Source organism: Flavobacterium sp. Root420, assembly GCF_001427905.1.
Taxonomy (GTDB): domain Bacteria; phylum Bacteroidota; class Bacteroidia; order Flavobacteriales; family Flavobacteriaceae; genus Flavobacterium.
In genome coordinates this window covers 235265-292935 of the sequence record NZ_LMEF01000012.1, presented here as the reverse complement: position 1 = coordinate 292935, position 57671 = coordinate 235265, and the positions used below count along the sequence as shown (strand labels likewise).

Below are 57671 nucleotides of genomic sequence, written 5' to 3'. Positions count from 1 at the left end.
AGTACAAATTTAAAAATTAAATACGAATGAAACACCATTCCCAAATTAGTTTTGATTATAAATGCATTGTCAATAGTTATATAATTTACATATCAGTTATTCAAAAAACTATTTCAACATAATAAATTGAAAACCAAATTATTAAAAACGGCACTAATTTTTATCATATCTTTAATGATTAAGAAAATTCGTCCAAATGAAAGAATCTTTACATAAAATAAAACAATTTTTACAATCGGCACGTTTTAAAAAATACGCTAAACGTTTTGGCTTTTTTGTTTTGGGACTTATCGCATTGGTACTTCTTGCCGGTGGCGGACTGTCCATTTATTTTAATCGGAACAAAACCGAAATAATGGCCAAAATCAATACCAAAATCAACGACAATATAAATGGCGATTTTCATATTGGCGATTTTCAATATAAATTTTTAACCGGTTTACCCAATTTCACTTTAGCCTTAAAAGAGGTCGAACTCAAAGACAAACAATGGAAAACCCATAAACATACTTTACTAAAAGCCAAAGAAATAGAAGTGCGTTTAAACGTCTGGAGTTTATTGCAAAAGGAAATCAGCATTCATAAAATCCTGATCAACGACGCCCAGATTTATCTGTATAAAGCCGAAAATGGGTATTCAAACTCTGACATTTTTAAACCAAAAAAGAAAAAAACACCCGAAAATAAAACCGATACCGAAACCACAATTGACCAGGTCGACCTCAGCAAAGTTCATTTTATTTTAGACAATCATGTGGGGCATAAATTATTTGATTTTGATGTGGCCAGTTTACAATCAAAAGTAAATTATGATGGAGACGATTGGGAAACCGATGTGTTTTTAGACACTCAAATAACCAGTTTGGCTTTTAATACTGTTCACGGAAGTTTTGCCAAACAAAAACAGCTCAAAGGAACTTTCGCTGTTTCTTATTCGGCCGAAAGAGAAAAAATAGATGTTAAAACGGATGATTTAAAAATTGGATCCGATTCCTTTGATATTGTGGCTTTTTTCAATTTAGCCAAAGGCAGCGCACTGTTCGGCATTAATATCAGCACTACAATTTTATGGCAAAATGCTTCTAATTTATTATCGGCAAACATCAGTTCGAAGCTGAACCATTTTAATTTAAAAAAAGAAATTGATGTGAATTGCGACATCAAAGGCGATTTTAATGCCGAAGGTGATCCGAGAATCGTCGTTCAGGCCGAAGTGCACAATAACGAATTGAGTATTCCGGATGGCTTATTGACCGATTGTAATTTCAAAGGTATTTTTACCAATAATTTCAAACCAAAAGAAGGCTTTAATGATGCTAATTCGGCTATAATCCTAACGCGTTTTTCTGCAAAATACAGAAATGTACCGCTTAAAATTGCGCAATTATCGATCAACAATCTCGAAAAACCATTGGCAACCGGAATCGTAAATTCTGATTTTGATCTTCCGGTTATCAACGAAGAAAACACCGAAAAATGGATTCATTTTACCGAAGGCCACGCCACGCTTAACTTAAAATTTCAGTTTGACATTGTCAATTTATACATCACCAAACCGCGTTTTATTGGGAATGTAGACGTTAAAAACGTTTCTTTCCATTTTATTCCTAAAAACGTTCACGCCGAAAAAATCAATGTGAAACTTGATTTTACGCAAGAAGCTTTAATCATTAATAAAATTGATTACAAGCACAAAAACAACACTATTTATATAGATGGAAGAATCAATAATTTCCTGAATCTCTATTACGATGCTCCTGAAAAGATGGTCGTAAACTGGAATATCTATTGCCCCAATATCGATGTCAAACAGTTTCTGGGCGTTCTGGCTACTTCTCAAAAAAAGAAAGTAACTTCCAAAAAACCATCTATGTCGTATCAATTGCGCAACGCGATCGAAAAATGTATAGTCGACATTAACCTCAAAGCCGATAAAATTACGTACAATAAATTGACCGCCACCAACACCAAAGCCCAAATCCAGATGATCGATTCCCGATTGGTGATCAAAAACGGCTCACTGCAAACCTGTAACGGAAGCATTAATTTTAGCACCACACTTTCTCCAACTGGCAAAAATTATAGTTTCGCCTCCAACGCACAGGTCAATCAGGTAGATATTACCCGTTTTTTAAAGTCGTTTAGCAACTTCGGAATCAAATCGTTTTCTCCAAATAACATCCGTGGAAGACTTACCAGCAATGCCAATTTAACCGGTATGATCAACAGCAACGGCGAATTGGTCCCGAATTCGGCACACGGAAATCTGACTTTCAATGTCGTTCATGGCGCTTTAGTAAACTTTGAACCTATTATGAAAGTGGGCAAGTTTGCGTTTCCGTTTCGCGATGTCGAAAACATCACCTTCAGCGATTTATCCGGCGATTTCAAACTTCGTGGAGAACTCGTCGATGTCAATAAACTCACCATAAGTTCCAGCGTGCTCAACTTCGATGCCGAAGGTATTTATTCCTTTGGCCGTGGCACCAATTTAGCCCTCACCATACCCCTCCGAAACTCCAAAGGCGACGCCAAAATGGCAACCAAAGCAGAACGCGACGCCGTCCGCGACCGTGGCATTGTCCTGCATTTACTTGCCGTTGATGATGGTGGGAAAATGAAAATTAAGTGGGGGAAGAAGGATAAGGGGAAGAATAAAAAAGATAGGTAATCCATTTATTACGCCTAACAACACGCAGTTTGTCACTCTGAGCGAAGTCGAAGAGCCACGCAAGAAACTCGACAAAGATTGGCACTAAAGTCTAATAATAATGCATACTAACAACCCAGTTTGTCACTCTGAGCGAAGTCGAAGAGCCACGCAAGAAACTCGACAAAGATTGGCACTAAAGTCTAATAATAAAGCATACTAATAGCCCAGTTTGTCACTCTGAGCGAAGTCGAAGAGCCACGCAAGAAACTCGCCAAAGATTGGCACTATAGTGTAATCAAGGTTGCCATTACACCCGTGTATAAACACCCAGTTTGTCATTTCGACGAAGGAGAAATCCTCGCAAGAAACTCGATAAAGATTAGCACAGAACACAAGAAAGAATTGGAATTTGGAATTTAAATTTTGGAATTTCTTTTTAATTAGGAGCTATTTCCTGCTATCCACTTGTATCTTTTTAGGCAGATCATTTACGGTAAGCGAGATATTTCCGATGGCCTAAAAAGGATACCGCTTCTATCAGGGCTAAGGGACTTGGTTTCATGAGAAAGCTTAAATTCTTATAATAAGAGAAACGAAACATCTTCAATAATGATTATCTTTCATTATTATTAAAAATATTAATTCTCGCTTGCAAAACATCGTAGTCAAAATGTCTCAAATTATAAATGTCACATGTGCAATTATCTTAAAAGATGATAAAGTATTAGTTGCCCAAAGAAATGAAAAAATGAAATTACCTTTAAAATGGGAATTTCCCGGTGGCAAATTAGAAATTAATGAAAATGAAGTTGATTGTATTAAGAGAGAAATAAAAGAAGAGATAAACATAGAAATCACAGTGTTAAAAAAACTTTCCCATAGTGTTCATGATTATGGTACTTTTAAAATTAATTTAATTCCTTTTTTAGCTCACTATCTTTCCGGTGAAATTAAATTAGCAGAACACAAAAATTATAAATTGTTAGAGAAATCTGAATTATTAAATCTTGATTGGGCTGAAGCAGATGTACCAATCGTTGAAGAATTTTTAAAACTTGAAATATGAACCAAGGGTTATATGAAGAATTAGTTACTAAACTAATAAACTATAAAATAAACGAGCTAGATAAAGAAACATTTCAAGTAAAAAAAACTCCAATAGATAAAGCAGAAGCAGCTCAGATTTTATCCCAACATATTGGTAATACTATAAAACATGCTTTCACACTAATTAAAGGTGAAGATGCGATTGAGACACAAATTGAAATTGCAAATAAGATTATTCTATTTCTAAAAGAAGAACTTAAAAAAGAAGAATTCGAAGATGATTTAATTGAAACAGAAGGAAAAATTTTAAAAGCTGTTTTTACAAAAATAGACACACATTTCACGGACTTAGATTTGCATTTAAAAGAAATTACTCCTTACACTAGACTTATTCATAGTGAACTCTTTACAGGAGGTAATTCTGGAACAACACTTGAAAGTGAATTGCGAAAGGAAATCTTATCATCTGATAAAATTGATTTATTGGTTTCGTTTATTAAATGGAAAGGAATCAGAATTCTTGAACGTGAATTGAGAGAATTTACAGAAAGAGGTGGAAAGTTAAGAGTAATTACGACTACTTATATTGGTGCAACGGACTCAAAAGCAATTGAATTCTTAGCATCATTAAATAATACAGAAGTAAAAGTTTCCTATAATACAGGAAATGAACGTTTACACGCAAAAGCTTATTTATTTCAAAGAAATACTGGGTTTCATACTGGTTATATTGGTTCTTCAAATTTTTCTCGTTCAGCTTTAACTGATGGATTAGAATGGAATCTAAAAGTTACAACCAAAGAAGTCGGACATATTATTGATAAATTTAAAAAAACATTCGAAGCGTATTGGCAAAATGCAGACTTTGAATTATACGACATCAACATTCATTCTGAAAAATTAGTTGAGGCTCTTAAACAAGGCCGATTTTCAAAGGAATATACTTTTTCAACAACATATTTCGACATCAAGCCTTTTCATTATCAAAGTGAAATCCTTGAAAAATTAGAAGTCGAAAGATTAGTTCATAATAGAAACAGAAACCTTTTAGTTGCCGCTACAGGAACAGGAAAAACGGTTATTTCTGCATTTGATTATAAAAATTTTAAAAACAACAATAAGTCATCAAAATTACTTTTTGTTGCACATAGAAAAGAAATTTTACAACAAGCAAAAACCACTTTTCAAGGCATTCTAAAAGATAATAATTTTGGAGATTTATGGGTTGATGGTATAGAAACAAATTCTAACGAATATGTTTTTGCTTCTGTTCAAACTTTAAACAATAGACTTAAAGAAATTAAACTTTCTCCTGAATATTATGATTTTATCATTGTTGATGAAGTGCATCATATTTCTGCAGCAACATATAGACCAATAATAAATTATTTCAAACCAAAAGTGCTTTTGGGACTCACCGCAACTCCTGAAAGAATGGATAATGCAGATATTTTGGCGGATTTTTGTAATCGTATCGCTGCTGAAATTAGATTACCTGAGGCATTAAATAAAAAGTTATTATGCCCTTTTCAGTATTTTGGAATTACTGACAGTATTGATTTAACCAATGTAAATTGGGAAAAAGGCAAATATGTAGCAAGCGAATTAACAAGTTTGTATACAAAAAACAATGTACGAGTTGGAGAAATAATCTCCAACCTAAATAAATACACGAATGACATAAATGATGTGCGCGCTATTGGCTTTTGTGTGACAATAGAACATGCCACTTTTATGGCAGAAAAATTCAATTTAGCGGGTTTAAAAGCAGAATATTTAACTGCTCAAAATTCTAACAATCGTGATAGAATTAGAGAGCAATTCAAGAAAAAAGAATTTAATTATTTATTTGTAGTTGATATTTTCAATGAAGGTGTAGATATTCCTGAAATTGATACCGTTTTGTTTTTAAGACCAACTGAAAGCTTGACAGTTTTTCTTCAACAGTTAGGCCGAGGCTTGCGTTTGGCAGAAGGAAAAGATTGTTTGACTGTTTTAGATTTTGTTGGAAATTCAAGACCAGAATATGATTTTGAGAACAAATTTAGAGCCTTAATCGGCAAAACGACAACATCTGTTCAAAAAGAAATTGAAGATGACTTTCCACATTTACCTTTAGGTTGTTCTGTTGTTTTGGAGAAAAAAGTAAAAGAAACAATTCTTGAAAACATAAAAAAGGCAACATCTTTAAATGTAAATCAATTAATAACTAAAATCACAAATTTTCAACATCAAACTGAATTGCCATTAACTTTAAATAATTTTATTGGGCTATACCATATTCCTATTGAAACGATTTATAAAAAAGATAGCTGGTCTAGATTACTACAACGAGCAGGAATAATTAAAGATTTTGAAAACACTAATGAAAAACAGATACTTTCTGCGATCAATAAAAAATGGTTATCTACCAACTCTACTAGTTATTTCAATTTCATTTTAATGATTGCCAGAAAAGGTTTCAACATTAGAATTTCTGATTTTGACGAAAATCAAAAAACTATGTTACTAATGCTACATTATGATGTCTGGCAAAATGCTGGTGGATTCGATTCTTTGGAAAAAAGTATAGTCCAAATAGGAAAAAACAAAACTCTTGTTAATGAAATTATAGAAGTTTTAGAAATATTAATTGATAAAATTGGTTTTAAAGAAATTGACATTCAATTACCTTATGACCAACCATTAAAGTTGCATGCACGTTATACAAGAGATCAAATATTAGTAGCTTTCGGCCTAAGTACATTTGATAAAAAATCATCTAATAGAGAAGGTGCCGCCGAAAACAAAAGTTTAAATACTGAAATACTTTTTATCAATTTAATTAAATCTGAAGAGGATTTTTCTCCTACAACTATGTATGAGGACTATGCAATAAATGAGACATTATTTCATTGGCAGTCACATAATGCTTATGGACCAGAAACTGACAAAGGAGTTTCATACATAAAACATCTTGAAAGAAATAAAAAAATATTACTTTTTGTCAGAGAAAAAGGTAAAGATGAAAATGGAAACACACTCGGATATGTTTTTATTGGAGAAGGTGTTTTTAAAGAAACTGAAGGTTCAAAACCAATGAATATAAAATGGGAACTAAATGAACCAATACCAAATTACCTTTGGACAGAGTCTGCAAAAATGTCGATAGGTTAGTTTTTAAAACAAAAAAACTTCAATTCTTGATATTTAGTTTGCTTATCGTCGCGGAGTTTCGAGTGTCATTCTTCGTTCCTCAGATTGACAAACTGGCCGTTAAAAATTCCCCAACAAATTTCATAATGTTTTATTAACTCACTTGGCATTTCATCTTAAATAAGATAGCTTTGAGAAACAATCATTAAAATATAAACCATATGAAAATTCAAATCAATACCGACAAAAACATCGAAGGACACGAAAGATTAGAAGCTTATTTTTCCGGAGAATTAGAAAAAGGGCTTACCCGTTTTGAAGAAAAAATAACCCGCGTTGAAGTACATTTCGGAGATGAAAATGGAGAGAAATTCAGCTTAAACGATAAAAAATGTGTAATCGAAGTCCGTACTGCAAAACTACAACCCATAACCGTTACAGAACACTCTGATACACTTGAAAAAGCTTTTAGCGGTGCTTTGGCTAAAGCCAAAAAAACATTGACGACTACTTTCGAAAAGCAAAAAACATTTTAGATATAAGATTTCATAAAAAAAAGACGTTTCGATTTGAAACGTCTTTTTTTTATGTTTAAACAGGTTCAAAGGCTCAAAGGGACAAAGGTCTGATTTCCTTTGTGCCTTTGAGCCTTTGTAGCTTTGCCCCTTTCCTTTATGATTTTGGCAAAGGCTGACCTACTGCGATGTCGCAACGGTGTCCGGGTTGTCCGTGAGCCGGATTCATTCCTTCAGCAACTTTTGGTGCTTCGGTACTTAATAAAGCCGGAACTGCATTTTCGGTACCCGCTGGTGGTGTAACCGTAAAAGTTTTCGATGTACTTCCGCTTTGGGCTGGTGTTGCCGCAACTGGTTTTGCAACCGGCGAATTTAAAGGCGCTCCAACCGGAATATCACATCTGTGACCTGGTTGTCCGTGCGACGGGTTCATTCCTTTAGCCACTTTTACCGGAGCCGCAACAGTTGTTGTGGTGACCATATTTTTCTGATTCGGATTTACCTGTACCGTTTGTGTGGGTTGTGCAGTTGCCGTTTGTCCTTGCGTTGGTGCCGAATTCAATGGCGCACCCACTGCAATATCGCAACGATGTCCTGGTTGTCCGTGTGCCGGATTTAATCCTTTTGTTTCTCCCAATACCGTATTCGGATTGGTTTGTGGCTGTGTCGCCTCTACTACCGACTTGACTTTGGCCGTATCTTTTACCAGTCCCAATTTAACTAATTCAGAAGTGGGCGTACTTTCCTGAGGTTCTAATTCCTTTTTGCAGGACACAAAAAGCAAAGAAGTAATAACGATCGAACTGATAAATATTTTCGGATTCATGATGTGGTATTTTTAGAGCATTCAAATATAGTAAATGAATGTTTATGTTTAAACCATATAAGTAATATAAGAGAATTTAAGTTTTGCTTTTCTTTGTCGGTTAATCTCGCAATCCCGATAGCTATCGGGAGCAGAGGCGCAAAGTTTTTGTTTCACGCAGATTTAAAAAGATTTAAGCAGATCGTCGCAGATTATTTATAGATTAAGATAAAATCATTAAAAATCTGCCTAAATCTGCAAAATCTGCGTGAAACTTTTATCTTTTGGCATTAGATTCTTATCTTTAACTCAAATAAGATAACCATGAAAAAATCAGTTCTCCTTTTATTATTTGTAACAGTTTTTGCTAATGCACAAAATGCCGAAAAGGAAAAAATTAACAAAACACTCGACGCCTGGCATAAAGCTGCGGGTGATGTGAAATTTGATGCTTATTTTGATTTAATGGCTGATGATGCCATTTTTATTGGAACGGATGCTACCGAAAACTGGAATAAAAAAGATTTCAAGATTTGGGCAAAACCTTTTTTTGACAAAGGAAAAGCATGGAATTTTACGGCATTAGAACGTCATATCTTTTTTGATAAAACCGGAAATGTTGCCTGGTTTGATGAATTGCTTAACACACAAATGAAAATTTGTCGCGGTTCAGGCGTTTTGGTTAAGGTGGGAAAAGAATGGAAAATTCAGCATTACGTTTTATCGATGACCGTTCCGAATGACGAAGTAAATGCGGCAATTAAAATAAAAGCACCAATCGAAGACGCTTTGATTGAGAAGCTAAAGAAAAAATAAAACATTTTCTAAGTTTCTTCTTATAATCCTAACTTTTCTAAGGCTTTACAAAAAAACATATCAAATCAATTATAATACAATTGACAATATTAGCCTAAATTTAGAAGCTCAAAATAACATTGTCTCAAAAAAACAACCCGAATTTTACAATATTGACTAAAATAAAAACTTAGCCTCTATTTTTACAGCCCTCAAAATCAAAATCTTTATTTTTTTTTAACTTTGACCCCAAAAAAAATAGGGCCCAATAAAGTATTTGAAAAATGAAAATAGAAAGACGCTGGATCATTTCCTTTATTATTATTAGTATTGTTTGTATTACGGGTGCATTTTGGCCAACGGTTACTGAAAACAGTTATGTCTTATCAGAATTTGGCACTACAGATCAAATTGTTCCTGCCGATGTTGCCTGGATGTTAACTTCTTGTTGTCTGGTTTTGATCATGACACCGGGATTATCCTTTTTCTATGGCGGAATGGTAGGCAAGAAAAATGTCATTTCGACCATGTTGCAAAGTTTTATCTGTTTGGGCGTTGTGACGCTTTTATGGGTTGTTGTTGGTTTTAGTTTAGCTTTTGGAGATCCGGTAGGTTTTGGATCTGGAGAACATTTTTACAGCTTCTTCGGAAATCCGACCACTTTTGCTTTTATGGATTACGTTAATATTTTACCACATAAAAAACTGGCAAGCACAATTCCGTTCATGCTTTTTGCTTTGTTCCAAATGAAATTCGCCATCATCGCGCCGGCAATTATTACAGGTTCGTTTGCAGAGCGCGTTCGTTTTATCTCTTATTTAATTTTCATCAGTTTATTTACTATTTTCATATACGCTCCGTTATGTCACGCCGTTTGGTATCCTACAGGAGTTTTAGGAAGTTATTTTGGCGTTAAAGATTTCGCCGGAGGAACTGTAGTACATATGAGTTCAGGATTTGCTGCACTTGCCGGAGTTATCGTTTTAGGAAAAAGAAAAAACAGCGACCATATTCCAACCAACATTCCGTTTGTATTATTAGGAACCGGAATGCTTTGGTTTGGCTGGTTTGGTTTCAATGCGGGTTCGGCACTTGCTGCTAATGGAACTGCCGCAATGGCGTTTGCAACGACAACGACTTCATCGGCAGCAGCCATGTTAACCTGGGTTTTCTTTGACCGAATGAACGGCAGGAAAGTTTCCGCTTTAGGAGCCTGTATTGGTGCTGTAGTAGGTTTAGTTGCCATAACTCCTGCTGCAGGATTTGTATCGGTTCCTGAAAGTATGTTTTTCGGATTCGTTACCGCTTTAGTTTCAAACTCTGTTGTAAACTGTCGTTTCTCAAAAAGATTTGATGATACACTGGACGTTTTTGCCTGTCACGGTGTTGGTGGAATTATGGGAATGATCCTGACTGCTATTTTCGCTCACGGTGAAGATGCGAGTTTACTACACGGCGGCTGGAATGTTTTCGGACATCACATGATGGCGTTGGTACTGGTTTCTATCTTTACTTTCTTCGGAGCTTATTTCTTGTTCAAAGTAACGAACTTTATTATTCCGCTAAGAGTTTCGGAAGAATCAGAACACATCGGTTTGGATTTATCTCAACACGATGAAACACTTGATCCAAAATCAAAACCAATTACAGAACCGCATTACGGTTAAAAAATATACTTTGCATTAAAATTAGCCACGAATTCACGAATTTTTTCTCCTTGTATTTACTACAACAGATAATTAAAATTCGTGAATTCGTGGCTAAAAATTTTAAAACCGAATTCAAGCTATTTTCATTCGTTTATATTCCTTAATTTTGCTGAAAATTTTTGTAAAAGTGGGAAGTAAAAATAAACTAAAAAGATTCAGAGAAAACGAAACATTTCAAAACGTTTTTCAACCAACCAGAGAAGAAGTTGTAGGCGATTTAATGCCTTTAAAAGGAAAATGGAACTCTGATTTCTTTAAAAATGACAATCCATTAGTTTTAGAATTAGGATGTGGAAAAGGAGAATATTCTGTTGGATTAGCAGAAAGATATCCGGACAAAAATTTTATCGGAATCGATATTAAAGGAGCCCGTTTCTGGAGAGGTGCTAAAACCGCTGTTGAAAACGGACTACATAATGTTGCTTTTGTTCGAACTCAAATCGAATTGATCAATCATATTTTTGCTGATAATGAAGTAGACGAAATCTGGATTACTTTCCCGGATCCGCAAATCAAATACAAAAGAACAAAACACAGAATGACGAATTCTGAATTTTTGAAATTGTATAAAAAAATACTTAAAAAAGACGGTGTCGTAAATCTTAAAACTGATAGTGAATTCATGCACGGTTATACCCTTGGATTGCTTCATGGTGAAGGGCACGAGGTTTTATACGCCAACCATAATGTATATAAAAACGAAGGAAGTCCGGAAGAAGTTACTGCTTTTCAGACCTTTTATGAAAAACAATATTTAGAAATTAACAAGGCAATTACGTATATTCGTTTCAAAATTAAAGATTAATTTAATTTTGAAAACAGATTTTACTAACCCATCAAACAACTGAATGGTCTTAATTACTCCATTACTTTCAGGTTTTATTGCCGCTTTCATTGGGATTATTCCGCCCGGATTAATCAACATGACCGCAGCAAAAGTAAATTTGAAAGAAGGAAAAAAGAATGCATTGTGGTTTGTTTTGGGAGCGCTTGTAGTGATTTTTTTTCAGGTTTATGTAGCTCTTTTATTTGCTCACGTAATTGACAATCGCCCAGATGTTGTAACGTTGCTGCGTGAAGTGGGATTCGTTATTTTTTCAATTTTAACGATTTACTTCTTATTTATTGCCAAAGAGCCAAAAACCAAAAAGAAATCCAAGATCAAAAAGAGCAGTAAAAAAAGCCGTTTCTTCTTAGGAATGCTGCTTTCTGGCCTGAACTTTTTCCCTATTCCATATTACGTTTTGGTAAGCGTTACTTTAGCTTCTTACCAGCTTTTTGTATTTGAAAACAATATCATTTTTACTTTTGTAATGGGTTCTGTTTTGGGTTCATTTGCGGCTCTATACAGTTACATCGGCTTCTTCGGAAAGATAGAAAAGAAAACCGATTACCTGATGCGCAACATGAATACCATTATTGGAAGTATTACGGGATTGGTCGCTGTGGTTACTCTTTTTAATATTTTGAATTACTATTTCGGGTAATTTTTTTGCCACAGATTAGAAGATTAGAATGATTTTCTGTTCGTGTGATAAAAAATATTCTCTCGCAGATTTAGCGGATTATTTAAATTTAAATTATTTTTATCTGCCAGATCTGCTAAATCTGCGAGAGAACAATTTTAAAAAGATTCACACAGATTTAAAGCAATCCAATAATTAGTGAAAATTCGTGTAATTCGTGGCAAAAACAACTATGGCTGAAGATAATTTTTTTGAAAGAGTTTATGAGATCGCCAGACAAATTCCGTATGGGAAAGTGACTTCTTATGGCGCTATTGCAAAAGCTTTGGGAACGGCTCGCTCTGCCCGAATGGTCGGCTGGGCGATGAATGCTTGTCATAACAGAGATGATGTTCCTGCGCATCGCGTTGTAAACAGAAAAGGACTCTTAACCGGAAAACACCATTTTGAGGGAACGAATTTAATGCAGCAATTACTTGAAAGCGAAGGCATTGAAGTCGTGAACAATCAAATTATAGATCTCGAAAAACACTTCTGGCAGCCGGAAATTTCCGCCATATAAGTTTATTTAAAGTTTTGTGTTAACTCACTGTGGTCATTTAATCTCGCAAAGGCGCGAAGGCGCAAAGTTTTTTCTTTAAAGTTTTCTTTGCGACTCTGCGACTTTGCGAGAGATCTATACGCAATCCATAATAAACTTACATTACTTATATGGTGAAAAAACTAAATCAAACAAATAACAAAGCTCGTCTTATCTTCATCGGTTTGGTAACTTAAGTATCCACCGTGAGCTTCGATGATGTTTTTGGAAAGTGTTAAGCCAATTCCGGCACCGTCTTTTCTGGTGGTAAAAAACGGCAGGAAAACTTTGTCTCTGATTTCCGAATCAATTCCTTTTCCGTTATCCGAAATCGTGATGAAAAATCTATTATTCTCGGTATAACTGGAGAGAAACATTTTCTTTTCCTGTTTCTCTTTTAAGGCATAAATACTGTTCGTAATCAAATTGATAATCACCTGCTCCATCTGATTTTTATCAATCAAAATCGAACGCGAACTATTGATTTCGTTGATCAGCTCAATATTCTCCGCCTTTAAAATAGGATTCATAATACGCAGGCAATCTTCGAAAAGAGCATTTATAGGGGTCATCACTTTTGTTGGCGTCGGCAGCATCGCCAGCTTTCGATAATTCTCCACAAAAACCTGAAGGTGGTCGCTCCTGTTTATAATCGTCGAAATACTGCTTTTGATGTCCTCAAAATCATCTTCTTCCAATTTTTCCTGATCGACAATTTGGAGCAAATTCTGCGAAAGCGCACGAATTGGCGTTAAGGAATTCATTAATTCATGCGAGATAATTTTCATCAGATTAATCCAGGCTTCTTTCTCCTTTTTCTCAATTACACGCTGAATACTGTCTAATAGAATAATGAAATATTCTTTGTTATAGGTTTTCGTCAATGAAGTTTGAAGCATAAAAGTCTGTAAATCCTGATCTTCAATTTTAATCGAAATCGCTGATTTTAGTTCGGCAAAATCAGACTTCTCTATTTCATTGCAAAGCGATGGCAAATAGTTTTTCAGATAACTCCAATGGCTCACTTTTGGAACTTTAAATAAATTGGAGAAACAATCGTTCATTAAAAAGATATTCCACTCCTCATTTTCTTTTTCTAAAATTAAAGCGCCGGTATCAATACTGTTTAAAATGGATTGATACACCAATTCTTTTGAGGTTTGTTCCTGCTGCTGATTTTTTAAAGCATCGTATAAAAGGTATAAACTTTTGAAATTGTCCTTTTTATTCTCTTCCGGAAAATTGGTCGAAAAATCCTTTTGAAGCATGGAAAGCAATGTTCTGTCATAAAACAATAGTTGATTTTTGACATAAAAATACATTTCGAAAAGCATTATTACGGCAAAAAGTCCAACCAAAATGGCATTGTAATAAAACATTTTATAGATCAGAAAAACGCAAAAGAAAAAAAGCATCATGACAAACAAGATTCTCACAAATAAGGCGTTATAAAACTTCCAATTTTTCACTATTTTATTTTTTTATGCTGATGAAAATTTAACCGCAAAGGTCGCAAATGGTTTACGCAAAGGTCGCTAAGCTTTAATTTTTGCTTTGAGACTAAACTTAATAGAAGATCACAAAGCTATGTGTTTTGATGCTAGTGAAATTACTAGATTAAAAATGATTTTTTACTTGGCATAATTCTCTCGCAGATTTAGCAGATAAAAATTATCTTGATTCTTGATTCTTGGTTCTTGGTTCTTGGCTCTTGGCTCTTTAACCATTCTTCAAATCGTATTTCTCAATTCTTCTGTACAAGGCAGCTCTTGACAAACCTAATTCTTCGGCAGTTTTACTGATGTTTCCGTGGTGTTTGAATAAGGCTTTTTCGATCGCAGTTTTCTCCATTTCAGATAACGGGTTTTCGTCGTTTTGCTGAACTTCTTCAAAATCGAAAATATCTAAGTCGTGAACCGTTATCGTATTATTATCGGCTAAAATTAAGGCGCGTTCGATCTTGTTTTCCATTTCGCGGACATTCCCTTTCCACGGGTATTTTTCTAAATAAGGGCCTGCATTTTCTTCAAACTGCCATCCCGAAGCTTCGGGACCATGATTGTATTTTTCGGCAATCTGATCGAGAATAAAATTAGCCATCGGAACAATATCATCTTTTCGTTCTCGTAAGGACGGCAACTGAATTTCCATTGTATTGATTCGGTATAATAAATCCTCACGAAAGGTTTTACTTTTGACCTCTGCTTTAATATCGCTGTTTGTTGCCGAAATAATTCGGACATTCAACGGTCTTGGTTTGCTTTCGCCTAAGCGTGTTACGGTTTTAGTTTGTAGAACGTGTAATAATTTGGCCTGTAAATGCAATGGAATATTTCCGATTTCATCGAGAAAAATAGTTCCATTTGAAGCCATTTCGAATCTTCCCGGAGTATCAATTTTGGCATCGGTAAAAGCACCTTTTGCGTAGCCAAAAAGTTCGCTTTCAAATAAATTATCACTTAGAGACCCCAAATCTACATGAACAAAAGGCTGGCTTTTTCGTGCTGAATGCTGATGAATAAACTCGGCAAAAACATATTTTCCAGTTCCGTTTTCTCCTAAAATCAACACGTTGGCATCGGTTTTGGCAACTCTTTCTGCTATAGAATAGGCTTGTTTTATTTTTTGGGAAGTTCCGACGAAGTATCTTTTTTCGGTTTTTTCAATTACTGGTTTTTTAGTGTTTTTTCTGCTTTCGGCGAGAGCCTTATCAATGGTTTCCAGCAATTTTTCGTTGTGCCAGGGTTTCAAAACATAGTCAAAAGCACCAATTTTTATGCCTTCAACAGCGGTTTCTATTTTACCAAACGCTGTCATTAAAATCACGATGGTTTGCGGTGAAAGTGTTTTGATTTCTTTTAGCCAATGAATTCCTTCACGCCCGTCTTCAAAACCAATTCGGTAATTCATGTCCAATAAAACCACATTTATTTCATTTTCACTTAAAAGAGAAATGATTTTTTTGGGATTATTGGTCGTGAAAATGGTTTCAAAATGTTTTTTGAGAATCATTTTTGCTGAAAAAAGAATTTCTTCCTGATCGTCAACAATTAATATTTGGGCTAATTTTTTTCGCATCTGTCTTTTTTTGTCCGATTTTGAACGGTCAACTGTTCATTATCGAACACTCCTTTTTTTGAATGGTTTTTAAAGCTTCTTTAAAATCAAGGCTTTACAAATAATAAATTTTGTGGCACAATATTTACCTATTGGTAATCAACAAATTATTTATAAAATGGACAAGGTAATTCCTCGTAAAAATAGAAAATTTAGATATCTCACAATAGCAATTGGAGTTTTTTTAGTTTTGGCTGTCATCATCTTTTTTTCATTTAACACCAAAAGAAGTTTGAATGTAAAAGCAGAAGAACTATCCGTTCAAAAAATTGAAAAAGCCTTTTTTGAAGATTTTGTGGTTTTTCAGGCCAAAGTTGAACCTTTGAACGTGATGCTTGTAAACGTTACCGAAGGAGGATCTGTAAAAGAGATTTTTGTTGAAAACGGTGCGATCGTAACCAAAGGACAATCGCTGGCAAGATTATACAATCCGAATACAGAACTGAATTACCTGACTCAGGAAACCGCTATTATTGAGCAAATCAACAATTTAAATACCGGGAAACTGAATATTAGAAATCAGGAATTGAATTTAAATAAAGATTTGGTTTTGATCGAGCACGATTATAACGACGCCAAAAGAGTATACGATATGAATGCTCGTTTATATGAGAAAGAAGTGATCTCAAAAAACGACTGGAATACCTTCAAAGAAAGTTTACGTTTTCAGGAAGAACGAAAAAGAACGATTCAGCAAAGTATTCAAAAAGAGAAACAAACCAATCAGGTTCAGATCTCTCAAATCAACCGTTCGATTCAGACGATGGAGAAAAGTTTGGATATTTTAAGAAACAACAAAAAGAACTTTTTGATTACTGCACCGGAAACCGGAAGATTAACATCATTTGAACCCGTTTTAGGAAAAACATTCCAAGCGGGAGAAAGCATCGGAAAAATCGATTCTAAAAAAGGGTACAAACTGGCTGCCGATGTTGACGAATTTTACTTGGAAAAAGTTCGCGAAGGCTTAAAAGGTCAGGTAGAATTTAAAGGAAAAACATTGGAAGTTTTGGTCACTAAAGTAATTCCGGAGGTTAAAAGCGGACACTTTACAGTTGAATTGGCTTTCACTTCTAAAGAAGAAATCGTTTTGCAGGACGGACTTAGTTTTGGCGTAAAACTGATTTTATCTGAGAAAAACAAAACATTAGTCGTTCCAAAAGGAAGTTTCAATCAGGAAACCGCCGGAAAATGGATTTTTGTAGTAAAAGGAAATAAAGCCGAAAGAAGAAACATCAAATTAGGCAGAGAAAATCCTTCGTATTATGAAATTCTGGAAGGCTTAAAAGAAGGAGAATCTGTGATTACTTCGTCTTATACGGACTATAAAGATGTTGAGGAGTTGTCGATTAGTTCCCAATAAAAAAGGTTGCAGGTTTCAAGTTGCAGGTTTCAAGTTGCAAAGCCAACTCACAATTTACAATTCACAATTAATAAAGAGTTTCAATCATCAATCAAAATCATCAATCAAAAAACGAATAATAACATTTAACACCTTTACCATTATGATAACAATTCAAAATTTAACCAAAGTTTTTAGAACAGAAGAAGTAGAAACATCAGCATTAAGCGGTATTTCTTTAGAAATTAAAAAAGGTGATTTTTTAACTATCATGGGGCCTTCAGGTTGTGGAAAATCGACTTTACTAAATATCATCGGACTTTTGGACAGCGCTAGTGATGGAAGTTATAAATTATTAGATCAGGAAATGATTGGCCTAAAAGAAAAAGGAAGAGCTGCTGTTCGTAAAGAAAACATCGGCTTCATTTTTCAGAATTTCAACCTGATCGATGAGCTTTCTGTTTACGACAATATCGAATTGCCTTTGCTTTATAACAATGTAAAAGCAGCTGACAGAAAACAAAAAATTGAGGCAATTGCCGAGAAACTAAATATTTCTCATCGTTTGAAACATTATCCGCAACAGCTCTCCGGTGGACAACAACAAAGAGTTGCTGTTGCAAGGGCTTTGGTAAATGATCCTAAAATCATTTTGGCCGATGAGCCAACCGGAAACCTGGACAGTAAAAACGGTAATGAGGTAATGGAACTTTTAACGGATTTACACGCAAAAGGCGCAACAATTTTGATGGTAACCCACTCTGATTATGATGCTTCGTTTTCGCAAAAAACGATTCATATGAAAGACGGCGTAATATTCTCTGAGCGATTCAATCAGAGAAATGTAGATGTTTTTATGGACGCTAAATAATTTCAAAATGATAAAATTTATTATAACCGCAATCACAATTCTAATTGGATTTGTTTGCCAGATATTAGCAATGATCTAAAAACCTAATGGGTATAAAACCTTTAGATCTTAAAAAAAAAACTAACAACAACTATAAAAAATACACCATGATTTTTAACTGGTTTAAAATATTTATTTATCATTTAAAGCAAAGCAAACTGTTTTCGTTTTTAAATGTTTTAGGATTAAGCATCGGGATTGCCGGTGTGATTTTCGCAATCCTGTATTGGAACAACGAAAACGCGTACGACCAATGGAATCCTGAAAAAGAAAACACATATCAGGTTTTGAACAAGATAGGAATGACAGGCAATACCTGGGCATCCAATTCCATTCCCTTTGGAGAAACCTGCAAAGCCACAATTCCTGAGATTGAATCTATTTGTTTTTTTAACAATACCTGGTATGATGATGCACCAATAAAATATCAGAATAAAAAAATAATGGCTAACAAAATCACAGTTGCCGACAATGGCTTTTTTGATGTTTTTCCGTTTCCAATCGTAAAGGGAGCCAAAACTAATATCCTGAAAGAAGACAACAGTGTTGCAATCTCTGAAGAAACAGCCAAATTGCTTTTTAACAATGAAGACCCAATTGGTCAGTCGATCAATTATAGTAATAAGTCTTATACCGTAAAGTCGGTTTACCGCTTAATGAGACCGTCTTCCATCGAACCTAACTACGTTTTTGGTAGCGTAAAGCGTCCACAGGATATAGACAGCTGGGGAAATTTCAATTACGGTATGATGATTAAGGTTAAAAAAGGCACAGATCCTACTGCACTTTTAAAGAAGATGCAAAATGTAAATTTTGTCAACAGAACAGTAAAAGACGCAAAAGAAAGTGGTCAGACTGTAGCTCAATATCTTAAGGAAAATGGCGAAACAACCGTTATTATCGATCAATTACAAACGGCTCGCTTACATGGAACAAAATCTTCTCAGGGAATTAATTTTCCTGAAGGAAGAGGTAATTTGCAGCTGCTTTATATCATGGTTGGTTTGTCTATTTTGATTCTGGTTTTATCTTTGGTAAACTATATTAACCTGGCAACAGCCTCAGCAATAAAACGTGCCAAAGAAGTGGGTGTGCGTAAAATTGTAGGTGCTACAAAAGGCCAGATTACAACGCAGTTTATCTTTGAAACGGCCATAATTGTTATTCTATCGATAATATTCGCTTTGGCAATTGTTGAACTTTCCCTGCCTTATTACAACACCTTTTTAAAGAAAACTTTAACCATGAATGGTGGTGAATTTTACCTGCAGCTCATTTTTATATTTGGATTAGTAATTGTTCTTGCGGGTATTTTCCCTGCCGTTTATATCTCCAATTTTGAAACTTTAAAAGTATTAAAAGGTAATTTTTCCCGAAGTAAAAGCGGAATCTGGATTCGAAATTCGATGTTGATCTTTCAGTTCGGGATTGCGGCCTTTTTTATCATTGGTGCTTTGATTGTAAATTCTCAGGTTGATTATATGATGAACAAGGATCTTGGTTTTAGCGGTAATCAGGTATTGAGAATTCCGTTTAATACTCCTGAACGAAAACAAAGAACAGACAAATACCTGACGATGAAACAGGAAATCAGGAAGATTTCAGGAGTTGAGGAAATTTCTACTTTTGCTGGAACTTTTGGAAACAGTACTAATTCCAGTTCAGGATTTACACATAACGGTATTGCCGTACAGCCAAGAAATGTTGAAATGGATTTTGGCTTTCTTGAAATGATGAAAATCAAAATCGTTCAGGGCCGTGATTTATCTCCGGAATTTGCCTCCGACACTGTTAGTAATATGCTGATGAACGAAACTTTGGTAAAAACTTTAAACCTTAAAAACCCAATAAATACGATCATAACATCTGGCTGGGGAGATGACGATGGAGAAAATTTGAAATTTAAAATCGTGGGGGTTGTAAAAGATTTTCATATTACAGGACTTCAGGACAAAGTTCCTCCGATGGTTTTCGTCAACCTTAAAACATTAGAATGGAATAACTTTAATAATGTTTATGTAAAAGTTTCTCCAAATAATTTAAGCGAAACTTTAGCTAAACTAAAAAGCTATTGGGAGAAAAATGTAAATCCCGATTACCCTTTTGATTATGAATTTGTAAATAAAGGCTTTGCCAGAACCTATCAGGAACAGGTAAAACAAAAAGATTTGTTTTTCATCTTAAATCTTGTTGTTATTGTCATCGCTATTTTTGGATTGTTTGCTTTGGCATCATTTTCGATGGAAAGAAGACTGAAAGAAATTGCCATAAGAAAAACATTAGGAGCGGAAACCGATATTTTGCTAAAAGAATTATCAAAACAATACGTAATTTTTTGTTTGTTGGGATTTGCAATCGGAATTGTTCCGGCTTACATTTTGCTGCAAAAATGGCTGGAGAATTTTGCTTTCAGAATCAATGTTTCCGTAATACCTTTCAGCATTGCGTTAGTTTCTTTATTGATTTTAACGTTAATGATTGTTTTGGCAAAAGCGTATCAGGTAACCAAAATAGACATTTTAAAATATTTAAAATACGAATAGAACTTGTAGACCATTTTTTTTAAGAAACCCGCCAGATTTATTAAATCTGACGGGTTTCTTTCTTATAAATCTAAGTTGTTATGCTTTATATTTTTTATTTGCTGGCCAATAAGAGCAATAGTATCATTTTGAATAATTTCGATATCAATAAATACGATTCAAAAAGGATAGAAATCCGAACATAATCTGTTATCTTTGCAGTCTGAAACGAGTTTAAATAAACATAGTGTTTAAAAACGTTTCGCCAATAGAAAACACCTACATTAAAAATGAAACTAGATAGAAAAGAAATTCTTAAAGCTCTGGAAACAATTACCATAGCCGGAGAAGGAAAAAATATGGTTGAAAGCGGTGCTGTTGCCAATGTTATTACTTTTGGTGATGAAGTAGTCGTAGATTTACTATTGCACACACCGGCAATGCACATTAAAAAAAGAGCCGAAGATGACGTCAAAAAAACAATTCATGAATTGGTATCTCCTGAAGCTAAAGTTAAAGTAAACATTAAAGTTGAAGCAAAGGAAAATCCTAATGAAATAAAAGGAAAAGCAATTCCCGGAATCAAAAATATTATTGCCGTTGCCTCTGGTAAAGGTGGTGTTGGAAAATCAACCGTTACTGCAAATCTTGCCGTAACACTTGCCAAAATGGGTTTTGCCGTTGGAGTTTTAGATGCTGATATTTACGGACCTTCAATGCCAATTATGTTTGACGTTGAAAACGAAAAACCAGTTTCGATTACTGTTGACGGAAAATCAAAAATGAAACCAATCGAAAGTTTTGAAGTCAAAATACTTTCTATCGGATTCTTTACAGCACCAAGTCAGGCAGTAATCTGGAGAGGTCCTATGGCTGCAAAAGCTTTAAACCAAATGATCTTTGATGCAGATTGGGGAGAATTAGATTTCATGCTAATCGATTTACCTCCTGGAACCGGAGACATTCACCTTTCGATTATGCAATCATTGCCAATTACCGGAGCTGTAGTTGTAAGTACACCTCAGGCTGTGGCACTTGCAGATGCTAAAAAAGGAGTTTCAATGTTTATGCAGGACAATATTAATGTTCCTGTTTTGGGGATCATTGAAAATATGGCGTACTTTACACCAGAAGAATTACCTGACAATAAATACTATATCTTTGGACAGGAAGGAGCTAAAAACCTTGCAGAAGACTTAGGTGTTCCATTCTTAGGAGAAGTACCAATTGTACAATCCATTCGTGAAGCAGGAGATTACGGTCGTCCGGCAGCTTTGCAAACAGCCTCTGTAATAGAAACTATTTTTGAAGAAATTACCAGAAATGTGGTGCAGGAAGTAGTAAACAGAAACGATAGCTTACCAGCAACAGAAGCCATTAAAATTACAACAATGGCTGGATGTTCAGCGGTTAAAAAGAATTAGATAATTGAGATAAAATTAGATAATGAGAAAATTAGATAATTAGATAATGACCGAAAGACAATTATCTAATTGACACATTTTCTCATTATCTAATTCTCTAATTGATATATAAAATTATGACAACAGAAGAATTAACAAGCAACGTATTACTGGCTCTTGATGAAATCAGACCTTTTTTAAATTCTGATGGAGGAGATATTACGCTTATTTCTATAGACGATGACAAACATGTTAAAGTTCGTCTTGAAGGCGCATGTATTAGCTGTAGCGTAAATCAAATGACGCTGAAAGCAGGGGTTGAAACAACCATAAAAAAATATGCACCACAGATTGAAACTGTAGTAAATATAATGTAACAAACAGGCCCTCTTTCTTTATTCCTTAAGTCCCAGGTCATTAACAGGAATAATAGCTCTTTTGAAGATTTTCTTTATAAATCATAAATAAATCACTCAAAAAGCATGTGATATTACAGAATTGACAAAAAACAAGCCAAAGATTTAAGAGTTTAAGTTACGGATTTACTGCATTTTAACTTAATTTTGCAACAACCCTTAAAACTTAAATTATGAAGAACTACTACGCTCTATTTTTATTGTTGTTTTTTGTGTCTGTAAGTTATGCACAGCAAAGTCAAACTTTAATTGTTGACAAAGCCTGGGTAAATGATTCTGAAGAATGGTCGGATTTTAAATATGCAGGACAAATCGTTTTTTCGACTAGTGCTACTGAAGAAGGAAGTTTAAGAATTGGCAATTATGATTTTCTATATGATATCTGCGAAGGAAAAGCTAAGTTTTCTAACAAAGCAACATATAGTGCAGCAGAATTTTCACATCCGAGAAAATTAACTGTAACAACTGATAAACAAGGTGTAGTAAACTCAACATATGAGGGAACTTTAATTTTTCAGTCAGACAAAGATTATTATTCTGTTATTGCGATAGTAACAATACTGGAAAAAAACGGTAATACGCTTGGCTTAAAAATGCATCTAAAAGAAAGCAGCAAAAAAGAGTTTGCATTTAGCCTGAAACCAAATAGTTAAACATAAAAAAATAAGGATTTTTTCACGTTATAAAATCCTAACCATAAAAATTCCAATTAATAAAAAATGGATGTATTAATAAAGATTAAAGATCGAGAAGGAGTTATACACGAGTTACAGGCTCCAACTGATATGGCAATGAATATAATGGAGTTATGCAAAGCATACGAACTTCCTGTTGAAGGAACCTGTGGCGGAATGGCCATGTGTGCCTCTTGCCAGTGTTATGTTCTAAATGATGTTGCATTACCAGAAATGGGAGATGAAGAAGAAGCCATGCTTTCAGAAGCGTTTTATGTTAAATCTAATAGTCGTTTAGGCTGTCAGATTCCAATTACTACAGAATTAGAAGGGCTCGAATTAGAACTGGCTCCTGAATATTAAATAATAAATTCCAAAATTTAAATTCCAAAATTCTATTGGAATTTTTGTTTGGAACTATCTGACTCCAGAATATTAAAAAATAAAAAAGCGAGAATTTAGGTTCTCGCTTTTTTTATATTGAATTAATCGTATTTTTTAATAAGTTCTTCCAAAGAGAATTCTTTGAGCAATTTATCCAGATATTTTCCTCTACTACTTAAGTCTCGCTGGTATGGTGCAAAATTACTTGTATATTCATTAAAGACATCATTCAGTTCTTTTAATTGATTCCTTTTTTCCTGAGTTATACTTCCAGCTTTATTTTCAATAAAATCCAATATTCTTTTTATTGCGATTTCTTTCTCAATAATCGCCTCCTCATTGCTTTCTAAAGTACAAATACCGTAAATTCCTTTACAGAAATAATTCCATTCTTCTTCCAGAGCTTTATCCGCCTTTATCAAATCAATTTCTCCATTTTCGTCAAAAACATTTCCATAAGCAAATGCTTTGTATTCATGATTTTTTAAATTAGACAAGAGATTTTTTTTAAAATCCTTTTTAAATTTCTCAGGATTATGATGCAAAATATTGTCCGCAATAAGTTGCAGGATACTTTTAGGAAAATACTTTTTAGAAGAAACAATTTTATGATTATCGCTTAAAGAAGAACTTATTGTTATTTCTGAATTAATAACATACGAAGCTTCAGGAATAAGTTTTTCTTCAATAAGTCGATTTAATTGATCCGAAGTAAGATTCATTATTCTTATAATTTCTTCAACTTCCAGATAATTATCTTCAATGTATTTTAGGTTTATATCTTTCATTTTCGAATTAAGATTACAAACCAAATATACCATTAAAACATCAAAAAAACCGTAATTACATCACTGCAATTACGGTTTTTCCTTTATAACAATTTTCTTTAATCTCTCCTTTATACCAAACCTGCTGCAATTAAATATTCAGCGATTTGAATGGTGTTTGTAGCTGCCCCTTTTCTTAGGTTATCAGCAACAATCCACATGTTTAATGTATTTGGCTGGCTTTCGTCACGACGGATTCTTCCAACAAAAACATCATTTTTACCTTCAGCATAAAGCGGCATTGGGTAAGTAAAAGTATCTAAATTATCCTGCACCACTACTCCATCAGTATTATGCAAAATTTCGCGAACTTCATTTACATCAAAATCATTAGTGAACTCAACATTTACTGCTTCACTGTGTCCGCCAACAACTGGAACACGTACTGCAGTAGCTGTAACTCTGATGGTGTTGTCACCAAGAATTTTTTGAGTTTCACGAACTAATTTCATTTCTTCTTTAGTGTATCCGTTTTCTTCAAAACTATCGCAATGTGGAATTGCATTTCTGTGAATTGGATATTTGTAAGCCATTTCTCCCTGAATTCCCGCATATTCGTTTTCTAATTGTTTTACCGCTTTTACACCAGTTCCGGTGATCGATTGGTAAGTAGAAACAATAACTCTTCTAATATTGTATTTTTTATGCAAAGGAGCCAATGCCAATACCATTTGAATAGTAGAGCAGTTTGGATTTGCAATAATTTTGTCTTCTTTTGTTAATGTATTAGCATTAATTTCAGGCACTACCAATTTTTTAGTAGGATCCATTCTCCATGCCGATGAATTATCAATAACTGTTGTTCCGGCTGCAGCAAATTTTGGCGCCCACTCTAATGAAGTATCACCTCCGGCAGAGAAAACCGCAATATCAGCTTTCATATCAACTGCTGTTTGCATTCCGACAACTTTATATTTTGTTCCTTTATATTCAATTTCTTTTCCTACTGATCTTTCAGATGCAACAGGAATCAATTCTGTAACCGGAAAATTTCTTTCCGCTAAAACTTTAAGCATTACCTCGCCAACCATACCAGTGGCACCTACAACCGCTATTCTCATTTTTATATTTTTAGTATGAATTAATCTAAATTATAATGCAAAAGTATACATAATAAAAGTCAAAACAAGACGCTTCACAAAAAATAACAAAATGTTACAAATTAAACATTGTCCAAAAAAACCGCTCCAATTAAGGAACGGTTAAGTTAGACTTAGTGTAGCGGTATATATATTATTGTTTATTTTTTAATAGATCTCTAATTTGAGTAAGCAATTCTTCTTGCGTTGGTCCTGCTGGTGGCGCAACAACTTCTTCTTTCTTTTTCACTTTATTTATTCCTTTAATAATTAAAAACAATACAAAAGCAACAATTATAAAGTTAATTACAGCCGAAATAAACAAACCATATTTTACCCCTCCAAAAGCGGTTAGTTCTTCGATCGTCGATAAATGCGCCGCATCTAACGCCGGTTTTAATATCAATGGAGTAATTACATTTTCAATTAATGAGCTTACGATTTTACCAAAAGCAGCTCCAATAATGACACCCACAGCCAAATCGACTACGTTGCCTTTCATTGCAAATTCCTTAAATTCTGAAAGTACACTCATAATTGTTTCTTTAAATTTATTAAGTATATCGAAAATACATAATTTTCTTTAAAAAATACTGAAATCTATCTGAAAAATACTCTTTTTACACGTTGCGAGATACTTGTCATAATTTCATATGGAATTGTTTTTAACGCTTCTGCCATTTCATTCACTGTAGGGCTTTCGCCGAAAATAATAACCGAATCTCCTTCTTTGCAGTCAATTTCGCTAACATCAACCATTAACATATCCATACAAACACTTCCAACAATAAATGCTTTTTGGTTTTTAATGGTAACAAATCCAACCTGATTGCCCCATAATCTAGAGATTCCGTCAGCATACCCAATTGGAATTGTGGCAATTTTTGTTTCTTTCTCTGCCATAAAACGACGTCCATAACCCACGCTATCGCACGCAGGAATTGTTCGAACCTGCGAAATAATTGATTTTAAAGTTCCAACATTTTCTAAATATTTTTGTTCCGATGGATCATTGGAAACCCCGTATAAACCAATTCCCAATCGTACCATATTATATTGCGCATTTGGGAAATTACTAATTCCGGAAGTATTCAAAATATGGCGAATTGGATTAATGTTTAATGCTGAAATCAGTTTTGAAGACAACTTTTCGAACAAATTAATCTGAGAAAGCGCAAATTCATAATGCTTCATTTCGTCACTTGTTGCCATATGCGACAAAACACTCTGAATGCGAACGGTTGAATTTCCTTTTAAAGTTTCTATCAATTCATCGATTGTATTTTCTTCAAACCCCAAACGATGCATTCCTGTATCTAATTTTATGTGAATTGGAAAATTCTTCAGATTCTTTTCGCGGGCAATTTTCAAAAAGGCATTTAATCCTTTTATGCTGTAAATTTCAGGTTCTAATTGATACTGAATAATCGAAGGAAAACTAGTCGATTCCGGATTCAAAATCATAATGGGCAATTTAATTCCACCGTTTTTCAATGAGATTCCTTCATCGGCAAAAGCCACACCTAAATAATCTACTTTATGATGTTCGAGTAATTTCGCAATTTCCAAACCTCCATTTCCGTATCCAAAAGCTTTCACCATAACCATGATTTTTACCTCCGGATTTAGTTTCGCTTTAAAGAAATTCAGGTTATGACTAATAGAATCTAAGTTTATTTCGAGAACCGTTTCATGCGTTTTTTCTTCCAGCAAGGAAACGATTTCTTCAAACTGAAATGATCTCGCACCCTTAATTAAAATCGTCTCATTATTGAAACTTAAACTTTCGAACTTCGAAATAAATTCGGCTGTATTCTCAAATGTAATAATAGCCGGAAATTTGTTTTTAAAAGATGTAATAGTTGTTCCAATTCCAATTACCTTATTAACTTTATTATCAGCAATAAGTTGCGCTACTTTAGAATACAATTCTTCGTTTGAAAATCCGCTTTGGAAAATATCAGATAAAATAACGGTTTTTGTTGCATTCTTTTTTTGCTGACTTTCCAGAAAATCCAAAGCGATTTTTAATGACTGAAAATCAGAACTATAACTATCATCAATAATACTGCAATTGTTTATTCCGTTTTTTACTTCCAAACGCATCTCAACCGGGTACAACATTTTCATGCGGCCCTGAATCGTTTCAAAATCATAATTAAAGTAAAGTAAAACCAATAAACAGGAAATCGCATTTTCGATAGAAGCAGAATCCTGAAAAGGAATTTCTAAATCGAAAAATTCGTTTTGATATTGATATTGAATTGTTGTTTTTTCATTTCTGTTTTCCTTTTCCAGAATAAACACATCAGCAGAATTATCACTAAAACTCCAGGAAAAAAGTGCTCTTTCCTTTATCGGATATTGCTCTGAAAATGTCTTTAAACATTGATCAATAAGTTCATTTTTTTGATAAATAATAACTTCTGATTTTTTGAAAAGCAATAATTTCTCTCGGATTTTTTGTTCTGAATTTTCAAAACCTTCATCATGCGCCGGACCAATATTGGTTAAAATGCCAATTGTAGGTTTAACGATATTTTCGAGTTTATTCATCTCGTTAACCGTCGAAATTCCGGCTTCGAAAATACCCAGATTATGTTTTTCATTAATAGCAATCACAGAAAGAGGAACACCAACCTGAGAATTATAACTTTTAGGACTTCTGATAACATTATAATCGGGACTTAATAAAAAATTAAGCCACTCTTTTACAATTGTTTTTCCATTGCTTCCGGTAATTCCGAGCACAGGAAAATCAAAAAGATCACGGTAATAACCTGCGAACTGTTGTAAAGCTTTGAGAGTGTTTTTTACCACCAGAAAATTAGCTTTTCCTTCACTATTCTTCGGAATGTGGTGAACTACAAAATTCTTAACTCCTTTTTCTATCAACTCCGGAATAAATAAATGAGCATCATTATTAATGCCTGATAAAGCAAAAAATAATGTTTTTGATCCGTTTTGCAACGAACGGCTGTCGATAGAAATATGATCAATAAAAATATCAGTATCAGGACCGATCCATCTGGCGTCAAGAACCGAAATAAGGTTTTTTAAATTTATGCTCATTTAGAAAGTTTCTTTTGTCAAATTTAAAAAAAGGTTTGCCACCAATTACACAAATTTTCGCTAATTCTTTGCGATTAAAAAAGTAGCACCCCGAGCGTTGACAAATAGGCGAAGCAATCACGAATTATTTTTTCTCGCAGATTTAGCAGATTTAGCAGATTCTGTTGGGGGAAAAAAATCTGCAGGATCTGCGGGATCTGCGAGAGTAAATTCTAAATAAATTTAAAAAAAGGTTTACTATGACCCGAGCCATAGCAAACAGGGGAATTAATTAGCAAATTATTTTTGCCACAGATCTAAAATATTTTAAACATAATTTGTGAAAATTTATATATTTCGCGGCAAAAAACATTATTATATTTGTTGAATACCCGAAATTTCACGTTTTGAAAAAGATACTTCCTATATTCTCTTATATCCTGCATCCGATTTTTATTTCGATGTATGCTACTTTGTTTTATCTTTTTTGCAAAGGAGATATTTTTACCAATCAGGAGAAATATTATGTGTTATTCCAAATTCTGATTATTACTATTTTAGTTCCTGTCTTGTTTTTCTTGCTGCTTCGCTCCACTGGACACGTCGATTCTATAATGGTTGCAGAAACATCGCAACGTAAAATTCCGCTTGTTTTGCAGTGTTTTTTATATATCCTTCTGGTAAAAAGAAGCATTGTGATTGTGCGTTACCCTGAACTTCATTTCTTTTTCCTGGGTGCGCTGTTCAGTACTATTTTAGCTTTAATATGTTCGTTATTTAAAATAAAAGCAAGTTTACATACTATGGCAATGAGTGGTTTTACCATTTTTGTGATTGGCTTAAACATTCACTTGCAAATGCAAAATCCGTATTGGTCAGCTCTTTTGATTTTAATGACCGGAGTTGTGGCTTCTTCAAGATTAGAAATGGAAGCTCACACGGCTAAAGAAGTATTAATTGGGTTATTATTGGGTGTATTACCGCAGTTACTGTTTTTGTATTTGTGGTTATAAAATGTAAAAAATCAAACCCAGATTCATTGTTCTCATGCTGACATTTTCGCCACTTAATGTCTTAACTTCAGATTTATACAATGTATTTAAGCCATAATAAGCATAAATATTCCAGGTATTATATCCCGCTGAAAGATAAACCCCGTATTGAAAATCATTTAAATCAGGATTATTTTTAATTTTATAAATGTTCTCTCCATCTTTTAGAACTGATTTAGCAGCAAAAACATAGCTAAATTTTAAACCTGCATAAATTCTCCAGAATTTGGTACTTTCATAAGTTGAGTTTCTCCATCTAAATTCTATTGGCACATCAACTAAATATTGCCTGAATCTATTTGCAACAAATTCATCATAACTATTGACTCCATATATTAATGATCCGTCAGCGCTTTTTGAGACCGTCAGATTTTGATAATAATTCTGATAACTTATTCCTAAACCAGGAGCTATGGCAAATGTTCGTTTTTTATTGAGGGGAAAATCGCGCAGAAAACCTCCGGAAAGTCCGGCAGAAAATTTATCTTGTTTTAAGCCATCCGGTCCCTGAACCAAAAGATTATAGGTAACGGAGAAATAAAACTGATCTTCGCGATATAAAGAATCAATTTTAACCACTGGTTTTATTTCAGGTTTCACTTCGTCCTGCGAAAAAACGTTTAAAAACGAAACTAAAAACAAACAACTAAAAAGGAATCGCATATCGTATTTTGGTTTTAAAGTGGTTTTCAAATAAACGTTTTTTAGCGTTGATTTATTTCACACAAATATAATATAATGCCAGTTCAGGATACCATTTGAAAGTAATTATTCTCTTTTTCACGACGAATAAAACTATTTGTTGCTTTTTTTTCAACAAATTAGCAATAGAATTTAAAAAATGAATCCATTTTTCATTGCTCTTTTATACCTTTGTCCTGCATGAAAAAAAAGCAACTCATATTAAGTGTTTCTTTCGCACTGACAATATTGTTCTCGATATTGTTTCAGTCGATACACAGTTATGAGCATATTGTAAAACAGCTTTCAGAAAAACAATGTCATCACGACTATAGTGATCCGAGTGGTGAAATAACGCATCAGCATCATGATTATGACTTGTGTTATGTATGTCATTTTGCTTTTGGAAGTTATATTGTTCCTGAAAATTTTTCCTTTGCATTTCAAACTTTTCATGAAGAAATACCTTTTTTCTTTGTCTTCTCAGAAAGCATCCTTTCTTTTTCAGGAAGTGCTTATTTACTGCGTGGCCCTCCTGCTGTTATAGTTTCTTAGATTTCGAAATACTCTAAGTAAACTAAATTCTTAATTATAAAACTCGGAAGAGAATAAGTTTTCCATCCTGAAACCTATCAGGATTGGCAAGTTTGTTCTGATTTCTGTTTTTATTCTAAAAAAAATCAATTCAACTATAGCATCATTTTCAAATGAAAAAAATCATATTAGCCCTTATTTTAGGGTTTTCGGGCATACTTACTGCTCAAAATATTGTTACCGGAACCGTTACAGATCTTCAGAATCAGCCATTGCCGGGAGTTTCGGTTTATGCACCGGAATTGCACAAAGGAACAACCACTGATGCAAACGGAAAATACGAATTTACCAATCTTCCAAACGGAAGTTTTAGGGTTGCTTTTACTTTTGTTGGTTTTACCACTCAAAACAAGACAATTGCTAAATTATTAAAAGAAAACACTTTAGACATTACACTTTCAGAATCTGTTTTTGAAATGGATGAAGTTGTGGTTTCTACTCCTTTCAACAAATTGCAATCGCAAAATGTTATGAAAGTCGAACATGAAAGTATTAAAACTTTACAACAAAAAGGGACTTCAACTTTAATTGAAGGTTTAGCAACAATTCCCGGAGTCTCCCAAATTTCAACGGGAACTTCTATCGGAAAACCGGTTATTCGCGGTTTGAGCGGTAATCGTGTTTTGGTTTATTCTCAAGGTGTCCGTATCGAAAATCAACAGTTTGGAGACGAACATGGTCTGGGTTTAAACGATGCCGGAATTGAAAGTGTCGAAGTTATAAAAGGACCTGCCTCTTTATTATATGGTTCTGATGCTTTAGGTGGTGTTTTATATTTTAATCCTGAAAAATTTGCCGATGCGAATACTTTCAAAGCTAATTTCAGTCAAAAATATTTTACCAATACACAAGGAAGTAATTCTTCTATTGGATTAAAAACATCAACTGACAATTGGAAATTTTTGGCCCGAGGAAGTTTCAACACACACTCTGATTATAAAATTGCCGATGGCGATCGCGTAACGAATTCGCGTTACAATGAAACTGATTTTAAAACCGGAATTGGATACAGCAATTCAAGTTTTTCAAGTGTCCTAAGATATAACTACAACAAATTGGATCTTGGAATGCCGGAAGATGGAATTGCAGAGCAATCTTCAAGCAAAGACACCCAATTTCCGAGACAGGGTATTTTCAATCATTTGTTGAGTTTGAATAATGTTATTTTCTTTGAAAACTCAAAATTAGACGTTGATTTGGGCTATATCGCTAATGACAGAAGCGAATTTGAAGACAGTAACAACGCCTCTTTAAGAATGAAACTAAATACTTTCAATTACAACGCAAAATATCATTTTCCGAAAATGGGCAAAATTGAAACGATTTTAGGCGTTCAGGGAATGCATCAAACCAATGCTAATTTTGGTGAAGAATATTTGATTCCGGATGCAACAACAAATGATTTTGGTGTTTTTGGAACAGCGAATTACGAATGGAATAATAGCGTTTTACAAGCCGGATTACGTTTTGACAATAGAAATATTACATCAGAAGCGCATGGAATTTCAGGTGAAGAAGGTTATTTTGAAGCTTTAGACAGATCTTTCGACAGCTTTAATGCTTCTTTGGGATATAAAACCAAATTAGCAGAGCCTTTAACACTTCGATTGAATGTGGCAACAGGATTTAGAGCGCCAAATTTAGCCGAATTGACTTCAAATGGAGTTCATGAAGGAACTAACCGTTATGAAATTGGAAACGCTAATTTGAAAACCGAACAAAACGTTCAGACGGATTTAAACTTAGAATATAAAAATTCACACTTTGAGTTCTTCGTAAACGGATTTTACAATCACATAAACAATTATATCTATACTTCGCCGACCGGAGAAACTCGTGATGACAATGACGTTTTTGCCTACGTACAGGATAACGCACAATTGTATGGTGGTGAAATCGGATTGCATTTTCACCCGCACCCGTTAGACTGGTTGCATTTTGAAACAAGTTTTGAAACTGTAACCGGTAAAAAAGACAACAAAGATTATTTGCCATTAATTCCTGCCAACAATTGGAATAATACGCTTAGAACTGAATTCAAAATCAAAGATTGGTTTCAGGAAGGCTATGCTTCATTAAACGTTTCATCAACTATGAAGCAGGATAATGTAAGTGGTTTTGAAACAGCTTCAAAAGGTTATACTTTGGTTAACTTAGGTTTTGGAGGAACGGTAAAATTGGGTAAAACTGCTTTTGATGTAAACCTGAACGGAAACAATTTATTTGATAAAGAATATATTGCACACCTTTCCAGATTAAAAACAGACGGTATCCCGAATATTGGAAGAAACATTGTTTTAGGAGTTAATTTTAATCTATAACTTTTAATTTAACCGCAAGGAATGCTAAGAATTATGCAAGGTTCGCAAAGTTTAAAACGAAACTTTGCGAACTCCTTGAGGTTAAACAGCACTTAAATTTTTACCACAAAGTACACAAAGATTTTATTTAAAAGTATCTTCAGAAAACACAAAGTTCACAAAGTAAGAAATCAACACAAAGCTTTGTGAACTTTGCGTTTTTACAAAACCAAGCATGGGTAAAAAACTTTGTGTTCTTTGTGGTAAAAACAATCCCTATATTACAAAAACCACTATTTTTGTTACAATTGACAAACTTAAACAATGAAAAAAACATTTCTTATAATGGCTATTACAACTGCAGGAATTTCATTTGGACAAAATAAAATTCAATACCCGGAAACAAAAAAAGGCGAAACTGTAGATGTATATTTTGACACTAAAGTAAGCGATCCATATCGTTGGCTTGAAGATGATAAATCTACTGAAACCGGTGCCTGGGTACAAGCTGAAAACAAAGTTACTTATGGCTATTTGGATAAAATTCCGTTTCGTGATGAATTGAAAAAACGCATGGAACAACTTTGGAATTATGAAAAAATAAGCGCTCCTTTTACGGAAGGAAAGTATACCTATTATTCAAAAAACAACGGACTTCAAAATCAATCGGTTATTTACCGAAAAGGACAGGATGGCAAAGAAGAAGTTTTCTTAGATCCTAATACTTTTTCTAAAGACGGAACAACATCACTTGGTGAATTGGATTTTTCTAAAGACGGATCAAAAGCAGCTTATGCCATTTCTGAAGGCGGAAGCGACTGGAGAAAAGTTATTATTATTGATGCCTTGTCTAAAAAAGTTTTAGAAGATACTTTAGTTGATGTAAAATTCAGCGGAATCTCATGGCATGGAAATGAAGGTTTTTATTATTCAAGTTATGACAAACCAAAAGGAAGCGAATTATCTGCTAAAACAGATCAGCATAAATTGTATTTCCACAAACTTGGAACTTCTCAAAAAGAAGACAAACTAATTTTTGGAGTCGATCAAAAAAGAAGATATGTTGGCGGTTATGTGACTGAAGATGACCGTTATTTAATTATTTCAGCATCAAATTCTACTTATGGAAACGAGCTTTACATTAAAGACTTAACAACTGCAAACAGTCCAATTGTAACTATTGTAGACAACTTCAATAGTGATAATTCAATTATAGAAAACGAAGGAAGTAAATTGTTTATCGAAACCGATTTAAATGCACCAAACAAACGTGTTGTAACGGTAGATGTGAACAATCCGAAACCAGAAAACTGGAAAGATTTCATTAAAGAAACGCAAGACATTTTATCGCCTTCAACAGGTGGTGGATACTTTTTTGCCAATTATACTAAAGATGCTGTTTCATTTGTACAGCAGTATGATTATAGCGGAAAATTAATTCGTGAGATCAAACTTCCGGCAGTAGGAACTGCAAGCGGATTTGGCGGAAAAAAACACGAAAAAACTTTATATTACAGTTTTACCAACTACACTACGCCTGGAACGATTTATTCATTGGAACCAAAATCTGGTAAATCTGAAATTTATCAAAAACCTAAAGTAGATTTTAAAAGTGAAGATTATGAGTCAAAACAGGTTTTCTACACTTCAAAAGACGGAACTAAAATCCCGATGATTATTACCTATAAAAAAGGATTAAAATTAAACGGTAAAAACCCAACAATTCTTTATGGTTATGGCGGATTTAATATCAGTTTAACACCGGCTTTCAGTATTGCAAATGCAGTTTGGATGGAAAATGGTGGCGTTTATGCTGTTGCCAATTTAAGAGGCGGTGGTGAATACGGAAAGAAATGGCATGATGCCGGAACGAAATTGCAAAAACAAAATGTATTTGACGATTTTATTGCTGCCGGTGAATATCTAATCGCTCAAAAATATACTTCATCAGATTTCTTAGCCATTCGCGGAGGTTCTAACGGAGGTTTATTAGTTGGAGCAACAATGACACAACGCCCTGATTTAATGAAAGTAGCATTGCCGGCAGTTGGTGTTATGGATATGTTGCGTTACCATACTTTTACAGCCGGAGCAGGTTGGGCTTACGATTATGGAACAGCTCAGGATAATAAAGAAATGTTTGAATATTTAAAAGGTTATTCTCCAGTTCAGAATGTAAAAGCTGGCGTTAAATATCCTGCAACAATGGTAACAACTGGTGATCATGACGACCGTGTAGTGCCTGCACACAGTTTTAAATTTGCTGCTGAATTGCAGGAAAAACAAACAGGAGACAATCCTGTTTTAATTCGTATTGATGTAAAAGCGGGTCATGGAGCAGGAAAATCTGTTGCGGCAACCATTCAGGAAAATGTAGATGTTCAGGCATTCACGCTTTACAATATGGGCTTTACGGCTTTACCGAAAAAGTAAAATTTAATCTAATTTTTTATAGCCACGAATTCACGAATTATTTTGTGAGTTTGTGGCTGTATTTTTTACCACAAATTACACAAATTATCACAAATTTAATTACAAAAATTTACTCTCGCAGATCTCGCAGATTTAGTAGATTTTTTTGATTGAATAAAAAAATCTACTAAATCTGCTTAAATCTTTTTTAAATCTGCGTGAAAAATAATTTAGTAATTGCTTCACCTGATCGCTATGGCAGGTTTTTTTTAACAGCAAAAAATTAGCGAAAATTAATGCAATTTGTGGTAAACCTTTTTTTAAATTTGATAATAATTAAAAAGCCAAAAAATGGAAATCATAAAATGGGGAATTATAGGTTGTGGAAATGTAACCGAAGTTAAAAGCGGTCCGGCCTTTCAAAAAACTCCAAATTCAGCATTAGTTGCTGTAATGCGAAGAGATGCCAAACTTGCCGAAGATTACGCCAAACGCCATAATGTTCCAAGATGGTATTCAAATGCAATTGACCTGATTAATGATCCGGAAGTAGATGCCGTTTATATAGCCACTCCTCCATCTTCTCATAAAGAATATACGATTTTGTGCGCCAAAGCAGGAAAACCTGTTTACGTCGAAAAACCAATGGCTTTGACGTTTGAAGAGTGTAACGAAATGATAAGCGTTTGCAAAGAACACAACGTTCCTTTATTTGTGGCTTATTACAGAAGAAGTTTGCCAAGATTCCTAAAAATAAAAGAACTAATCGATCAGAATAAAATTGGAACTGTAAGACATGTAAACTGTGTTTTATATCATCCATTTGAAGAACGTTATGACGATGAAATCAATTTGCCGTGGACCGTTTTACCGCATATTTCAGGTGGCGGAATATTTGTCGATTTAGCTTGTCATACTTTAGATTTTCTTGATTTCGTTTTAGGTCCGATTCAATCTGTTCGCGGGCACGCAAGTTCCCAGCTTAAAGCTTATCCTGCTGAAGATTCAGTTTCGATGTCCTTTTTATTCGAAAACGGAATTCACGGAACCGGTTTATGGAATTTTGCGAGTTTCGAGCGTTATGATAACACTGAAATTGTGGGAGATAAAGGCAAGATTTCTTTTTCGACTTTCGGAAATGATCCAATCCATATTCAATATACAAACGGAGAAAAAGAAAGTATTACAATTGAAAATCCGCTTCATATTCAACAACCACTTATTGAAACTGTAGTTAGCGAGCTTTTGGGTAATGATGGTGTGAATCCGTCAAGAGGAACTTCTGCTTCCAGAACAAGCTGGGTTATTGATGAAGTTTTGAAGGAGTTTAGGAATTCAAAATAGAATGATTTTGTAGAATAGTATTGTCCTCCTGAGGAACGAAGGATCGCATTAGGAGCTTGACAAAGATTGGTACCTCACTTTGCGGAATTTCTTGTGTGATCCTTCGTTACTCAGGAGGACAAAAAAGCCGTAAAATAAAAAAGAGGATATTCGAATGAATATCCTCTTTTTTATAAACTATAAATTTTTCTTTAGAAAATTATAGGCTGTATCTTAATCCAAAAGTCAAACCTACACCACTAATACCTACATAAGAACTAATATCGTCAGTAGCTTTAGTACTATCAAAACCTGCAGCATTTGTTACTTTGCTGTTAGACGAAGTATCAATCTTGTCTACATAATTAGTATGAATAGCAGAATACGAAGCATCTTGTCTAAAAGTAGATGGTGTATTCAATTTATCTACTCCATTTTCAGTAAACACAGTAGTTTCTTTTGTATCTCCGTGAACAGTAAAGTTTCTATATTCAATTTCAGCATACAAAGCTATTTTTTTTCCTAATTTATAAGAACTTCCAATTGCAGCACTAAAACCAATAGTTGGATTAGGTTTTACAACATCTTCAGAATACGTTTTTGCCATTACTCCCGCAGCAGTAGAATACGTACGATTAGTTTCAATAGTCAAATCTCCATGAATAGGAACAATAACTCCTACTTTTGTATAAGGTTCAAAACCTTTAGATTCTCCCAAAAATAACACTAATGCAGGTGATAAATCCCATGCTCTAATTTTTCCTACAGCATCTCCAGATACAAAAATATTTGTTGGTGACGTAGCAACTAAACGATTTGTAGTTTCAACCATCAATTTATCTGCACTAGAATAATAGTTGATTCCCATTTCAACTCCTAAACGAGTAGAAAAACGGTAACCTGCAGTTAGTCCAGAACGAAAACCTTCTCCAAATGATCCGTGATTAGTTTCTCTCGAAATTAAAGTAGTTCCATTAGGTGCATAAACATCTGTATTAGGCAATTGACCATTTACAATTGGAAATTCAGTAGCAGCAGTTTGAATAAAATAAGATCCTCCTAATTTAAAATACCAGCTTTCTGGTTTATCTGCTTTTTCTGTTTGCGCCATTGTGGCCATAGAGCAAACTAATAATCCTAATAAAAATAGGTTCTTTTTCATAATTCTGATTTAATTAATTTATGCAAACTTATAATATTTTAACACATTCTTTTGGTTTGCAAAGTTAGACTTGGTACGAAATCGTTGTAATTTCGGGCAATATTACTAAAAAACTACTATGCATGCATATTTTTAACACAAAAATTTCGCATAGTTCTAAATTTTAACTGTTAAAATTTAATTCAGCTTAAAGTTAACCTGAAGCTTTTCTAATTCCTGTAATAATTCAGTAGAAATTCTCACTTTTAATCTTCTGCTTGGCATGGTTAATTTAGTTACTACTTTTATTTCTTCAACTTCTTTTAGTTCCTGAATTTTGGTTTCTCCTAATGGAGAATCAGCATCTTCATTTTCACTTTCATCTGCAAAAACAGCGTCTTCAGTTTCTTCAAAATCAGTATTGGTTTCGACCTCAACCAAACGTTTTATGTTTTCTAATTCCATGATCTCAAAAGTCACAGTATTATCTCCTTTATAAGCATTGAATAAATGATTCAGTGTATGAATAAAATCAGTTTGTAAATCTTTAATATTCAACAACAGAATTAATTTTTTGGCAAAAACTTCTAATATATCCTGTAATTGTCTGACCTCAACAAACTGCAATCTTGGTTCTGATTTTTTGCCTGTATCGTGATTTACCCAGCCGTCTTTTATTAAAACTTTCAGGTACGCAAAATTATTCTGAATCAGGAAATGCCTGAACTTTAAATATTCTTCTCCAAAAATCTTAAACTCATAACTTTCATCATATCCCTCTAAATTAAATACTGCCCAGCCTTTTCCATTTTTGGCGACACGATGCTGCACATTATTAATAATTCCTGCAAAATTTAGATTTTTACCAACATATAATTCCATGCTTTTCAACGCTTCCAATCTGGCATTACAGAAGTATTTCATTTCAAATCTAAAATCATCCAAAGGGTGTCCGGAAATATAAATCCCGACAACTTCTTTTTCTTTCGCCAGTTTTTCCATTGTACTCCAATCTTCACACGGAGGCACAACAGGCTCGGCAATCTGAACTTCACTTGCTTCACCAAACAAACTTACCTGTGATGAATTTTCGTTCTCCTGAAACTTTGATCCGTAACGTATTGCCTTTTCATAAAACGTAATTCCGTCACCATCATCATGAAAATATTGGGCTCTTGTTGTTCCTTCAAAAGAATCAAAACCACCGGCCAAAGCCAGATTTTCAATCGCTTTTTTATTGGCAGCACGTAAATCAATTCGTTTGGCCAAATCAAAAATCGATTTATATCTGCCGTCTTTTCTGTTTTCTACAATTGTTGCTACAGCTCCGGAACCCACTCCTTTAATTGCTCCCATTCCAAAACGAACAGCGTAACTATCATTTACAGTAAACTTATAATACGACTCATTCACATCCGGGCCTAAAACCTGCAAGCCCATTCGTTTACATTCTTCCATGAAAAACGAAACCTGTTTGATATCGTTCATATTATTTGAAAGTACCGCCGCCATATATTCAGCAGGATAATGCGCTTTTAAGTAAGCTGTTTGGTACGCAATCCAGGCATAACAAGTCGAGTGCGATTTGTTGAAGGCGTAACTCGCAAAAGCTTCCCAGTCTTTCCAGATTTTTTCTAAAATTTTGGCATCGTGACCTTTTAGGGCAGCTTGTTCAACAAATTTAGGTTTCATTTTGTCCAGAACGTCCTTTTGTTTTTTACCCATCGCTTTACGCAAAACGTCGGCCTCACCTTTTGTAAAACCAGCCAGCGATTGGGACAAAAGCATTACCTGCTCCTGATAAACCGTAATTCCGTAGGTTTCACCTAAATATTCTTCACAAGCATCTAAATCGTATTTGATTTCCTCTTCCCCATTTTTTCTTCGAACGAAAGACGGAATATATTCCAAAGGTCCCGGACGATACAAGGCATTCATTGCAATTAAATCTCCAAAAACTGTCGGCTTCAGATCTTTCATGTATTTCTGCATTCCGGGTGACTCATATTGGAAGATTCCAACCGTTTCTCCCCTTTGGAAAAGTGCATACGTTTCAACATCGTCAATCGGGAAAGTATCCGGATCCAAATCAATATTTGTTCTGTATTTTACCAGTTTTACGGTATCTTTTATCAATGTAAGGGTCTTCAGACCCAAGAAGTCCATTTTAAGCAATCCGGCACTTTCTGCAACCGAGTTATCAAACTGTGTTACATATAAGTCGGAATCTTTTGCGGTTGTAACGGGAACGAAATTCGTAATATCCGATGGCGTAATAATTACCCCACAGGCGTGAATTCCGGTATTTCGCATTGATCCTTCCAGGATTTTTGCCTGCTGAATGGTTTCTCCAGCCAAATCATCTTCATTGGCAATGGCGATCAATTCTTTTACATTCTCGAATTCATCAGAACGAAGCGCTTTTTTAACTTCATCTTCGTTTTCAGAAATAAAACGTGCCAAATTCCACTTCGACGGCATCATTGCCGGAATCAGTTTTGCAATTCTGTCGGCTTCAAATAAAGGTAAATCCAATACACGTGCCGTATCACGAATCGCTGATTTGGTTGCCATTTTACCATACGTAATAATCTGTGCTACCTGATTTTTTCCGTATTTATTGATTACGTAATCCATAACACGACCACGGCCCTCATCATCAAAATCGATATCAATATCGGGCATAGATACACGATCCGGATTAAGGAAACGCTCAAAAAGCAAATCGTACTTAATCGGGTCTATATTGGTAATTCCTAAACAATACGCCACCGCAGAACCGGCTGCAGATCCACGCCCCGGTCCTACCGAAACATCCATATTTCTGGCTTCGGCAATGAAATCCTGAACAATCAAAAAGTAACCCGGATATCCGGAATTTGAAATCGTCAATAACTCAAAATCCAAACGTTCCTGAATAGATTCTGTAATTTCGCCATATCTCTTTTTCGCACCCACCATGGTAAGGTGTCGCAGATATTTATTTTCACCTCTTACACCACCATCAGCTTCATCTTCAGGAACAATAAATTCTTCCGGAATATCAAATTTTGGAAGCAATACATCGCGATAAAGTGAGTAACCTTCAACTTTATCGACAATTTCCTGAATATTGATAATCGCTTCCGGCAAATCGGCAAAGAGTTTTTTCATCTCTTCTTCCGACTTATAATAGTATTCCTGATTTGGTAATCCGTAACGGTAACCACGACCACGACCAATTGGTGTTGCCTGTTTTTCACCATCTTTTACACACAATAAAATGTCGTGTGCATTGGCATCTTCTTTATTTAAATAATAGGTATTGTTTGTAGCAATTAATTTGACATTATGCTTTTGAGAAAATTCGATCAGGGTTTTGTTTACACGATTTTCATCTTCCTGATTGTGGCGCATGACTTCCAGATAGAAATCATCACCAAATTGTGCTGCCCACCAAATTAAAGCTTCTTCGGCCTGGTTTTCACCGATATTCAGAATTTTACTCGGAATCTCTCCGTATAGATTCCCGGACAAAACCATGATATCTTCCTTATATTTTTCAATGATCTTTCGATCAATTCTCGGAACATAATAAAAACCTTCTGTAAAAGCGATCGACGACATTTTTGCCAGATTGTGATAACCGTTTTTGTTTTTGGCTAATAACACAACCTGATTTCCGTTGTCTTTTTTACTTTTATCTAAGTGATTATCACAGACATTAAATTCACAACCTACGATTGGTTTTATTTCAGTTTCTGTTGGTTCTTCTCCGGCTTCAACTAAAGCTTTATTTTTTCCGGATGCTGCCTTATTATGGTTCATAACAGCGCTCACAAAATGAAAAGCTCCCATCATGTTTCCGGTATCGGTCATGGCAACGGCTGGCATTCCATTTTTGGCTGTAGCAGCAACAATATTTCCAATTCCTATAGTCGATTGAAGAACCGAAAACTGGGTATGATTGTGTAAATGCGCGTATTTTGCTGCTTTAAAATCTGCTCTGTCAGAGGCTGAAACTGTAGTTTGTATATCATCAACTTGTAAAGCTTTAATTTGCTCTCTGATTTTATCAGAAGCCGCTTTTAAATTGATGTGTTTTAAACCAATTAAAGGAAATTCCTGTGGATTTCTATCCTGAAATTCCTTGAAATAATCCTTCGGAACATCTAATTCTTCTTTGGTAAAAACCTCTCTTCTGATTAACTCTAAAAAACAACGCGTAGTTGCCTCAACATCGGCAGTTGCGTTGTGGGCTTCCGCGAAAGGTTTATTAAAAAGATAACTATGTAATTCGGTTAAGGTTGGAAGTTTGAATTTTCCTCCACGACCTCCGGGAAGTTGTAATAATGAAGCTGTAACTTCGGTACAGGTATCTAAAACCGGCATTGTACTCATTGGAGAATCCACGCCCATTCTATGGAATTCAGCTCCCATAATATTGACGTCGAAACCTAAATTCTGACCAACAATAAATTTGGTTTTGCTTAAGGCGATATTGAATTTCTCCAAAACTTCGGCCAGCGTGATTCCCTCGGCTTCAGCCAGTTCGGTCGAAATTCCGTGAATACGTTCAGCATCATACGGAATATTAAATCCGTCCGGTTTCACCAAATAATCCTGATGTTCGATAAGCTGTCCCATTTCGTCATGCAGCTGCCACGCGATCTGAATACAGCGAGGCCAGTTATCAGAATCGGTTATTGGAGCGTCCCAGCGTTTTGGTAATCCGGTTGTTTCGGTATCGAATATTAAATACATAGCGTTAAATAACAAAAATTAAAACTCCAAATTCCAATTTTACCAATATAAACATTTGATTATATGGAGGATAAAAAATTGCTTTATAGAAAATGGAGGAGGTTCAAATTTACGCTTTTTTTGGAAGAAAGAAAATCCATCTATACCAAAAAATCATTCTTATCAATTAATCAGTTTTCCTCTTAAAATTCATAAAATTTCATAAAAATACACTTCTTGGATGTCGTAGTATTTGAATTAAAATTGAACTTACCAATATCCATTCTAAATTGAATTTTTAGCCTTCAAAATCATATTAATTGACAACTTCTGAAATTCCTCTAAAGAATCAAAAACTAACAATTATTACTATTTCTATTCATTTTGTTACATTTTTTCGAATGAAAACCGATATTTTATAGTGATTTTGAGATAAATTTGCAAACTATTAAAATTAAAAGCAATCCAGTCAAAATTAATCTGAAAAAGAAAAACAAAAGCGATTTATCATTCATTTTCCGACCAAAATTAAACGTACTAAATTACGAAGAGCAATTTGTATTTAGTTTGGGTATCGTATATAATGAAATATTGAAATTGACCACTTTGTATCTTTTTTTACTTTTGTTTTGCTATTATCAGAAAATTGCTGTGATTATAGAAATTACAATTAAAAAAAATAAAAAATGAGTAAGACATTATTTGACAAAGTATGGGATTCACATGTAGTGCGTAAAATTGAAGATGGACCAGATGTGTTTTTTATTGACCGTCATTTCATTCATGAAGTTACGAGTCCTGTTGCTTTTTTAGGATTAAAAGCCAGAGGCGTTAAGGTTTTATATCCAGAACGTACTTTTGCAACTGCAGATCACAATACACCAACCATAAACCAACATTTACCAGTTGAAGATACTTTATCTGCAAATCAGCTTAAAGCGCTTGAAGATAATGCTGCCGAATACGGAATTTCGCACTGGGGATTAGGTCACATTAAAAATGGAATTGTACACGTAGTTGGTCCTGAAAACGGAATTACTTTGCCAGGTGCTACTATTGTTTGTGGAGATTCACATACTTCTACTCACGGTGCTTTTGGAGCTATTGCTTTTGGTATCGGAACTTCTGAAGTTGAGATGGTACTTTCTACACAATGTATCATGCAGCCAAAACCAAAGAAAATGCGTATCAACGTAAACGGTCAATTGAGCAAAGGTGTTGGTCCAAAAGACGTTGCACTTTATATCATTGCGCAATTAACTACTTCTGGAGGAACAGGTTATTTTGTTGAATACGCCGGAGATGTTTTCGAAAATATGACAATGGAAGGTCGTATGACGGTTTGTAACCTTAGTATCGAAATGGGTGCCCGTGGTGGAATGATCGCTCCTGACCAAAAAACTTTTGATTTCCTAGAAGGAAGATTATATGCTCCAAAAGGAGAAGCTTGGACTAAAGCAGTTGAATATTGGAAAACTTTAAAGACTGATGCTGATGCTGTTTTTGATGCTGAATTAAACATCAACGCTTCAGATATTGAACCAATGATTACTTACGGTACTAACCCTGGAATGGGAATTGGTATCTCAAAACATATTCCGAATGCCAATCAGGTTGAAGGCGGTGAGGAAACTTATAAAAAATCTCTTGCTTACATGGGTTTCCAGGAAGATGATGTAATGATTGGAAAACCAATTGATTATGTTTTCTTGGGAAGTTGTACAAACGGCCGTATTGAAGATTTTAGAGCTTTCGCCGAAATTGTAAAAGGAAGAAAAAAAGCAGATAATGTTACGGCTTGGTTAGTTCCGGGTTCTCACGTTGTTGAAGCTCAGATTAAAGAAGAAGGTATTTTAGATATTTTAACTGAAGCTGGTTTCGTATTACGTCAGCCGGGATGTTCAGCATGTTTAGCAATGAACGATGATAAAGTTCCAGCTGGAAAATATGCGGTGAGTACATCAAACAGAAACTTTGAAGGTCGTCAGGGTCCTGGTTCAAGAACATTATTAGCAAGCCCAATTATGGCTGCCGCTGCTGCTGTTACAGGAAAATTGACAGATCCGAGAGAATTATTTTAATTCTTGCTATAAGCTTTAAGCAATAGGCTTTAAGCTTTTAAAAGATTAGAAAAAGGCATAAAGCTTATAGCTTACTGCCTAAAGCAAAAAAAAAAACAAATACACTGTAGGAAAGGCCTAAAGCTTACTGCCTACAGCTTAAAGCAAAAAACAATGGCATACGATAAATTTAATATACTTACCAGCAGTGCAGTGCCACTGCCAATTGAGAACGTAGATACAGATCAAATTATTCCGGCTCGTTTCTTAAAAGCTACAAAACGTGAAGGTTTTGGAGATAATCTTTTCAGAGACTGGAGATATAACGGAGATGATACTCCAAAAGCTGATTTCGTTTTAAACGATTCAACTTACAATGGAAAAATTTTGGTTGGAGGAAAAAACTTCGGTTCAGGGTCTTCAAGAGAACATGCTGCATGGGCAGTTTACGATTACGGTTTTAGAGCTGTAGTTTCGAGTTTCTTCGCAGATATCTTCAAAGGAAACTGTTTGAATATTGGTGTTTTGCCAGTTCAGGTTAGCCCTGAATTTGCCGATACTATTTTTAAAGCAATCGAAGCTGATCCTAAAACAGAATTAGAAATCAACCTGCCAAACCAAACGATTACTTTATTGGCAACTGGTCAATCAGAATCTTTTGCAATTAACGGTTACAAAAAGAACAACATGATCAATGGATTTGACGACATTGATTATTTGCAAAATATTAAGGAAGATATTGTGGCTTTCGCCGATAAACTTCCTTACTAAAAAATCAGGTTCGGTCCTATGAGACCCGACAGGTTTTTGAAACCTGTCGGGTCTTTATAAGTTAAACAAAACCAAGACAACACAACTATAATTTCATTTTAAAGGAATATAGAAAATCAATATGGAAAAAAGAAAAATTGAAATAATGGACACAACGCTCCGTGATGGTGAACAAACCTCAGGAGTATCTTTTTCTGCTGCAGAAAAATTGACCATTGCACAATTATTGTTGGAGGAATTAAATATTGATAGAATCGAAATTGCTTCTGCCCGCGTAAGCGAAGGCGAATTTCAGGCCGTAAAAGGCATTACAACCTGGGCGACTGAGAAAGGTTACATCAATCGAATTGAAGTATTGTCTTTTGTAGACGGAGGAGTTTCAATTGAATGGATGAAAAAAGCAGGTGCCAAAGTGCAAAATTTGTTGACCAAAGGTTCAATGAATCACTTAACGCATCAATTAAAAAAAACTCCGGAACAACACTTTTCAGAAATTGCTCAAATCATCGCATTAGCAAAAGAAAATAATATTGAAACCAATGTTTATTTGGAAGATTGGAGCAACGGAATGCGAAATTCTCCCGATTATGTTTTCCAGTTTCTGGATTTCTTAGCCACTCAGCCTATTAAAAGAATTTTATTGCCTGATACTTTAGGTGTTTTAATTCCGTCGTTTACATTCGAATTTATTTCAAAAATCAGGGCAAAATACCCAACCATTCATTTTGATTTTCATGCGCATAACGATTACGATTTAAGCGTTGCCAATGTGATGGAAGCGATAAAAGCTGGCATAAACGGACTTCATGTAACCGTAAACGGAATGGGAGAACGTGCTGGAAATGCGCCGCTCGAAAGTACTGTTGCCGTAATAAATGATTATTTGCCAGAGGTTAGCATTAATATTAAGGAAACCTCTTTATATACCGTAAGTAAGCTTGTTGAAACTTTTACCGGATATAGAATTCCTGCTAATAAACCAATTGTTGGTGATAATGTCTTCACGCAAACTGCCGGAATTCATGCTGATGGAGATAATAAAAACAATTTGTACTTTAATGATTTGCTTCCGGAACGCTTTGGAAGAAAAAGAAAATACGCTTTAGGAAAGACTTCCGGAAAAGCCAATATCGAAAAAAATCTTCAGGAATTAGGTTTGAAATTAAACCAGGAAGACTTGAAATTGGTTACCCAAAGAATCATTGAACTAGGCGATAAGAAAGAAACCGTTACTAAGGAAGATTTACCATACATTATCTCTGATGTTTTGGATAGTCATACCTACGAAGATAAAATTACAATTGAATCCTATATATTAGTACATTCAAAGGGAATGCGTCCGTCAACTACTTTGCTTTTAAAAATTGATGGCGAAGTCATTGAAGAAAATGCTCAGGGCGATGGTCAGTTTGATGCTTTTATGAATGCTTTAGGCAAAATTTACAAAAGCAAAAAACTAACGCTTCCAAAATTGATTGATTACGCCGTGAGAATTCCGCCAGGAAGTAGTTCTGATGCTTTATGCGAAACCATCATTACCTGGGTAAATAATGAAAAAGAATTTAAAACCCGCGGTTTAGATTCTGATCAAACTGTTGCAGCAATTATTGCGACGCAAAAAATGCTTAATGTAATTGCTTAAAAAAGGTGCAAAGGGTCAAAGTTACAGAGGCACAAAGGTTTTCTCTTTGTCTTTTAAAACTTTGAACCTTTGCTCCTCTGAACCTTTGAACCTTAAAATAAAAAATAAAAAAAATGAAATTTAACATAGCCCTTTTAGCCGGTGACGGAATCGGACCAGAAGTAATTAATGAAGCTGTAAAAGTATCTGATGCTATTGCAAAAAAATTCAATCACGAAATAATATGGACACCGGCTCTTACAGGAGCTTGTGCTATTGATGCAGTTGGAGTTCCTTATCCTGATGAAACGCACGAAGTTTGTATGGCTGCTGATGCTGTTTTATTTGGAGCTATTGGTCACCCAAAATATGATAATGATCCAAGTGCACCAGTTCGTCCGGAACAGGGATTATTGTTGATGCGTAAAAAATTAGGATTGTTTGCTAATGTACGTCCAACTTTTACTTTCCCTTCTTTAATTGATAATTCTCCTTTAAAAAGAGAAAGAATCGAAGGAACTGATTTAGTTTTCTTAAGAGAATTAACTGGCGGAATCTACTTTGGAGAAAAAGGAAGAAAAGACAATGGAGAAACTGCTTTTGACAACTGTGTTTATACCAGAGCTGAAGTGCAGCGTTTGGCTAAAAAAGGTTTTGAATTAGCGATGACTCGTAGCAAAAAACTTTGTTGTGTTGATAAAGCAAACGTTTTGGAAACTTCACGTTTATGGAGAGAAACAGTTCAGGCTATGGAAAAAGATTATCCTGAAGTTACAGTTTCATACGAATTTGTTGATGCTGTTGCCATGCGTTTGGTGCAATGGCCAAACTCTTATGATGTTTTAATTACAGAAAATTTATTTGGAGATATCTTAACTGACGAAGCGTCTGTAATTTCAGGCTCTATGGGATTAATGCCTTCTGCTTCAGTTGGAGAACATACTTCATTATACGAACCAATCCACGGATCTTACCCACAAGCTACCGGATTAAATATTGCTAACCCGTTAGCCACTATTTTATCTGCAGCGATGATGTTCGAAGATGCTTTTGGTTTAAAAGACGAAGCCGAAGCTATTAGAGCAGTTGTAAATAAATCATTAGAGCAAGGAATTGTTACTGAAGATTTAGCTCCAAAAGGATCAAAAGCATACAAAACCAGCGAAGTTGGAGATTGGCTTGTAGAGAATCTATAGTTTTATTTGTTTCAGGTTTCAGGTTTCAAGTTATGTTGGAACGTGAAACCTGAAACTTGAAACAATTTTAAACAAAAAAAGGGATCAACTTTCGTTGATCCCTTTTATATATTTAGAAAAAAATATTAATATCCTCCTCTGTTACCACCACGGTCATTTCCACCACGGCTGTTTCCTCCACCATAACCTCCGCGTGAATCTCCACCACGACTGTTATTGTTGAAGCTTCTTCTTTCCCCTTCTGGTTTCGGTTCAGATTTATTAACCACAATTGCACGACCTTGAACAGTAGCTCCGTTCAATTCATCAATTGCTTTTTGAGCTTCAGCATCGTTTGGCATCTCAACAAAACCAAAACCTTTGCTTCTTCCTGTAAATTTATCAGTAATAATCTTAACTGAATCTACTGCTCCGTAAGCCTCGAAAGACTCTCTTAAATCTGCTTCCTCAATACTGAATGGAAGGCTTCCAACAAAAATGTTCATATGTACTTATTTATAATAATGTAGCAAATGTAGTCTTATTTTTCCGTAATCTACTATATATTAGTTTATTTATGTTTTTATTTTGATTTAAAAAGCAGAATCCACTAAAATCAATCTATCACAAATTAAAAAATTAATTTGCAAGGAAGTTACTCGTCAGGGAAACAGGAACTTTGTAAAAAACACCTTCTGTAAAAGTAACTCTTGGGTTTTCAACATCAGTTTCATCCTCATTAATAGCAGTAAATTTAAATGTCCCTGAAATCGTATTTGTTTCCGTATTAAATTCTGTTACAACAATCTGACCGGTGCCTCTGTTTTCACCAGTAGTAAATTCGGCCAATTGTCCCGGAAAAGTATTTGAATAAGATGCCTTTGCAACATTATCACGTCCAAGAACATATGTTTGTACAATAGGTGAAGGTATTTGTAAACTCACTTTTTCGTATCCTAAAGTTCCTTCAATAGTCATATTTCCGTTTGTCACTGATTGCGCTTTATACCCAATAGCTCTCCAAAAAACATTATCCTTTAAGGTTTGAAATGCCGGATTATTGAATTTTACGTCTTCAGTACAAGATGTAATGATAAAAAGAAGTGATAAAAAATAAGAGATTTTTTTCATATAGAATGAATTTGATACAAAAGTACCTTTTTATTTGAAATAGATATTTAAAAATTAGAGACTAAAAACCTCAAAAAACGGCAAAAATCTATCTCAAATATATTTAATACTGTTTGGAACGTATAATTCACAAAAAAATTATATCTTTGCGCCCTTAATTAACAGAGGTCGAGTACCTCAAAATTTAATCATAAGATTATGTCAGTAAAAATTAGATTACAAAGACACGGTAAAAAACAAAAACCTTTTTACTGGGTTGTAGCTGCAGATGCACGCTCAAAAAGAGATGGTAAATACTTAGAGAAAATCGGTACTTACAATCCAAACACAAACCCTGCAACTATCGAATTAAACATTGATAGCGCGGTAAAATGGTTGCACAATGGTGCACAGCCTACTGATACTGCCAGAGCAATTCTTTCTTACAAAGGTGCTTTATTGAAACACCACCTTGATGGAGGTATTCGCAAAGGTGCTTTAACTCAAGAACAAGCTGATGCTAAATTAGCTGCCTGGTTAGAAGCTAAAGCTGGAAAAGTTGATGCTAAAAAAGACGGTTTAACAAAAGCGCAAGCTGATGCAAGAGCTAAAGCTTTTAAAGCAGAACAAGAAGTTAACGCTAAACGTTTAGCTGCTGCAGCTCAGGCTGAAGCTGATGCTATCGCTGCTGCAACTCCTGCAGTTGAAGAAGAAGTTGCTGAAGTTGAAGCGGAAGCTGCTACTGAAGAAGCTCCTGCTGCTGAAGAAAATAACGAAACAACTGAAGCATAATTTTACTTAGCGAGAATGCGTAAAGAAGAATGTTTTTATTTAGGTAAAATCGCTAAAAAATTTAGTTTCAAAGGTGAAGTTCTGGCTTATTTAGACACGGACGAACCTGAGTTATACGAAAACCTGGAATCAGTGTTTGTTGAATGCAACAAACACTTGGTTCCTTTTTTTATTGAAAAAAGTTCTTTACACAAAAACGATTTCCTTAGAATCCGTTTTGAAGATATGAACACTGAAGAAGATGCAGATGCTATTATGGGTAATGCTATTTATCTTCCTTTAAGTATGTTGCCAAAACTTTCCGGCAATAAATTTTATTTCCATGAAGTTATTGGTTTCGAAATCGAAGACCAGCGTTTAGGTGTTTTTGGAAAAATAGTTGCTGTAAACGATACTACAGCACAACCTCTTTTTGAAGTTTTAAATGGCGAAGTCGAAATGCTAATTCCGATGATCGATCATTTCCTTGTAAAAATTGACAGAGAAAACAAGAAGGTTATCATGAACTTGCCTGAAGGACTTGTTGAAATGTACTTGTAAAAGGAAAATTCCAAATTGTTGAAATTCCAAATTCCAAAAACTGGAGAAAGTCTTAAATTTTATTTCTAAAATTCAGTCCTTGGCTTACTTAAAATAAATTTGAAAGAAAAATACTATATTTTAAAACTTTTACTATATCTTTAAAACTCCAATTAATTGGAAATTGGAATTTTAAAAATTGGAATTTATTTTACTTTATGAATAAACCTTACAACTTAGAGGAAAGAACTTTTCTATTCGCTAAAGAGTGTCGAATTTACATCAGATTATTAGCAAAAACTACATCCAATATTGAAGACGGAAAACAATTAGTAAGATCTTCAGGCTCTGTTGGTGCCAATTATATTGAAGCGAATGAAAAGCTTGGAGACAAGGATTTATTATTTAGACTTAAAATATCTCGAAAAGAAGCGAAAGAATCTAAATTTTGGTTGAGATTATTACATGAATTAAACCCTGATCAAGCTATTTTTTCTGAATCATTATTATTTGAAATAGAAGAATTAAGGAAAATTCTATCAGCAATAATTACCAAAGCATCAAAATAATTTACGACAATTTTAATCTTATTTTTGCAAAACAAATCAATCTCAAGAATTTACTCTTTTCAATTGGAAATTGGAATTTAAAAATTGAAAAAAAATCTTTCCGATTTTGGAATTTGGAATTTCTTTTTTGGAATTTCCTTTTGAGTTGGAATTTGGAATTTAAAAAATTGAAATTTCTCTTTATATGTTTACATTCAAACAATTCTCGGTTCAACAAGATAAAACCGCTATGAAAGTTGGTACAGACGGTGTTTTATTGGGTTCTTGGGCTCCAATTGAACACAATCCTTTTAGTATATTGGATGTTGGTGCAGGAACTGGAATTATTGCCTTAATGCTAGCTCAACGAACGAATGCGGAACAAATTGATGCTCTTGAAATTGACGAAGATGCGTATGAGCAAGCGGTAGAAAACTTCGAAAATTCTGCCTGGGGAGACCGATTATTTTGTTTTCATGCAGGTTTAGATGAATTTATTGAAGAACCTGAGGATGAATATGATCTGATTGTATCGAACCCTCCATTTTATGCTGAAGATTACAAAACAGAAAACGAACAACGTGATTTAGCCCGTTTTCAAGACGCCATGCCTTTTGAAGACTTAGTTGAAGCAGCCGATTTATTACTTTCAGAAAACGGAATATTCGCTTTAATTCTACCTTTCAAAGAAGAAGAAAATTTTATTGCTTTAGCAAGGGAATCCGAATTATATCCAATAAAAATTACCCGCGTAAAAGGAACTCCAAAATCTGAAATCAAGCGCAGTTTATTGGCTTTTAGCCGAAATGAAAATCCGGAAATTGAAATCGATGAATTGATTATCGAAATCGCCAGACATGTTTATACTCCTGAATATATCGAATTGACAAAGGAATTTTATTTGAAGATGTAAAAAAAACATCTTTGTCAAAGTTTGAAACTTTGACAAAGATTACATAATTTTTATTTTTCATTTTTTGCAAAAAGAATTGCTCGGTCTAAAACCTCATCTCTTCCTTGCTGAATGCCTAGAATAGTTGGTTTTACTTCGATATCTGGAACAATCCCAATGCGTTGGGTTTCTTTTTTATTGGGATAAAAAATACCAAAACCGGTAAATATTGTATTGTATCCTTTTATAATTTCATACTGGCAGACGCCGCCATCAGCACCAGCTGTCTGACTGCCAATTATTGCAGCATTTGGTGTCGCTTGCAAACACATTACCAAATGTTCTCCGTGACTTTGAGTATATTCATTCTCTAAAATAATCACTTTTCCTTTGTAGTAATCTGGATTTGTTTTTCCCGTTTTTTGATCTTCTCTCCAAACATATCGGCCCGGATATGTCAAATCTGCGTCAATAAATTTTGCATATGCTTTATTTTCAGGATATAGATAGGCTGCAAGAGCTTCCTCGATATTAGGTTCTTGAGGATAATGTCTGACATCGTAAATAATGGCTGTTGTGTTTTTAAATTGTTCCATAACAGCAGGAAGTTCGTTTTCATTAATAGATTCAACATCAATATATCCAATGTTATTTTCTAAAAGTTTCCACTTCTCTTTATCAGGAAATTGAATTTTTAAATTCTGATATTTATATCTCTTAATTGTTTTGTTGGAAACCTTGTTTTCACGACTAAATTCAATTTCGATTGACTCTGTTTTTCCATTAAAAACTGTCCAGTAAATATTTTTTAAAATGGCAGGTCTGTTTGATCCTTCAACATATTTCAGCTTTTCATTCAGTAGATCTTCCACCGTTTTCCCGTCCACTTTTGTAATTACGTCTCCAATTCTAACATCATCATTTTTAGACAGCGAATCATTTTTAAATTTGACAACAACAGCTTTATTATCAATAAAGGCAACATCAAAAGAGACAAATTTATCACCAAAATAATCATACAGCTTAAATGTTGAAGTAGAAGAATGTGTGTCATCTAATTTTATTGAAATTTCACGCATTGCCAAAACAAAATCCATCTCTGATTCTGATTTTACAAATTTTGGCAGCATTTCGATTAACACAGCATCCCAATTTTCATCCATTTTATATTTATATGGAAAAAAATATTCTATCTGATTCCAATATCGAAAAAGAGCCAAAAGACGCAAATTCTTATCTGACCATTTAAAATCAGGATATTTAATTTCATTTTGAACTTTTATATAAGGTTCTGAGGTGTAGTAAAATTGCTGTCCCTGAATTCTGTTTTCTTCAATAAACTTTAATTTTTTTGAAAGTGATTTAGAGAATAAATCATTTTTTGAAAACCATGACAAATCGAAGTTTTTGTCAAAATATATTTTTTTTGAAGCAGGTGTCGCAATTTTATACGCTTTAACTTCTCCTAAAGAAATTATCCAATTTTCTATTACCAAAGAATAAGCTTCGGCCGTTTGTGCTTCTTCGACTTTTGGTAAAACTTGAAACAATTGTTCGTCCCAGTTTTTACTTCCGTCAGCAACATTTGGATGGTAATATTTTAAAAAACCCCAAACTTTGCACGTCATCGCAAGTTTTTGAGTTTCGGTTATGGGTTTTGAAAATGCATTTTGAAATAATAAAACAAGAACAATAAATAAAGTTTTCTTCATTAGAAAATGGTTTGTGGTTGGTTAAATAGTTTGTGGTTATTTTTTAAACTTGTTCAAATATACTCTTAAATTGATATAAAATTCTTTCAATTAATCGTAAATCTTCGGTTACAATTTCAGCGCTTCCCTTCATTTCCTGCTGAAATACAATTTGTTTGTTGTATGAAGTCAACAAACCATTTGGAAGTGCAACATCCAAAAGCAGATTTCCATCTTTATCCGGAACAAGCGATATATTTTGAATTTTACCTCTTAATACCCCAAATTCCCGATCTGGAAAATTCGCCAGGCGGATATTCACTTTTTGTCCCACTTTTATTTTCCCGGAATTTAGTGCTGGAGCTTTTACTTTTCCGATAAAACCATTTTTTGTGTCAGGAATAATTGAAAATACATTATCGCCGGTATTTATAGTTTGATTTTCTGTCCAGACTTGCAAGAAAGTAACCACGCCATTTACAGATGATTTTAAGGTATAGGCCAATTCCCAGTCTTTTATTACTTTTTTTAGCTGATAAAAGGACTGCGCCATGTTCCTACCAAGGTTAACTTCCTCCTTAGTGCCACTTATCTGCGAATTCTGGCTCAATTTTTTGTTGTCAATCAAAGAGGACCGTAATTGAGATATTGACGTTAATAAGCCCCTATAACTCTTTTGAGCCTGAAGATAGCCTAATTTCTTGGCTTCCATTTCCTGGGCTGAAATAATTCCTTTATTGAACAGGGTTTCAAAACGGGCAATTTCATTTTTCTGTAGTTGTAGCTCGCTTTCGTTTATCACTTTTTGCTGTTGCAGAATATCGAGTCTTTCTTTAATCTGAATTTTTTCTGAAAGCTGGGCCCTGTTCTCAACTTCAAAAGGCTGTAAGTTTTTATTGAGCTGCTCCGCCTCATAATCTTTTTGAAAAACCGCAAAAGCGCTTTCAATTTCTCCCAATTGTTTGTTTTTTAATAAAGCAAACGGAAATGCCTTTTTTGAATCGTTGATATTATAATTATCTGCAATGCTTTTCAGCAAAAAAACATCTTTATAATTGGCTGTATTTTCAATAATAGCCAGTGTCGTATTTTTTGAAACTATGGCTTTATTTTTTACTAAAATGGCTTCAATTCTGCCCGATGATTTTGACACAATTTTCTCCGGTGGAATATTGGTTGTAATTACAATCTCCGTATTTACAACATCAGGATATTTTATAAACCAGGAAACAAAAAAGAGTATAAAAATGATGGCAAATATCAAAACAGTTCCCCATCGGATCATCCAATGCGGCACTTTGGTGAGAATGTCCTGAACTTCTTCACTTCTTAATTCGAATGTAGTATTATCTTCTGCCATAATTTAATTCCCTAGTTGCAATTGATTTTTAACCAACTCAAAATAATTTCCTTTTTGTTCTACCAGCGCTGAATGGTTTCCAATTTCGATAATTTTCCCTTTATCCAGAACCACAATCTGATCCGCATTCATTACTGTACTCAGTCGGTGTGCGATCACGATAACCGTTTTATTTTTAAAAAATGTATCCAGTTTTTGCATAATTGCTTTTTCATTATTAGCATCTAAGGCCGAAGTTGCTTCATCAAAAAACAATATTTCGGGGTTTTTATAAACTGCTCTTGCAATCAATAATCTTTGTTTTTGTCCGGTACTCATTCCTAATCCTTCTGCTCCAATTTTGGTATTATAGCCCAAAGGCAATTCACTAATATATTCTTTTATATTGGCGACATCTGATGCGTATACCAAACGTTCTTTATCTATTTTATCAACTCCAAAAGCAATATTATTAGCAATCGTATCACTAAAAATAAAACCTTCCTGCATTACTGCACCAACATTCGATCGCCAGGCTTTTTGGGTAATATTTTTTAACTGGGCATTTCCAATATTTATTTCTCCCTTTTCGGGTTCATAAAATTTAAGAAGCAATTTCATTAAAGTTGTTTTACCGCTTCCGCTGACACCTACTATTGCCGTTACTTTATTGGCTGGAATTATTAAATTTAAATCATCCAAAACAGGAATGTCGGATCCCAAATAGCGATAGGAAACATTTTTTAACGTAATATCACAATCAATCGGAACTTCATTTGTCTGATGGATTTCCTGTTGTATTTCATCTTCTTTCTCATGAATTTCAGACAGTCGTGCCAATGATATTTTAGCATCCTGCAATTCTCGTACAAATTCTATAAGTTGTGTTATTGGCCCATTTAAACTTCCAACAATTGAACTAATCGCCAACATCATTCCAAGTGTAATTGAGCCGTCAATCACCAATTTAGCCGAAAGAAATATGATGAAAATGTTTTTCAATTCATTAATAAAAGAAGAGCCTGTTGTCTGGGTTTGCTCTAAAATAAGACCTTTTATTGAAACCCTGAAAAGTCTTGCCTGTACGTATTCCCAACCCCAGCGTTTTTGTTTCTCGGCATTATGAAGTTTGATTTCCTGCATTCCGTTTATCAATTCCATCACCTTACTTTGCTCTTGCGAGACCTCAGCAAAACGTTTGTAATCTAAAATTTCCCTCCTTTTTAAAAATAAAGTGATCCATCCAAAATACAGCAGACTCCCTATAAAAAACACCAGGAATATCTTTAGGTTAAAGTAAGCCAGAACAGCTCCCAAGACAACCATATTAATCACTGAAAACAAGACATTTAAAGATGATGTGGTCAGGATTTTCTCGATACGCCGATGATCATTAATACGCTGCATAATATCACTTGTCATTCGGACATCAAAAAACGAAATTGGCAGATTCATCAGTTTAATAAAGAAATCTGAAATGAGTGAGATATTGATTCGGGTAGAAAGGTGAAGTAATATCCAGCTTCTAATAAGTTCTAAACCGGTTTTTCCTGCAAAAAGGAATAATTGCGCAAAAAGTATTAAATAAATGAAATGAATATTTTGATTCTGTATACCAACATCAACAATACTCTGAGTTAAAAATGGCGAAATAAGCATTAATAAACTACTCGCAACTAAGCCAATACTTAACTGAGTGAGAAAAGATTTATAACGCAATACATATTGTGATAACAATCTAAATCCTAATCCTTTATTTTCTTCTTTATCAAAGTCAGACTGGTAAAATTTAGGGGCTGCTTCCATCAATAATGCCACACCTTCCTTCGTCGTATTATCGGCATTATTTCCAATCCAGAATTTAATAAAATCTTCTTTATTGTATTCAATGAGCCCAAAACCAGGATCTGAAATATAATACCTATTTTTCCTGATTTTATAGAGAACTACGTAATGATTTTTGTTCCAATGCAAAATACATGGCAAAGGTGCCTCTTGTAATCGCTCTAAATTTAATTTTACGCCTAAAGTCCTAAAACCAATTTTCTCTGCAGCATCACTTAAAAAAAGCAAATTACTTCCCTCACGAGTTGTTTCGCTTATGTCTCGTAAATCCTGAATATTGATTGTTTTACCATAATGTTTGGCAATAATTTTCAAACATGTTGGTCCGCAATCTTTAAAATCAGCTTGTTTATAATGCGTAAATTTTTTCAATTTCTAATTAATTTATTCAGGAGCAATTTAAGATTATATTTTTTGATTTAATAGTAAAAAAAAACAGAGAAGAAATAAATCTTCTCTGTTTAACTATCTAAAAAATAAAAATTTAGCAATACAATTTCTCTAGGAGACGGCACTGGTTAATCCTAACCAAATAAAATCAACACAGTGACYAWTTTTCCTGAGAATCCCGACACCAATCATCAATGTTGGGATATTTGCTCAATGTTCCACGATTGAGCGCCTACAAATTCAAAAAAAAACATGACTAAATT

At 34.3% G+C, this 57671-nt stretch carries 44 protein-coding genes; 29 read left to right on the top strand and 15 right to left on the bottom strand.

Features of this window, described 5'->3' with window-relative positions; translation table 11 throughout:
* Positions 1 to 196 precede the first annotated feature (196 nt).
* From ASC72_RS08925 to ASC72_RS08910, 4 genes are all read left to right on the top strand, one after another.
* Positions 197 to 2671: an AsmA family protein gene (locus ASC72_RS08925; RefSeq protein WP_056189945.1), complete on the top strand. Its 2475-nt coding sequence runs from the start codon at positions 197 to 199 to the stop codon at positions 2669 to 2671.
* A gap of 652 nt (positions 2672 to 3323) precedes the next feature.
* Positions 3324 to 3719, top strand: coding sequence for a (deoxy)nucleoside triphosphate pyrophosphohydrolase (locus ASC72_RS08920; protein ID WP_371258449.1), 396 nt, complete (start codon positions 3324 to 3326; stop codon positions 3717 to 3719).
* Positions 3716 to 6856 (top strand): DEAD/DEAH box helicase, encoded by a 3141-nt coding sequence (locus tag ASC72_RS08915; RefSeq protein ID WP_056189942.1) that lies wholly within the window; start codon positions 3716 to 3718, stop codon positions 6854 to 6856. Before ASC72_RS08920 ends, ASC72_RS08915 begins: the two co-directional genes overlap by 4 nt.
* Before the next feature lie 200 nt (positions 6857 to 7056).
* On the top strand, positions 7057 to 7371 hold the full coding sequence (locus tag ASC72_RS08910) for an HPF/RaiA family ribosome-associated protein (protein ID WP_026982687.1): 315 nt from the start codon (positions 7057 to 7059) through the stop codon (positions 7369 to 7371).
* A 136-nt stretch (positions 7372 to 7507) separates the two neighbouring features.
* Here the strand turns inward: ASC72_RS08910 and ASC72_RS08905 are convergent, their stop codons facing one another.
* On the bottom strand, positions 7508 to 8176 hold the full coding sequence (locus tag ASC72_RS08905) for a hypothetical protein (protein WP_056189938.1): 669 nt from the start codon (positions 8174 to 8176) through the stop codon (positions 7508 to 7510).
* A gap of 303 nt (positions 8177 to 8479) precedes the next feature.
* On the opposite strand from ASC72_RS08905, the gene ASC72_RS08900 reads away from it, so the two are divergent.
* The 5 genes from ASC72_RS08900 (at position 8480) to ASC72_RS08880 (ending at position 12687) form a co-directional block, all read left to right on the top strand.
* A complete protein-coding gene (locus tag ASC72_RS08900; RefSeq protein ID WP_056189935.1) occupies positions 8480 to 8971 on the top strand; it encodes a nuclear transport factor 2 family protein in 492 nt (163 codons plus the stop codon).
* A gap of 263 nt (positions 8972 to 9234) precedes the next feature.
* Positions 9235 to 10617, top strand: a complete 1383-nt coding sequence (locus ASC72_RS08895; protein WP_056189930.1) for an ammonium transporter — start codon at positions 9235 to 9237, stop codon at positions 10615 to 10617.
* 169 nt (positions 10618 to 10786) lie between these two features.
* Positions 10787 to 11464 carry a tRNA (guanosine(46)-N7)-methyltransferase TrmB gene (gene trmB / locus ASC72_RS08890; protein ID WP_056190496.1) on the top strand — a complete coding sequence of 226 codons (678 nt, stop codon included), beginning with the start codon at positions 10787 to 10789 and terminating at the stop codon, positions 11462 to 11464.
* A gap of 43 nt (positions 11465 to 11507) precedes the next feature.
* The gene (locus tag ASC72_RS08885) at positions 11508 to 12146 is read left to right on the top strand and encodes a LysE family transporter (RefSeq protein ID WP_056189927.1); all 639 of its coding nucleotides are present in this window, start codon (positions 11508 to 11510) and stop codon (positions 12144 to 12146) included.
* A 211-nt stretch (positions 12147 to 12357) separates the two neighbouring features.
* On the top strand, positions 12358 to 12687 hold the full coding sequence (locus ASC72_RS08880) for an MGMT family protein (RefSeq protein ID WP_056190494.1): 330 nt from the start codon (positions 12358 to 12360) through the stop codon (positions 12685 to 12687).
* Positions 12688 to 12848: 161 nt separating this feature from the next.
* Here ASC72_RS08880 and ASC72_RS08875 read toward each other — a convergent pair whose 3' ends face one another.
* Positions 12849 to 14174, bottom strand: a complete 1326-nt coding sequence (locus ASC72_RS08875) for a PAS domain-containing sensor histidine kinase (RefSeq protein WP_056189923.1) — start codon at positions 14172 to 14174, stop codon at positions 12849 to 12851.
* Between the two features lie 250 nt (positions 14175 to 14424).
* A complete protein-coding gene (locus tag ASC72_RS08870) occupies positions 14425 to 15783 on the bottom strand; it encodes a sigma-54 dependent transcriptional regulator (protein ID WP_056189918.1) in 1359 nt (452 codons plus the stop codon).
* Between the two features lie 157 nt (positions 15784 to 15940).
* Between ASC72_RS08870 and ASC72_RS08865 the strand changes: the two genes are divergently transcribed.
* From ASC72_RS08865 to ASC72_RS08835, 7 genes are all read left to right on the top strand, one after another.
* Positions 15941 to 17185, top strand: coding sequence for an efflux RND transporter periplasmic adaptor subunit (locus ASC72_RS08865; RefSeq protein ID WP_082564286.1), 1245 nt, complete (start codon positions 15941 to 15943; stop codon positions 17183 to 17185).
* A 142-nt stretch (positions 17186 to 17327) separates the two neighbouring features.
* Positions 17328 to 18035 carry an ABC transporter ATP-binding protein gene (locus ASC72_RS08860; protein ID WP_056189912.1) on the top strand — a complete coding sequence of 236 codons (708 nt, stop codon included), beginning with the start codon at positions 17328 to 17330 and terminating at the stop codon, positions 18033 to 18035.
* A gap of 146 nt (positions 18036 to 18181) precedes the next feature.
* Complete coding sequence (locus tag ASC72_RS08855; protein ID WP_056190492.1) at positions 18182 to 20617, top strand: ABC transporter permease; 2436 nt, start codon at positions 18182 to 18184, stop codon at positions 20615 to 20617.
* A 269-nt stretch (positions 20618 to 20886) separates the two neighbouring features.
* Positions 20887 to 22020, top strand: a complete 1134-nt coding sequence (locus ASC72_RS08850; RefSeq protein ID WP_056189909.1) for an Mrp/NBP35 family ATP-binding protein — start codon at positions 20887 to 20889, stop codon at positions 22018 to 22020.
* Between the two features lie 116 nt (positions 22021 to 22136).
* Positions 22137 to 22376, top strand: a complete 240-nt coding sequence (locus tag ASC72_RS08845) for a NifU family protein (RefSeq protein ID WP_026982674.1) — start codon at positions 22137 to 22139, stop codon at positions 22374 to 22376.
* A gap of 212 nt (positions 22377 to 22588) precedes the next feature.
* Positions 22589 to 23068 carry a hypothetical protein gene (locus ASC72_RS08840; protein ID WP_056189906.1) on the top strand — a complete coding sequence of 160 codons (480 nt, stop codon included), beginning with the start codon at positions 22589 to 22591 and terminating at the stop codon, positions 23066 to 23068.
* 66 nt (positions 23069 to 23134) lie between these two features.
* Entirely contained in the window at positions 23135 to 23452 is a 318-nt protein-coding gene (locus ASC72_RS08835) for a 2Fe-2S iron-sulfur cluster-binding protein (protein ID WP_026982672.1), read from the top strand.
* Positions 23453 to 23574: 122 nt separating this feature from the next.
* On the opposite strand, the gene ASC72_RS08830 is transcribed toward ASC72_RS08835, so the two are convergent.
* From ASC72_RS08830 to ASC72_RS08815, 4 genes are all read right to left on the bottom strand, one after another.
* Positions 23575 to 24261, bottom strand: a complete 687-nt coding sequence (locus tag ASC72_RS08830) for a DUF6058 family natural product biosynthesis protein (RefSeq protein ID WP_056189903.1) — start codon at positions 24259 to 24261, stop codon at positions 23575 to 23577.
* Positions 24262 to 24371: 110 nt separating this feature from the next.
* On the bottom strand, positions 24372 to 25361 hold the full coding sequence (locus ASC72_RS08825) for an aspartate-semialdehyde dehydrogenase (RefSeq protein ID WP_056189900.1): 990 nt from the start codon (positions 25359 to 25361) through the stop codon (positions 24372 to 24374).
* Positions 25362 to 25533: 172 nt separating this feature from the next.
* Positions 25534 to 25914, bottom strand: a complete 381-nt coding sequence (gene mscL / locus ASC72_RS08820) for a large conductance mechanosensitive channel protein MscL (protein ID WP_056189895.1) — start codon at positions 25912 to 25914, stop codon at positions 25534 to 25536.
* 65 nt (positions 25915 to 25979) lie between these two features.
* Positions 25980 to 28451: a bifunctional UDP-N-acetylmuramoyl-tripeptide:D-alanyl-D-alanine ligase/alanine racemase gene (locus ASC72_RS08815; RefSeq protein WP_056189892.1), complete on the bottom strand. Its 2472-nt coding sequence runs from the start codon at positions 28449 to 28451 to the stop codon at positions 25980 to 25982.
* A gap of 386 nt (positions 28452 to 28837) precedes the next feature.
* Here ASC72_RS08815 and ASC72_RS08810 point away from each other — a divergent pair, with 386 nt between their 5' ends.
* Entirely contained in the window at positions 28838 to 29443 is a 606-nt protein-coding gene (locus ASC72_RS08810; protein ID WP_056189888.1) for a hypothetical protein, read from the top strand.
* On the opposite strand, the gene ASC72_RS08805 is transcribed toward ASC72_RS08810, so the two are convergent.
* Complete coding sequence (locus ASC72_RS08805; RefSeq protein WP_371258448.1) at positions 29438 to 30175, bottom strand: porin family protein; 738 nt, start codon at positions 30173 to 30175, stop codon at positions 29438 to 29440. The two genes, ASC72_RS08810 and ASC72_RS08805, sit on opposite strands and share 6 nt — an antisense overlap.
* Positions 30176 to 30364: 189 nt before the next feature.
* On the opposite strand from ASC72_RS08805, the gene ASC72_RS08800 reads away from it, so the two are divergent.
* The 4 genes from ASC72_RS08800 to ASC72_RS08785 all read left to right on the top strand — a co-directional run bounded on the left by ASC72_RS08800 (position 30365) and on the right by ASC72_RS08785 (position 36813).
* Positions 30365 to 30718, top strand: coding sequence for a hypothetical protein (locus tag ASC72_RS08800; RefSeq protein WP_056189884.1), 354 nt, complete (start codon positions 30365 to 30367; stop codon positions 30716 to 30718).
* Positions 30719 to 30870: 152 nt separating this feature from the next.
* The gene (locus ASC72_RS08795) at positions 30871 to 33078 is read left to right on the top strand and encodes a TonB-dependent receptor (RefSeq protein WP_056189880.1); all 2208 of its coding nucleotides are present in this window, start codon (positions 30871 to 30873) and stop codon (positions 33076 to 33078) included.
* 303 nt (positions 33079 to 33381) lie between these two features.
* Entirely contained in the window at positions 33382 to 35490 is a 2109-nt protein-coding gene (locus ASC72_RS08790) for a prolyl oligopeptidase family protein (RefSeq protein ID WP_056189879.1), read from the top strand.
* Between the two features lie 330 nt (positions 35491 to 35820).
* Positions 35821 to 36813 (top strand): Gfo/Idh/MocA family protein, encoded by a 993-nt coding sequence (locus ASC72_RS08785; RefSeq protein ID WP_056189875.1) that lies wholly within the window; start codon positions 35821 to 35823, stop codon positions 36811 to 36813.
* A 199-nt stretch (positions 36814 to 37012) separates the two neighbouring features.
* Here ASC72_RS08785 and ASC72_RS08780 read toward each other — a convergent pair whose 3' ends face one another.
* Together ASC72_RS08780 and dnaE are read right to left on the bottom strand one after the other, a co-directional pair.
* Positions 37013 to 37954 (bottom strand): outer membrane beta-barrel protein, encoded by a 942-nt coding sequence (locus tag ASC72_RS08780; protein ID WP_056189872.1) that lies wholly within the window; start codon positions 37952 to 37954, stop codon positions 37013 to 37015.
* 177 nt (positions 37955 to 38131) lie between these two features.
* Positions 38132 to 42676, bottom strand: coding sequence for a DNA polymerase III subunit alpha (gene dnaE / locus ASC72_RS08775; protein WP_056189870.1), 4545 nt, complete (start codon positions 42674 to 42676; stop codon positions 38132 to 38134).
* Positions 42677 to 43341: 665 nt separating this feature from the next.
* On the opposite strand from dnaE, the gene leuC reads away from it, so the two are divergent.
* The 4 genes from leuC to leuB all read left to right on the top strand — a co-directional run bounded on the left by leuC (position 43342) and on the right by leuB (position 48303).
* A complete protein-coding gene (leuC, locus tag ASC72_RS08765; RefSeq protein WP_056189863.1) occupies positions 43342 to 44736 on the top strand; it encodes a 3-isopropylmalate dehydratase large subunit in 1395 nt (464 codons plus the stop codon).
* Positions 44737 to 44889: 153 nt separating this feature from the next.
* Positions 44890 to 45486, top strand: coding sequence for a 3-isopropylmalate dehydratase small subunit (gene leuD, locus ASC72_RS08760; RefSeq protein ID WP_056189860.1), 597 nt, complete (start codon positions 44890 to 44892; stop codon positions 45484 to 45486).
* Positions 45487 to 45607: 121 nt separating this feature from the next.
* A complete protein-coding gene (locus tag ASC72_RS08755) occupies positions 45608 to 47128 on the top strand; it encodes an alpha-isopropylmalate synthase regulatory domain-containing protein (protein WP_056189858.1) in 1521 nt (506 codons plus the stop codon).
* A 113-nt stretch (positions 47129 to 47241) separates the two neighbouring features.
* Entirely contained in the window at positions 47242 to 48303 is a 1062-nt protein-coding gene (leuB, locus tag ASC72_RS08750) for a 3-isopropylmalate dehydrogenase (protein ID WP_056189855.1), read from the top strand.
* A 125-nt stretch (positions 48304 to 48428) separates the two neighbouring features.
* Here leuB and ASC72_RS08745 read toward each other — a convergent pair whose 3' ends face one another.
* Both ASC72_RS08745 and ASC72_RS08740 read right to left on the bottom strand, forming a co-directional pair.
* The gene (locus ASC72_RS08745; protein WP_026982652.1) at positions 48429 to 48788 is read right to left on the bottom strand and encodes an RNA-binding protein; all 360 of its coding nucleotides are present in this window, start codon (positions 48786 to 48788) and stop codon (positions 48429 to 48431) included.
* 133 nt (positions 48789 to 48921) lie between these two features.
* Positions 48922 to 49413 carry a DUF6252 family protein gene (locus ASC72_RS08740; RefSeq protein ID WP_056189852.1) on the bottom strand — a complete coding sequence of 164 codons (492 nt, stop codon included), beginning with the start codon at positions 49411 to 49413 and terminating at the stop codon, positions 48922 to 48924.
* Positions 49414 to 49611: 198 nt separating this feature from the next.
* Here ASC72_RS08740 and ASC72_RS08735 point away from each other — a divergent pair, with 198 nt between their 5' ends.
* From ASC72_RS08735 to ASC72_RS08720, 4 genes are all read left to right on the top strand, one after another.
* A complete protein-coding gene (locus ASC72_RS08735; protein WP_056189849.1) occupies positions 49612 to 50184 on the top strand; it encodes a 30S ribosomal protein S16 in 573 nt (190 codons plus the stop codon).
* Between the two features lie 15 nt (positions 50185 to 50199).
* The gene (gene rimM / locus ASC72_RS08730; protein WP_026982649.1) at positions 50200 to 50724 is read left to right on the top strand and encodes a ribosome maturation factor RimM; all 525 of its coding nucleotides are present in this window, start codon (positions 50200 to 50202) and stop codon (positions 50722 to 50724) included.
* A gap of 197 nt (positions 50725 to 50921) precedes the next feature.
* Positions 50922 to 51272 carry a four helix bundle protein gene (locus ASC72_RS08725; RefSeq protein ID WP_056189846.1) on the top strand — a complete coding sequence of 117 codons (351 nt, stop codon included), beginning with the start codon at positions 50922 to 50924 and terminating at the stop codon, positions 51270 to 51272.
* 184 nt (positions 51273 to 51456) lie between these two features.
* Entirely contained in the window at positions 51457 to 52164 is a 708-nt protein-coding gene (locus tag ASC72_RS08720) for a tRNA1(Val) (adenine(37)-N6)-methyltransferase (RefSeq protein ID WP_056189841.1), read from the top strand.
* 50 nt (positions 52165 to 52214) lie between these two features.
* Here ASC72_RS08720 and ASC72_RS08715 read toward each other — a convergent pair whose 3' ends face one another.
* From ASC72_RS08715 to ASC72_RS08705, 3 genes are read right to left on the bottom strand one after another with little or no spacing between them, the layout of a single operon-like run.
* Positions 52215 to 53855, bottom strand: a complete 1641-nt coding sequence (locus ASC72_RS08715) for a S41 family peptidase (protein WP_056189835.1) — start codon at positions 53853 to 53855, stop codon at positions 52215 to 52217.
* 43 nt (positions 53856 to 53898) lie between these two features.
* The gene (locus tag ASC72_RS08710; RefSeq protein ID WP_056189832.1) at positions 53899 to 55194 is read right to left on the bottom strand and encodes an HlyD family secretion protein; all 1296 of its coding nucleotides are present in this window, start codon (positions 55192 to 55194) and stop codon (positions 53899 to 53901) included.
* A gap of 3 nt (positions 55195 to 55197) precedes the next feature.
* Positions 55198 to 57390: a peptidase domain-containing ABC transporter gene (locus ASC72_RS08705; protein ID WP_056189829.1), complete on the bottom strand. Its 2193-nt coding sequence runs from the start codon at positions 57388 to 57390 to the stop codon at positions 55198 to 55200.
* Between the last annotated feature and the right edge of the window lie 281 nt (positions 57391 to 57671).

Bases quoted from the DNA above. Each gene is read 5' to 3' on its own strand.
- ASC72_RS08925 (WP_056189945.1), top strand. From the start codon at position 197: ATGAAAGAATCTTTACATAAAATAAAACAATTTTTACAATCGGCACGT.
- ASC72_RS08920 (WP_371258449.1), top strand. From the start codon at position 3,324: ATGTCTCAAATTATAAATGTCACATGTGCAATTATCTTAAAAGATGAT.
- ASC72_RS08915 (WP_056189942.1), top strand. From the start codon at position 3,716: ATGAACCAAGGGTTATATGAAGAATTAGTTACTAAACTAATAAACTAT.
- ASC72_RS08910 (WP_026982687.1), top strand. From the start codon at position 7,057: ATGAAAATTCAAATCAATACCGACAAAAACATCGAAGGACACGAAAGA.
- ASC72_RS08905 (WP_056189938.1), bottom strand. From the start codon at position 8,176: ATGAATCCGAAAATATTTATCAGTTCGATCGTTATTACTTCTTTGCTT.
- ASC72_RS08900 (WP_056189935.1), top strand. From the start codon at position 8,480: ATGAAAAAATCAGTTCTCCTTTTATTATTTGTAACAGTTTTTGCTAAT.
- ASC72_RS08895 (WP_056189930.1), top strand. From the start codon at position 9,235: ATGAAAATAGAAAGACGCTGGATCATTTCCTTTATTATTATTAGTATT.
- ASC72_RS08885 (WP_056189927.1), top strand. From the start codon at position 11,508: ATGGTCTTAATTACTCCATTACTTTCAGGTTTTATTGCCGCTTTCATT.
- ASC72_RS08880 (WP_056190494.1), top strand. From the start codon at position 12,358: ATGGCTGAAGATAATTTTTTTGAAAGAGTTTATGAGATCGCCAGACAA.
- ASC72_RS08870 (WP_056189918.1), bottom strand. From the start codon at position 15,783: ATGCGAAAAAAATTAGCCCAAATATTAATTGTTGACGATCAGGAAGAA.
- ASC72_RS08865 (WP_082564286.1), top strand. From the start codon at position 15,941: ATGGACAAGGTAATTCCTCGTAAAAATAGAAAATTTAGATATCTCACA.
- ASC72_RS08860 (WP_056189912.1), top strand. From the start codon at position 17,328: ATGATAACAATTCAAAATTTAACCAAAGTTTTTAGAACAGAAGAAGTA.
- ASC72_RS08855 (WP_056190492.1), top strand. From the start codon at position 18,182: ATGATTTTTAACTGGTTTAAAATATTTATTTATCATTTAAAGCAAAGC.
- ASC72_RS08850 (WP_056189909.1), top strand. From the start codon at position 20,887: ATGAAACTAGATAGAAAAGAAATTCTTAAAGCTCTGGAAACAATTACC.
- ASC72_RS08845 (WP_026982674.1), top strand. From the start codon at position 22,137: ATGACAACAGAAGAATTAACAAGCAACGTATTACTGGCTCTTGATGAA.
- ASC72_RS08840 (WP_056189906.1), top strand. From the start codon at position 22,589: ATGAAGAACTACTACGCTCTATTTTTATTGTTGTTTTTTGTGTCTGTA.
- ASC72_RS08835 (WP_026982672.1), top strand. From the start codon at position 23,135: ATGGATGTATTAATAAAGATTAAAGATCGAGAAGGAGTTATACACGAG.
- ASC72_RS08830 (WP_056189903.1), bottom strand. From the start codon at position 24,261: ATGAAAGATATAAACCTAAAATACATTGAAGATAATTATCTGGAAGTT.
- ASC72_RS08825 (WP_056189900.1), bottom strand. From the start codon at position 25,361: ATGAGAATAGCGGTTGTAGGTGCCACTGGTATGGTTGGCGAGGTAATG.
- mscL (WP_056189895.1), bottom strand. From the start codon at position 25,914: ATGAGTGTACTTTCAGAATTTAAGGAATTTGCAATGAAAGGCAACGTA.
- ASC72_RS08815 (WP_056189892.1), bottom strand. From the start codon at position 28,451: ATGAGCATAAATTTAAAAAACCTTATTTCGGTTCTTGACGCCAGATGG.
- ASC72_RS08800 (WP_056189884.1), top strand. From the start codon at position 30,365: ATGAAAAAAAAGCAACTCATATTAAGTGTTTCTTTCGCACTGACAATA.
- ASC72_RS08795 (WP_056189880.1), top strand. From the start codon at position 30,871: ATGAAAAAAATCATATTAGCCCTTATTTTAGGGTTTTCGGGCATACTT.
- ASC72_RS08790 (WP_056189879.1), top strand. From the start codon at position 33,382: ATGAAAAAAACATTTCTTATAATGGCTATTACAACTGCAGGAATTTCA.
- ASC72_RS08785 (WP_056189875.1), top strand. From the start codon at position 35,821: ATGGAAATCATAAAATGGGGAATTATAGGTTGTGGAAATGTAACCGAA.
- ASC72_RS08780 (WP_056189872.1), bottom strand. From the start codon at position 37,954: ATGAAAAAGAACCTATTTTTATTAGGATTATTAGTTTGCTCTATGGCC.
- dnaE (WP_056189870.1), bottom strand. From the start codon at position 42,676: ATGTATTTAATATTCGATACCGAAACAACCGGATTACCAAAACGCTGG.
- leuC (WP_056189863.1), top strand. From the start codon at position 43,342: ATGAGTAAGACATTATTTGACAAAGTATGGGATTCACATGTAGTGCGT.
- leuD (WP_056189860.1), top strand. From the start codon at position 44,890: ATGGCATACGATAAATTTAATATACTTACCAGCAGTGCAGTGCCACTG.
- ASC72_RS08755 (WP_056189858.1), top strand. From the start codon at position 45,608: ATGGAAAAAAGAAAAATTGAAATAATGGACACAACGCTCCGTGATGGT.
- leuB (WP_056189855.1), top strand. From the start codon at position 47,242: ATGAAATTTAACATAGCCCTTTTAGCCGGTGACGGAATCGGACCAGAA.
- ASC72_RS08745 (WP_026982652.1), bottom strand. From the start codon at position 48,788: ATGAACATTTTTGTTGGAAGCCTTCCATTCAGTATTGAGGAAGCAGAT.
- ASC72_RS08740 (WP_056189852.1), bottom strand. From the start codon at position 49,413: ATGAAAAAAATCTCTTATTTTTTATCACTTCTTTTTATCATTACATCT.
- ASC72_RS08735 (WP_056189849.1), top strand. From the start codon at position 49,612: ATGTCAGTAAAAATTAGATTACAAAGACACGGTAAAAAACAAAAACCT.
- rimM (WP_026982649.1), top strand. From the start codon at position 50,200: ATGCGTAAAGAAGAATGTTTTTATTTAGGTAAAATCGCTAAAAAATTT.
- ASC72_RS08725 (WP_056189846.1), top strand. From the start codon at position 50,922: ATGAATAAACCTTACAACTTAGAGGAAAGAACTTTTCTATTCGCTAAA.
- ASC72_RS08720 (WP_056189841.1), top strand. From the start codon at position 51,457: ATGTTTACATTCAAACAATTCTCGGTTCAACAAGATAAAACCGCTATG.
- ASC72_RS08715 (WP_056189835.1), bottom strand. From the start codon at position 53,855: ATGAAGAAAACTTTATTTATTGTTCTTGTTTTATTATTTCAAAATGCA.
- ASC72_RS08710 (WP_056189832.1), bottom strand. From the start codon at position 55,194: ATGGCAGAAGATAATACTACATTCGAATTAAGAAGTGAAGAAGTTCAG.